The organism is Aquabacterium sp. TM01, from assembly GCF_057808345.1.
The window spans coordinates 1,928,620-1,984,862 of the sequence record NZ_AP046529.1; the positions used below are offsets into that span (position 1 = coordinate 1,928,620).

51 protein-coding genes, 2 tRNA genes and 1 riboswitch (2 of these 54 only partly in view) are annotated in these 56,243 nt (G+C 63.6%); of the genes, 26 read left to right on the forward strand and 27 right to left on the reverse strand.

Annotation, left to right across the window (positions count from 1 at the left end):
* The 3 genes from AC3WW4_RS08830 to AC3WW4_RS08840 form a co-directional block, all read right to left on the reverse strand.
* Positions 1-3,247 carry the 5' portion of an efflux RND transporter permease subunit gene (locus tag AC3WW4_RS08830; RefSeq protein WP_488828034.1) on the reverse strand. Its footprint begins 62 nt before the window's first position, so only the first 3,247 of its 3,309 coding nucleotides appear in the window; it begins with the start codon at positions 3,245-3,247; its stop codon lies beyond the left edge, outside the window.
* The gene (locus tag AC3WW4_RS08835; protein ID WP_488828035.1) at positions 3,244-4,341 is read right to left on the reverse strand and encodes an efflux RND transporter periplasmic adaptor subunit; all 1,098 of its coding nucleotides are present in this window, start codon (positions 4,339-4,341) and stop codon (positions 3,244-3,246) included. Before AC3WW4_RS08835 ends, AC3WW4_RS08830 begins: the two co-directional genes overlap by 4 nt.
* Before the next feature lie 90 nt (positions 4,342-4,431).
* Positions 4,432-4,812 (reverse strand): DUF3592 domain-containing protein, encoded by a 381-nt coding sequence (locus AC3WW4_RS08840; protein ID WP_488828036.1) that lies wholly within the window; start codon positions 4,810-4,812, stop codon positions 4,432-4,434.
* 148 nt (positions 4,813-4,960) lie between these two features.
* On the opposite strand from AC3WW4_RS08840, the gene yfbR reads away from it, so the two are divergent.
* From yfbR to AC3WW4_RS08860, 4 genes are all read left to right on the forward strand, one after another.
* Positions 4,961-5,566, forward strand: coding sequence for a 5'-deoxynucleotidase (gene yfbR, locus AC3WW4_RS08845; protein WP_488828037.1), 606 nt, complete (start codon positions 4,961-4,963; stop codon positions 5,564-5,566).
* Between the two features lie 4 nt (positions 5,567-5,570).
* Positions 5,571-6,518, forward strand: coding sequence for a 3'-5' exonuclease (locus AC3WW4_RS08850; protein WP_488828038.1), 948 nt, complete (start codon positions 5,571-5,573; stop codon positions 6,516-6,518).
* Positions 6,518-8,209: a SulP family inorganic anion transporter gene (locus tag AC3WW4_RS08855; protein WP_488828039.1), complete on the forward strand. Its 1,692-nt coding sequence runs from the start codon at positions 6,518-6,520 to the stop codon at positions 8,207-8,209. Before AC3WW4_RS08850 ends, AC3WW4_RS08855 begins: the two co-directional genes overlap by 1 nt.
* 105 nt (positions 8,210-8,314) lie before the next feature.
* The gene (locus AC3WW4_RS08860; RefSeq protein WP_488828040.1) at positions 8,315-10,099 is read left to right on the forward strand and encodes a Na/Pi cotransporter family protein; all 1,785 of its coding nucleotides are present in this window, start codon (positions 8,315-8,317) and stop codon (positions 10,097-10,099) included.
* Between the two features lie 34 nt (positions 10,100-10,133).
* Here the strand turns inward: AC3WW4_RS08860 and AC3WW4_RS08865 are convergent, their stop codons facing one another.
* Together AC3WW4_RS08865 and AC3WW4_RS08870 are read right to left on the reverse strand one after the other, a co-directional pair.
* On the reverse strand, positions 10,134-13,274 hold the full coding sequence (locus tag AC3WW4_RS08865) for an efflux RND transporter permease subunit (protein WP_488828041.1): 3,141 nt from the start codon (positions 13,272-13,274) through the stop codon (positions 10,134-10,136).
* Between the two features lie 10 nt (positions 13,275-13,284).
* Positions 13,285-14,451 carry an efflux RND transporter periplasmic adaptor subunit gene (locus AC3WW4_RS08870; RefSeq protein WP_488828043.1) on the reverse strand — a complete coding sequence of 389 codons (1,167 nt, stop codon included), beginning with the start codon at positions 14,449-14,451 and terminating at the stop codon, positions 13,285-13,287.
* A 204-nt stretch (positions 14,452-14,655) separates the two neighbouring features.
* Here AC3WW4_RS08870 and AC3WW4_RS08875 point away from each other — a divergent pair, with 204 nt between their 5' ends.
* The 6 genes from AC3WW4_RS08875 (at position 14,656) to AC3WW4_RS08900 (ending at position 20,740) form a co-directional block, all read left to right on the forward strand.
* Positions 14,656-15,114 carry a CreA family protein gene (locus tag AC3WW4_RS08875; RefSeq protein WP_488828044.1) on the forward strand — a complete coding sequence of 153 codons (459 nt, stop codon included), beginning with the start codon at positions 14,656-14,658 and terminating at the stop codon, positions 15,112-15,114.
* 11 nt (positions 15,115-15,125) lie between these two features.
* Complete coding sequence (locus AC3WW4_RS08880; protein ID WP_488828045.1) at positions 15,126-15,596, forward strand: hypothetical protein; 471 nt, start codon at positions 15,126-15,128, stop codon at positions 15,594-15,596.
* Between the two features lie 14 nt (positions 15,597-15,610).
* A complete protein-coding gene (locus AC3WW4_RS08885) occupies positions 15,611-17,296 on the forward strand; it encodes an alkaline phosphatase (protein ID WP_488828046.1) in 1,686 nt (561 codons plus the stop codon).
* A 91-nt stretch (positions 17,297-17,387) separates the two neighbouring features.
* Positions 17,388-18,278: a transglycosylase SLT domain-containing protein gene (locus AC3WW4_RS08890; protein WP_488828047.1), complete on the forward strand. Its 891-nt coding sequence runs from the start codon at positions 17,388-17,390 to the stop codon at positions 18,276-18,278.
* A gap of 142 nt (positions 18,279-18,420) precedes the next feature.
* On the forward strand, positions 18,421-19,653 hold the full coding sequence (locus AC3WW4_RS08895; protein WP_488828048.1) for a styrene monooxygenase/indole monooxygenase family protein: 1,233 nt from the start codon (positions 18,421-18,423) through the stop codon (positions 19,651-19,653).
* A 112-nt stretch (positions 19,654-19,765) separates the two neighbouring features.
* Entirely contained in the window at positions 19,766-20,740 is a 975-nt protein-coding gene (locus AC3WW4_RS08900) for an AraC family transcriptional regulator (RefSeq protein WP_488828049.1), read from the forward strand.
* Between the two features lie 43 nt (positions 20,741-20,783).
* Here the strand turns inward: AC3WW4_RS08900 and AC3WW4_RS08905 are convergent, their stop codons facing one another.
* The 13 genes from AC3WW4_RS08905 to AC3WW4_RS08965 all read right to left on the reverse strand — a co-directional run bounded on the left by AC3WW4_RS08905 (position 20,784) and on the right by AC3WW4_RS08965 (position 32,796).
* Complete coding sequence (locus tag AC3WW4_RS08905; protein WP_488828050.1) at positions 20,784-21,209, reverse strand: cupin domain-containing protein; 426 nt, start codon at positions 21,207-21,209, stop codon at positions 20,784-20,786.
* A gap of 189 nt (positions 21,210-21,398) precedes the next feature.
* Positions 21,399-21,474 (reverse strand) — tRNA-Asn (locus tag AC3WW4_RS08910).
* A gap of 51 nt (positions 21,475-21,525) precedes the next feature.
* Positions 21,526-21,601 (reverse strand) — tRNA-Asn (locus AC3WW4_RS08915).
* 102 nt (positions 21,602-21,703) lie between these two features.
* Complete coding sequence (locus AC3WW4_RS08920; protein WP_488828052.1) at positions 21,704-23,782, reverse strand: TonB-dependent siderophore receptor; 2,079 nt, start codon at positions 23,780-23,782, stop codon at positions 21,704-21,706.
* A 165-nt stretch (positions 23,783-23,947) separates the two neighbouring features.
* Positions 23,948-24,055, reverse strand: a riboswitch (TPP riboswitch).
* A gap of 41 nt (positions 24,056-24,096) precedes the next feature.
* Positions 24,097-25,176 (reverse strand): NAD(P)/FAD-dependent oxidoreductase, encoded by a 1,080-nt coding sequence (locus tag AC3WW4_RS08925; protein WP_488828053.1) that lies wholly within the window; start codon positions 25,174-25,176, stop codon positions 24,097-24,099.
* Between the two features lie 13 nt (positions 25,177-25,189).
* A complete protein-coding gene (gene fdxA / locus AC3WW4_RS08930) occupies positions 25,190-25,513 on the reverse strand; it encodes a ferredoxin FdxA (protein WP_488828054.1) in 324 nt (107 codons plus the stop codon).
* Positions 25,514-25,580: 67 nt separating this feature from the next.
* Positions 25,581-26,399 carry a uroporphyrinogen-III C-methyltransferase gene (gene cobA / locus AC3WW4_RS08935; protein WP_488828055.1) on the reverse strand — a complete coding sequence of 273 codons (819 nt, stop codon included), beginning with the start codon at positions 26,397-26,399 and terminating at the stop codon, positions 25,581-25,583.
* Positions 26,400-26,430: 31 nt separating this feature from the next.
* Entirely contained in the window at positions 26,431-27,756 is a 1,326-nt protein-coding gene (locus AC3WW4_RS08940) for a sulfate adenylyltransferase subunit 1 (protein ID WP_488828056.1), read from the reverse strand.
* A complete protein-coding gene (cysD, locus tag AC3WW4_RS08945) occupies positions 27,756-28,715 on the reverse strand; it encodes a sulfate adenylyltransferase subunit CysD (RefSeq protein WP_306563864.1) in 960 nt (319 codons plus the stop codon). Before cysD ends, AC3WW4_RS08940 begins: the two co-directional genes overlap by 1 nt.
* Positions 28,716-28,750: 35 nt before the next feature.
* Positions 28,751-29,518 (reverse strand): phosphoadenylyl-sulfate reductase, encoded by a 768-nt coding sequence (locus AC3WW4_RS08950; protein WP_488828057.1) that lies wholly within the window; start codon positions 29,516-29,518, stop codon positions 28,751-28,753.
* A 14-nt stretch (positions 29,519-29,532) separates the two neighbouring features.
* Positions 29,533-30,039, reverse strand: a complete 507-nt coding sequence (locus AC3WW4_RS08955) for a DUF934 domain-containing protein (RefSeq protein WP_488828058.1) — start codon at positions 30,037-30,039, stop codon at positions 29,533-29,535.
* A 26-nt stretch (positions 30,040-30,065) separates the two neighbouring features.
* A complete protein-coding gene (locus tag AC3WW4_RS08960; RefSeq protein ID WP_488828059.1) occupies positions 30,066-31,775 on the reverse strand; it encodes a nitrite/sulfite reductase in 1,710 nt (569 codons plus the stop codon).
* Between the two features lie 46 nt (positions 31,776-31,821).
* On the reverse strand, positions 31,822-32,796 hold the full coding sequence (locus tag AC3WW4_RS08965) for a sulfite exporter TauE/SafE family protein (protein ID WP_488828061.1): 975 nt from the start codon (positions 32,794-32,796) through the stop codon (positions 31,822-31,824).
* 118 nt (positions 32,797-32,914) lie between these two features.
* Between AC3WW4_RS08965 and AC3WW4_RS08970 the strand changes: the two genes are divergently transcribed.
* The gene (locus AC3WW4_RS08970; RefSeq protein ID WP_488829716.1) at positions 32,915-33,826 is read left to right on the forward strand and encodes a patatin-like phospholipase family protein; all 912 of its coding nucleotides are present in this window, start codon (positions 32,915-32,917) and stop codon (positions 33,824-33,826) included.
* A 34-nt stretch (positions 33,827-33,860) separates the two neighbouring features.
* Here the strand turns inward: AC3WW4_RS08970 and AC3WW4_RS08975 are convergent, their stop codons facing one another.
* The gene (locus AC3WW4_RS08975) at positions 33,861-34,289 is read right to left on the reverse strand and encodes a DUF192 domain-containing protein (RefSeq protein ID WP_488828062.1); all 429 of its coding nucleotides are present in this window, start codon (positions 34,287-34,289) and stop codon (positions 33,861-33,863) included.
* 205 nt (positions 34,290-34,494) lie between these two features.
* On the opposite strand from AC3WW4_RS08975, the gene AC3WW4_RS08980 reads away from it, so the two are divergent.
* From AC3WW4_RS08980 to AC3WW4_RS09020, 9 genes are all read left to right on the forward strand, one after another.
* Complete coding sequence (locus AC3WW4_RS08980; protein WP_488828063.1) at positions 34,495-36,870, forward strand: heavy metal translocating P-type ATPase; 2,376 nt, start codon at positions 34,495-34,497, stop codon at positions 36,868-36,870.
* A gap of 14 nt (positions 36,871-36,884) precedes the next feature.
* Complete coding sequence (gene ccoS, locus AC3WW4_RS08985; protein ID WP_488828064.1) at positions 36,885-37,058, forward strand: cbb3-type cytochrome oxidase assembly protein CcoS; 174 nt, start codon at positions 36,885-36,887, stop codon at positions 37,056-37,058.
* A gap of 48 nt (positions 37,059-37,106) precedes the next feature.
* Entirely contained in the window at positions 37,107-38,534 is a 1,428-nt protein-coding gene (ccoN, locus tag AC3WW4_RS08990; protein WP_488828065.1) for a cytochrome-c oxidase, cbb3-type subunit I, read from the forward strand.
* A gap of 13 nt (positions 38,535-38,547) precedes the next feature.
* On the forward strand, positions 38,548-39,180 hold the full coding sequence (ccoO, locus tag AC3WW4_RS08995; RefSeq protein WP_488828067.1) for a cytochrome-c oxidase, cbb3-type subunit II: 633 nt from the start codon (positions 38,548-38,550) through the stop codon (positions 39,178-39,180).
* 12 nt (positions 39,181-39,192) lie between these two features.
* Complete coding sequence (locus tag AC3WW4_RS09000) at positions 39,193-39,330, forward strand: cbb3-type cytochrome oxidase subunit 3 (protein WP_320362394.1); 138 nt, start codon at positions 39,193-39,195, stop codon at positions 39,328-39,330.
* Positions 39,331-39,344: 14 nt separating this feature from the next.
* The gene (gene ccoP / locus AC3WW4_RS09005) at positions 39,345-40,280 is read left to right on the forward strand and encodes a cytochrome-c oxidase, cbb3-type subunit III (protein ID WP_488828069.1); all 936 of its coding nucleotides are present in this window, start codon (positions 39,345-39,347) and stop codon (positions 40,278-40,280) included.
* Positions 40,281-40,417: 137 nt separating this feature from the next.
* Entirely contained in the window at positions 40,418-41,911 is a 1,494-nt protein-coding gene (ccoG, locus tag AC3WW4_RS09010; RefSeq protein WP_488828071.1) for a cytochrome c oxidase accessory protein CcoG, read from the forward strand.
* A gap of 23 nt (positions 41,912-41,934) precedes the next feature.
* Positions 41,935-42,195: a nitrogen fixation protein FixH gene (locus AC3WW4_RS09015; RefSeq protein ID WP_488828073.1), complete on the forward strand. Its 261-nt coding sequence runs from the start codon at positions 41,935-41,937 to the stop codon at positions 42,193-42,195.
* A 95-nt stretch (positions 42,196-42,290) separates the two neighbouring features.
* Positions 42,291-42,590: a hypothetical protein gene (locus tag AC3WW4_RS09020; protein WP_488828075.1), complete on the forward strand. Its 300-nt coding sequence runs from the start codon at positions 42,291-42,293 to the stop codon at positions 42,588-42,590.
* Positions 42,591-42,645: 55 nt separating this feature from the next.
* On the opposite strand, the gene fnr is transcribed toward AC3WW4_RS09020, so the two are convergent.
* Entirely contained in the window at positions 42,646-43,473 is an 828-nt protein-coding gene (fnr, locus tag AC3WW4_RS09025) for a fumarate/nitrate reduction transcriptional regulator Fnr (RefSeq protein WP_488828077.1), read from the reverse strand.
* Between the two features lie 97 nt (positions 43,474-43,570).
* Here fnr and hemN point away from each other — a divergent pair, with 97 nt between their 5' ends.
* From hemN to icd, 3 genes are all read left to right on the forward strand, one after another.
* Complete coding sequence (hemN, locus tag AC3WW4_RS09030; RefSeq protein ID WP_488828078.1) at positions 43,571-44,998, forward strand: oxygen-independent coproporphyrinogen III oxidase; 1,428 nt, start codon at positions 43,571-43,573, stop codon at positions 44,996-44,998.
* A 27-nt stretch (positions 44,999-45,025) separates the two neighbouring features.
* Positions 45,026-45,838, forward strand: coding sequence for a sulfite exporter TauE/SafE family protein (locus AC3WW4_RS09035; RefSeq protein ID WP_488828080.1), 813 nt, complete (start codon positions 45,026-45,028; stop codon positions 45,836-45,838).
* Positions 45,839-45,954: 116 nt separating this feature from the next.
* Positions 45,955-47,208: an NADP-dependent isocitrate dehydrogenase gene (gene icd, locus AC3WW4_RS09040; protein WP_488828082.1), complete on the forward strand. Its 1,254-nt coding sequence runs from the start codon at positions 45,955-45,957 to the stop codon at positions 47,206-47,208.
* 103 nt (positions 47,209-47,311) lie between these two features.
* Here the strand turns inward: icd and AC3WW4_RS09045 are convergent, their stop codons facing one another.
* A complete protein-coding gene (locus AC3WW4_RS09045; protein WP_488828084.1) occupies positions 47,312-47,953 on the reverse strand; it encodes a CBS domain-containing protein in 642 nt (213 codons plus the stop codon).
* 124 nt (positions 47,954-48,077) lie between these two features.
* Positions 48,078-48,368 (reverse strand): cold-shock protein, encoded by a 291-nt coding sequence (locus tag AC3WW4_RS09050; protein ID WP_488828086.1) that lies wholly within the window; start codon positions 48,366-48,368, stop codon positions 48,078-48,080.
* Between the two features lie 181 nt (positions 48,369-48,549).
* On the opposite strand from AC3WW4_RS09050, the gene clpS reads away from it, so the two are divergent.
* On the forward strand, positions 48,550-48,903 hold the full coding sequence (gene clpS / locus AC3WW4_RS09055; protein WP_488828087.1) for an ATP-dependent Clp protease adapter ClpS: 354 nt from the start codon (positions 48,550-48,552) through the stop codon (positions 48,901-48,903).
* Complete coding sequence (clpA, locus tag AC3WW4_RS09060) at positions 48,900-51,227, forward strand: ATP-dependent Clp protease ATP-binding subunit ClpA (RefSeq protein ID WP_488828089.1); 2,328 nt, start codon at positions 48,900-48,902, stop codon at positions 51,225-51,227. The genes clpS and clpA overlap by 4 nt, the downstream gene beginning before the upstream one ends.
* Positions 51,228-51,325: 98 nt before the next feature.
* Here clpA and AC3WW4_RS09065 read toward each other — a convergent pair whose 3' ends face one another.
* From AC3WW4_RS09065 to AC3WW4_RS09085, 5 genes are read right to left on the reverse strand one after another with little or no spacing between them, the layout of a single operon-like run.
* The gene (locus tag AC3WW4_RS09065) at positions 51,326-52,105 is read right to left on the reverse strand and encodes a UDP-2,3-diacylglucosamine diphosphatase (protein ID WP_488828091.1); all 780 of its coding nucleotides are present in this window, start codon (positions 52,103-52,105) and stop codon (positions 51,326-51,328) included.
* Positions 52,106-52,109: 4 nt separating this feature from the next.
* The gene (locus AC3WW4_RS09070) at positions 52,110-52,610 is read right to left on the reverse strand and encodes a peptidylprolyl isomerase (protein WP_488828093.1); all 501 of its coding nucleotides are present in this window, start codon (positions 52,608-52,610) and stop codon (positions 52,110-52,112) included.
* 2 nt (positions 52,611-52,612) lie between these two features.
* The gene (locus AC3WW4_RS09075; RefSeq protein ID WP_488828094.1) at positions 52,613-53,167 is read right to left on the reverse strand and encodes a peptidylprolyl isomerase; all 555 of its coding nucleotides are present in this window, start codon (positions 53,165-53,167) and stop codon (positions 52,613-52,615) included.
* On the reverse strand, positions 53,164-54,462 hold the full coding sequence (locus AC3WW4_RS09080) for a L,D-transpeptidase family protein (RefSeq protein WP_488828095.1): 1,299 nt from the start codon (positions 54,460-54,462) through the stop codon (positions 53,164-53,166). Before AC3WW4_RS09080 ends, AC3WW4_RS09075 begins: the two co-directional genes overlap by 4 nt.
* Entirely contained in the window at positions 54,462-55,568 is a 1,107-nt protein-coding gene (locus tag AC3WW4_RS09085; RefSeq protein ID WP_488828096.1) for a nuclear transport factor 2 family protein, read from the reverse strand. The genes AC3WW4_RS09080 and AC3WW4_RS09085 overlap by 1 nt, the downstream gene beginning before the upstream one ends.
* 226 nt (positions 55,569-55,794) lie before the next feature.
* On the opposite strand from AC3WW4_RS09085, the gene cysS reads away from it, so the two are divergent.
* Positions 55,795-56,243, forward strand: partial view of a cysteine--tRNA ligase gene (gene cysS, locus AC3WW4_RS09090; RefSeq protein ID WP_488828097.1) — the start only. Its footprint extends 943 nt past the window's final position; the window shows 449 of its 1,392 coding nt (coding positions 1-449); the start codon lies at positions 55,795-55,797; its stop codon lies beyond the right edge, outside the window.

Below are 56,243 nucleotides of genomic sequence, written 5' to 3' on the forward strand. Positions count from 1 at the left end.
TCAGCAGGGTGGAGACCAGGATGCCGAAGATCAGGGAGACGGCCAGGCCGTTGAAGATCGGGTCGTCCAGGATGAAGAAGGCGCCCACCATGGCGGCGATGCCGGTCAGTGCGATGGGCTGGGCCCGCACGGCCGCCGCCGACACCACGGCTTCCTTGAAGGCCATGCCCTGCGCCACCTGCAGCTCGATGAAGTCCACCAGCAAGATGGAGTTGCGCACGATGATGCCGGCCAGGGCGATCATCCCGATCATCGAGGTGGCGGTGAATTGGGCACCCAGCAGGGCGTGGCCCGGCATCACACCGATGATGGTCAGCGGGATGGGCGCCATGATGATCAGCGGCGTGCGGTAGGACTTGAACTGCGCCACCACCAGCAGGTAGATCAGGATGAGGCCCACGCCATAGGCGGCGCCCATGTCGCGGAAGGTCTCGTAGGTGATCTGCCATTCGCCGTCCCACTTCAGGCTGTAGCCTCGGAAGGGGTCGTCGGGCTGGCGGATCCAGAACTCGCTGATGCCGCCGGTGTCGGGCAGGGCGGCGGCAGCCAGTTTGTTGCGGATGGCGAACAGGCCGTAGAGCGGTGAGTCGAGCTGGCCGGCCATGTCGCCGAACACATAGCTCACGGGCAGCAAGTTCTTGGTGAACAGGGGCTTGTCGATGCGGCCTCGCTCCACGCGCACCAGCTCCGACAGGGGCACCAGTTGGCCGTTGGCAGCGCGCAGGGGCAAGCCCAGCAGCGTGTCCAGCCCCACCTGAGACTCGCGCGGCAGCTGAATGCGCACGGGCACCGGCAGCTTGGACTGGCCGTCGTGCAGGTAAGCGGCGTCGGCGCCCGACAGGGCGGCTTGCACCGCCTGGGCGACCACCGCCACCGGAATGCCCAGGGATTCGGCGCGTTGACGCTGCACGCGCAGGAACACGCGATCGGCGTCTTCCTTCAGGCTGGTGTCTACGCCGACGATGTCCGGGGTGCCGGCAAAGGCCTTTGCCACGCGTTGGGCCAGTTGCTGGCGGCCGGCCTCGTCAGGACCGTAGATCTCAGCCACCAGGGGTGACATCACTGGCGGCCCCGGTGGCACTTCCACCACCTTGATGCGGCCACCATGGCGGGTGGCGATCTTTTCCAGCTCGGGGCGCAGGCGTTGCGCGATCGGGTGGCTCTGTTGGTGACGATGGGCCTTGTCGACCAGATTGACCTGCAGGTCGCCTTGCTCGGCGTCGGCACGCAGGTAGTACTGGCGCACCAGGCCGTTGAAGGTGATGGGCGAGGCCGTGCCGGCATAGCCTTGCACATTGAGCACCTCGGGCTGCTGGGCCAGGAAGGCGCTCATGTCTTGCAAGGCGGCGGCCGTGTCTTCCACGGGCGTGCCGGCGGGCATGTCCAGCACCACCTGGAACTCGCTCTTGTTGTCAAAGGGCAGCATTTTCAGCACCACGCCCATGCCAGACGAGGGGATGGTGACCAAGCCCACCGACACCAGCAGGGCGGCCACGATGCCCAGGCCCATGACCCAGCGCTTGCGGCGGTGCACCAGCAGGGGCATCAACACGCGGTGGAAGACGCGCTGCAAACGGGCGGCCAGGCCGGTGGGGGCGTGGGCCGTGTCATTGCCTGATCCGTCAGCGGCGCCATGCGCGCCCGCATGCGATTTCATCAGCTTGAGCGCCAGCCACGGAGTCACCGTGAAGGCGATGCCCAGCGACAAGGCCATGCCCAGGCTGGAGTTGATGGGGATGGGGCTCATGTAGGGCCCCATCAGGCCGCTCACGAAGGCCATGGGCAGCAGGGCTGCGATCACGGTCAGCGTGGCCAGGATGGTGGGGCCGCCCACCTCGTCCACGGCGTGGGGGATGATCTCGCGCAGCGGTTTGCCGGGGGTGAGTTGCTGGTGACGGTGGATGTTCTCCACCACCACGATGGCGTCGTCCACCAGGATGCCAATCGAGAAGATCAGGGCGAACAGCGAGACGCGGTTGAGCGTGAAGCCCCAGGCCCACGACGCGAACAGCGTGGCGGTGAGGGTGAGGATCACCGCGGCGCCCACGATGACGGCTTCGCGTCGGCCCAGGGCGAAGCCCACCAGCAAGATCACGGAACCGGTGGCAAACGCCAGTTTCTGGATCAGCTTGTTGGCTTTCTCTTCGGCGGTCACGCCATAGTCGCGGGTGACGGTGACCTCCACATCAGCGGGCACCACGGTGTTGCGCAGGTTGTCCAGGCGCTCACGGGCAGCACGGGCCACGTCCACGGCGTTCTGGCCGGGCTTTTTGGTGACGATGAGGGTGACCGACGGGTAGGCGCCACCCGCAGCCGGTGCGGAGGCCGCCTCAGGGGTGTCTGCCGGGGTCTGGCCGGGGGTGTACCAGGTGTGGCGGCTGGCTTGCTGCGCGCCGGCCTCAACCTGCGCGACCTCATGCAGGTACACCGGTTTGCCCTGGTGCACGCCCACCACCAGTTGGCGCACATCGTCGGCTGAGCGCAGGAATTCGCCCGTTTCAATGGTGAGCAACTGGCTGCGGCCATTGGCCTGTGGGGCCAGCACCGTGCCAGAGGGCAGGCTCAGGTTGGCCGCGCCCAGCGATTGTTGCAAGCTGCCCAGGTCCACACCGCGCTCGCGCAGGCGGCTGGGGTCCACGGTCACCATCACGGCTTGGCCGGGGCCACCGATGGTCTGTACCTCACGGGTGCCAGGCACACGCTTCAGTTCGGCTTCCAGCGTGCGGGCCACGCGCTCCAGCTCCAGGGCGGATTGGTGCTCGCGGCTCCACAAGGTCACGCCCAGCACGGGCACGTCGTCAATGCCCTTGGGCTTGACGATGGGGGGCAGGGCGCCCAAGTTGCGGGGCAGCCAGTCCTGGTTGGCGTTGAGCACGTCGTACAGGCGCACCAGGGCTTCGGTGCGGGGCACGCCCACCTTGAACTGCACGGTCAACACCGCCATGCCAGGGCGCGAGACGGAATAGGTGTGCTCAATGTCGGCGATCTGGCTGAGCACCTGTTCGGCAGGGCGCGCGATCATGTTCTGCACGTCGGTGCTGGAGGCGCCCGGGAAGGGCACCATCACGTTCGCCATCGTCACGTTGATTTGCGGCTCTTCCTCCCGCGGCGTCACCAGCACGGCAAACAGCCCCAGCAGCATGGCCACAATGGCCAGCAGCGGGGTCATGGCGTTGTCCTGGAAGGTGCGGGCCAGTCGTCCCGCGATGCCCAGGCCAGGTTTTGGGGTGTCGGGGTGGGTGCTCATGGCTTGGCGGGCGTGGCGTTGGCGAGGCCGGCCTTCAAGGCGTCGGCGGCGACCACGTCACCAGGGCGTACGCCGCTGAGCAAGGTGACCGGGCCGGGTGAATTCGGCGGGGTGCCCGTGCGCACAGCCTGCAGCAAGAAGCGGCCACCGCGCACCACATAGACCGCGGTCAACTCGCCACGGCGCAGCACGGCCGTGGCAGGCACGCTCAAGGGCGACGCCGTGGAGGCGGCTTGGGCGGGGTCGATGCGCAGTTCGGCAAAGCGCACCCGCACGTTCTGGCCGGGCAGGGCCGTCACGTCTGGCAGGTCCAGACGCCACTCCACCGTCTGTGACACCGGGTCGGTACCCGGCAAGGCCACAACCTGCGTCGGGCGCAGCCAGGTGGTGGCGCCACCGGCGGTGGGCACCTCGACCTCCACGCGCTGCGCGGTGCGAACCTGATCGGACTGCGAAGCCGGCACCTGAACCACGGCTCGCATCGAGCGGGGGGCATACAAGGTCAGGATGGGGCGGCCCGGCGCAGCCAGATCGCCCATGTCGATGTGGGTGGCCAGCACCCGTCCGTCAAAGGGGGCCGCGACGGTGGTGAAGCCTTGCGCCAGGCTTGCTTGTGAGCGACCTGCCCGGGCAGCGGCCACGCCAGCTTGGGCCGCCTCCCATTGGGCGCGGGCGCTGTCGAGGGCGGCCGCGCTGATGAAGCCTTGCGCCTTCAGCGACTGACTGCGCTCCCACTGCATGCGGGCGTTGTTGAACTGTGCTTCGGCCTGTGCCACATCGGCCTGGCTGCGCAGCAGGCCCGCCGAGGTGTCGCGGGCGTCGATGCGTGCCAGCACCTGCCCGGCCTTCACGGTGTCTCCCGCTTTGACCAGCAAGGCGGTGACGTTGCCTGGCACCTGGGCGGCCACGGTGCTTTGGCGAACGGCCTGAATCACCCCGTCCCACTGACGCTCTGCCCCTTGCGCTTGTCCCTGCAACTTCAACGTGGGCACCGGCCGTGTGGCGGGGGCATCGGCATGAGCGGGAACCCAGGTGCTCAGGCTCAGCAACAGGGCGGCAGAGAGATAGCAGTGTCGTGCGAAGGGGGCTGCCATCGACGGCTCCTTGTTTGAATGTCTGGCAGAGTATACAAATACCCTGCAGGGTATGCAACAAGGGCCTACGCCTGAGTGACCAAGCCGGCGTCAACCCGGTATCAACACACTCGTGCCTGGCTTGGCTGGGTCGTAGTACACCCTGACCTGTTTGCCCACCGGGAAGGGGGCAATCTCGGCCTCGGCTTCCTCCTGGGTGAAATGGTGGCGACCAAACGCCCGCAGGCGCTTGCCTGTCATCGGGACGCCGTTGACCTCATAGCGGTACTGCACCTCGGTCTGCCAGCGGTGGCTGGGCGTGCCCAGGTCCTCACCGAAATCGTTTTGCGAATAGGTGCGCGACACCACGACCTCTCCCGTCACATAGGGCCACTCGGGGCTGTGCTGGCGGACCTGCCAGGCTCGCCAGGCCAGCACGCCAAACAGCAACACGAAGCCGATGACGATGTATTTGCCAATGTCGTCCGACATGAGGGGTGGGGTGGTGGGGGAACTTCATTGTGCGTCAGGCGTGCACCCCCTACAAGTGGCACATCTGACCCAGATGAACCACGTGGTCGGGTCTTTTTGGGGGAAGATGTGAACCCTCTGTTGACCCTGTTGATGTTCCTGCGTGCCCATGTCTCAGCCCCCAGCCTCTCCCAGCCCTTTTTATGCTCACCTGTCTCGTCTGCGTTTCATCAAGCGCTGGGGCTTGATGCGCAATGCCGTGGAGGAGGATGTGGCGCAGCACAGCTGGGAGGTGGCCGTGCTGGCCCATGCCCTGGCTGTCATCAGTCGCGATGTGCTGGGCAACGAGGTCGACCCGAATGCGGTGGCCACACGGGCCTTGTTCCATGACGCCACCGAGGCCATCACCGGCGACCTGCCCACGCCGGTGAAGTACTCGCCCGCCATGCGCCATGCCACCCAGCACTTGGAGGGCGAGGTGTGTGCCGAGATGCTGCAATTGCTGCCCGCGGCCTTGCAGCCCGCCATCCAGAGCGCGATGGACCACCACGTGTGGCCCGAGCACGAGGCACGTCTGGTCAAGTCGGCCGACCGGCTGGCGGCGTGGCTCAAATGCCGCGCCGAACTGCGCTACGGCAACCAGGAGTTCGAGCAGGCGGCCCAGCAGGTGCGCGCCAAGCTGGACGAGCACATGACCCCCGAGCTGCGTTATTTCCTCGACACCTTCGGCCCGGCGTTCGAGATGACGCTGGACTCTCTCATGCAAGGGGAGTGACGTCATGGCCCGCACGCCCAACCCCACACCCTTGCTGGACGCCAGCTTTGCCGACCCCGAGGCCATGGCCGAGGTGCTCGACGGCCATCCCGACTACCGGGTGCTGCGCCGCCTCAAGCCCCGGCGCGAGTTCGGCCACAAGCGCCAGGGCGAAATCGCCAAGGTGCTGATTCTGGACACCGAAACCACCGGCCTGGACAGCAGCAAGGACCGCCTCATTGAACTGGCCCTGATCCTGGTGGATGTGGACAAGGCCACCGGTTTGCCTTTGCAGGTGCAGGAAGTGTTCGACGAGCTGGAAGACCCCGGCCGCCCGATTCCGGCCGAGGCGACGCGGGTCACCGGCATCACCGATGCCATGGTGGCGGGCAAGCGCCTGGACGAGGCACGTGTGGCCGAGCTGATGGCCGGGGTGGACCTGGTCATCGCGCACAACGCCCGCTTTGATCGCGGCTTCATGGAAAACCGGCTGCCGGCCTTCGCCAAGTTGCCTTGGGCCTGTTCGGTGTCCGAGATCGACTGGCAGGCGCAAGGCCGCGGCTCGGCCAAGCTGGAGTTTCTGGCGCACGAGTTGGGCTTCTTCTACGACGCGCACCGCGCCGAGATGGACTGCCACGCCTTGCTGGCCGTGCTCGCGGCCCCCTTGCCCAACACCGGCGAGACCGGGCTGGCGCGCTTGCTGGCGGCGGCGCAGTCGACCAGCTACCGCGTGCAGGCCACCGGCTCCCCGTTTGCCAGCAAGGATGCGTTGCGGGGCCGAGGCTACCGCTGGGATGCCGAGCGCAAGGTATGGCACACGCAGGTGGGCAACCAGGCCGCTTTGGACGCCGAGTGCGAGTGGCTCAAAAAGGACGTCTACGGCGGACGCTCGGCCCGCATCGACATCGAGCGGCAGACCGCCCTGGAGCGCTTCTCCAGCCGCGCGGGTGAGTGCCTGCAGCGAGATCTGTGATGGTGGCCCATACCCTGGCTTACTGGTGGCAACGCTGGTCGCCGGGCCAGCCGACCTGGCGGGATCTGATCGCCGGCTTGTCGGTGGCCGGTTTGCTGCTGCCCGAGGCGGTGGCTTACGCCGGCATCGGCAACATGCCGCCGCAAGCTGGGGTCATGGCGCTGTTCGTGGGCCTGCTGTGCTACGGGCTGCTGGGCAGCAGCCGCTTTGCCATCGTGTCGGCCACATCCTCATCGGCCGCGGTCTTGTTTGCGGCCACGGGCAGTCTGGCGGGGGGGGACCTGAGCTTGCGCCTGGCGCTGGCCTCGGGGCTGGTGCTGTTCACAGGCCTGCTGTTCCTGGTTGGGGCGGCGGCCCGGGTGGGCGCCGTGTCGGCCTTCATTGCCAAGCCCGTGCTGCGGGGGTTCACCTTCGGTCTGGCTTTGGTCATCATCCTCAAGCAAGCGCCCAAGCTACTGGGTTTGCACTTTCACTCACCTGATCTGCAGCACCTCTTGCCGGAGCTGCTGGCGCGCTACGCCCAGTGGCATTGGCCCAGCCTGGTGGTGGGGGGCGCGTCCTTGGCCGTGATGCTGGTGCTGGGGCGCCTCAGGCAACGGGTGCCCGTCGCGCTGGTCATCATGGTCGTGGGCATCGTGCTGGAGCGCTGGGGGCACTTGTCCGACTTGGGCGTGGCCCGCGTGGGCGACATCCAGGTCAAGCTGGAGATGTACGCCGTGCCCGATCTCAGCCGTACCCAGTGGCTGCGCTTGGGCGAGCTTGCCGTGGCCATGGTGCTCATCTTGTATGCCGAGTCCTATGGCTCGATCCGCACGCTGGCCCTGCGCCACGGCGACCGCGACGAGCCCAACCGCGATCTGGTCGCCCTGGGCGTGGCCAATTTGTTCAGCAGCCTGCTGCATGGGATGCCGGTCGGGGCGGGCTATTCGGCCAGCGTGACCAATGAAGCCAGCGGGGCCAAAACCAAGTGGTCTGGCCTGTTTGCCGCTGGCGTTCTGCTCGTGGTGGTGCTCACGCTCTTGCCCTTCATCGAAGACCTGCCCGAGCCGGTCCTGGGCGCCATCGTCGTGTACGCGCTCAGCCACATGCTCAACCTGCGCATCTTTCAGCCCTATGTCCTGTGGCACCGAGACCGCCTCATCGCGCTGGCCGCCGTGGCCGCCGTGCTGTGGCTGGGGGTGCTCGACGGGCTGTTGCTGGCCATTGGCGTCAGCCTGTTCATGACCCTGCGCGGGCTGGCACAGGCGAAGGTGGTTGAGTTGGGTCGCATGGACGATACCCATGACTTCATCGACCGGGCCATCTACCCCCAAGCCACGCAAGAGAATGGCCTGGTGATCCTGCGTCCCGAGGCGCCGCTGCTCTTTGCCAACGTCGAGAGTCTGCTGGGGCAGGTGCGGCACGTGCTGCGCCACCGTCCGGGCTGGCACACCCTGATCCTGAGCCTGGAGGAATCCCCCGACCTGGACGGCACCAGTGTCGAGGCCCTGCGCGACCTCTGTCATGACCTGGATCGTGCCGGGCAGCATGTGCTGTTGGCGCGACTCAAGCGCCACGCTCATGAGGTTTTGCAGCGTGCCGCCTTGCCTGCCACGCAGCTGACGGTGCTGAGCATCGACGACGCCGTCAAGCTCGCGGCCGATCGGCGTGGGCTGGAGGCGCTGGAGCGCCGCGCGCCGCTGGCCGACTGAGCGTCAGTCAGGTTGGCGCGTGCCCGACGGCGCGTGGCAAGATGGCTCCCCCTGTGATGTTCTGATGGCCCGAAAGCTGAGGTTCCCTCTCCCATGTTGTTGCTCGTGAATCTCCTCGGAGGCATTGGTCTGTTCCTGCTGGGCATGACCATGCTGACCGATGGGCTCAAGCTCGCTGCCGGAGGTGCGCTCGAGCGCATTCTGGCGGCGTGGACCCGCACGCGGCTGTACGGGCTGCTCACCGGCATCTTGGTGACGGCCCTGGTGCAGTCGTCCACCGCCATGACGGTGGCGGCCATTGGCTTCGTCAACGCGGGCCTGCTGAGCTTCACATCGGCGTTGTGGGTCGTGTTTGGCTCCAACCTGGGCTCCTCGGTCACGGGCTGGCTGGTGGCCCTCATTGGCTTCAAGTTCAAGATCGACGCCTTTGCCTTGCCCTTCATCGGGGTGGGCATGGCGCTCAAACTCTCAGGCGAGGGCACACGGCGGGGCGGGCTTGGCGGCACGCTGGCCGGATTCGGCCTGCTGTTCCTGGGCATTGACCTGCTCAAAGAGGGGTTTGGTGGCCTGGGGCCGGACGCCTTGCCCGACATGGGGCGTGACCTCGGGGGCATGCTGCTGGCCGTGCTCGTGGGCTTGCTCCTGACCGTGGTCTTGCAGGCCTCGGCCGCCACCCTCACCGTCGTGCTCACGGCTGTGGCGGGGGGCATGATTCCGGTCGAAACCGGTGCGGCCATCGTGATCGGGGCCAACATCGGCACCACGCTCACCGGCATCATTGCGGCCATCAATGCCACCCCCAATGCCCGCCGCTTGGCTGCGGCGCACGTCTTTTTCAACGTGGTCACGGCCCTGGTGGCGTTCACGCTGCTGTCGCCGCTGCTCAAGCTGATTCAGTACATCGGCATCCAGTTTGCCGACGATGGCAACCCGGTGGCCCAGCTGGTGATCTTTCACTCGGTGTTCAACGCGCTGGGGGTGCTGCTGATGTGGCCGTTGTCCACGCCGCTGGTGCGCTTTCTGCAAGCGCGGTTCCAGACGGTCGAGGAAGATGAGCTGCGTCCACACTACCTGGACCTCAACGTCGCCTCGGTGCCGGCGCTGGCCCTGCAGGCCTTGCGCCGTGAGTTGGCCCGCATGGGGCACCTGGCGTTGCAGCTCGCCACGGAGGCCACCCATCTCAACCCCACCAGCTTGCCCCGCACGGTGCCCGCGCCGCAGGCCGAGACCAGACTGGCGCGCAAGCTGGCGGTGGTCGAGCACCTGCAAAAGGACATTGGCAGCTTTGTCAGCCAGATGAGTCGGCAACCGCTGCACCAGGATGTGGCCGGCAAGCTGCCCGAACTGCTGCGCATCGCCACCTACTTCGACACCCTGTCGCGTGTGATGTACCACGTCGGTGTGCTGGGGGCGCACGATGTGCGCACCGTGGACCTGGGGACGGACGGGGCATCCAGTCACCCCGTTCCGGCGCCGTTCGGGATCAAGGCCCCCCTGGCCGATTTGCCCAGTGCGGTGGCGCCGGTTTTCATCGCCGCGCTGGCATTTTTCAAGTCTGCCGACCCGGAGAGCGATGCCCGCTCTATCGAAGGCAAGTGGCTGGCCAGCGAAGCCCGCGATGCCTTCGAGGACACCTACCAGACCACCAAGGCCCAATTGCTGCACGCCGGTGCGAGCGGGCAATTCCCGGTCACCGAGGTCTATGACTGGCTGGCCCGCCTGAGTGACCTGCGGCGTGCGGTGGAGCAGGGGCACAAGGCCTCGCAGCGCCTGTCTGCGCTCGCTGATCTGGCACCGACCCCCACCAACGCGACCGAAACGCCGCCGTTCCGTGAAACCGTGCCCGCTGAACAGCCAACGGGTCCGGTCAGCCCGGTCACCGAAAACTGAGGGCGAACGCGGGTGCGCGCTCGTCCATCCGGGCTCATTCTGCGCTGGCCGGCCGGGACTTGAACCAGCTGCGCACCAGCAAGAAGAACACCGGCACGAAGAACAGGCCCAGCACGGTCGAAAACACCATGCCGCCCAGCACGGCGGTACCGATGGCCTGGCGGCCTGCAGCCCCCGCGCCGGTGCCAATGGCCAAGGGGATCACCCCGAAGCCGAACGCCAGCGAGGTCATGATGATGGGGCGCAGGCGCAGCCGCACGGCTTCCAGCGTGGCGTCGAACACCGCACGGCCTTCTTCCTGCAGCTTGGTGGCGAACTCCACGATCAGGATCGCGTTTTTCGAGGCCAGGCCCACCGTGGTCAACAGGCCCACCTGGAAGTACACATCGTTGGCAAACTCGCGGGCGCCGGTGAAGATCAGCGCACCCACCACGCCCAGCGGCACCGACAGGATCACCGACAAGGGTACCGTCCAGCTCTCGTACAGCGCGGCCAGGCACAGGAACACGAACAGGATGGAGATGGCGTAGAGCAGAGGGGCTTGCTCGCCCGACAGCCGCTCCTGGAGCGAGGCGCCCGTCCACTCGTGCGCAATGCCCAGCGGCATGTCCTTCATCATCTCGTCGATGGCGGACATCGCGTCGCCCGTGCTCACGCCCGCCGGGGTCGAGCCCGTGAACTCGAAGGCCGGGCTGCCGTTGTAGCGCCGCACCTCGGGCGGCCCACCCGTCCACGTCGTCTCGGAAAACGCCGAGAAGGGCACCATCTCGCCGTTCTTGTTGCGCACGGTCCAGTCGCCGATGTCCTGAGGCAACATGCGGAAGGGCGCATCGGCCTGCATGTACACCCGCTTGACCCGACCGTTGTGCAGGAAGTCGTTGAGATACGTGCCGCCCAGCGCACTGCTCAACACCGCGTTCACGTCCGAGGTGGCCAAACCCAGCGCCGCCGCCTTGCGGTCATCGATCAGCACGCCGAGCTGGGCCGTGTCGTCCAGGTTCGTCGAGCGCACATTGATCATCACATCGCCGCGCTCGCGGGCCTTGGCCAGCAAGGTGTCCTTGGCCTGGGTCAGCGCTTCATGACCCAGACCATTGATGTCCTTGAGCTGAAAGTTGAAGCCTGCCGTGCTCCCCAAGCCTCGCACCACCGGGGGCAGGCTCACGATGATGCGGGCGTCCCGGATCTTGGCCAGATCGCGGGTGGCCTTGCGCGCCAGCACCTCGGCCTGCTGCTGCGGGTTCGGGCGCTCGCTCCAGTCCTTCAAACGGACGAAGCCCCGCGCCGAACTCTGATCCCCACCGCGGCCCAGGATGGCATTGAAGCTGATCACATCGGGCTGTTTGCCCATGTAGTCGTTCACCTCTGCCAGCACGGCCCGCAGGCGGGCATCCGAGGCACCCGGCGGCAGGTTCACCTGAATCTGCATGATGCCCTGGTCTTCGTTGGGCAAAAACGAGGTTGGCAAGCGCAGGAACAGCACTGCCGTGACGCCACACAGCATCAGGTACACCAGCCCGACACGCTTGCTGCGCCGCAGCAAGCCGCCCACGCCACGCTGGTAGCGGTGCGAGGTGCGGTCAAAGTGGTGGTTGAACCACAGGAAGAAGCGGTCGTTCAGGCCCAGCAAGCCCTTGCGGGGCCCCCCGCCATGGGCATCGTGCTGACCCTTGTGGATGGGCTTGAGCAGCGTCGCGCACAAGGCTGGCGTCAACGTCAGCGCCACGAACACCGACAAGGCCATCGCCGCCACGATGGTGATCGAAAACTGCCGGTAGATCACCCCGGTCGAGCCCCCGAAAAACGCCATCGGGATGAACACCGCCGACAAGGTCACGCCGATGCCGATCAGGGCCGGTGTGATCTCGCGCATCGACTTGCGAGCGGCCTCCTTCGGAGGCAGCCCTTCTTCGCTCATCACCCGCTCGACGTTCTCCACCACCACGATGGCATCGTCCACCAGCAGCCCAATGGCCAGCACCATGGCAAACATCGTCAGCATGTTGATGGAGTAGCCCGCCACCGACAGCACACCGAAAGTGCCCAGCAGCACCACCGGCACCGCAATCGCCGGAATCAGCGTGGCACGGAAGTTCTGCAAGAACAGGTACATCACCACGAAGACCAGCAGCATGGCCTCCAGCAACGTCTTGACCACTTCTTCAATCGACGCACGCACGAACGGCGACGAGTCGCGCGTCACGAAAGGCACCAGGTCAGGCGGAAAGTAGGGCGACAGCTCCTTGATTTTGGCGTGCACCGCGTCGGCCACCGCCATGGCGTTGGCACCATCGGCCAGCACAATCCCCATCCCCGCGCCGGGCTTGCCATTGCGGGTCGAGGCCGAGTTCGGGTTGTCGCTGCCCAGCTCCACACGGGCCACATCCTTCAGCAGCACCAACGAGCCATCGGGCGCCGACTTCAGCAACACGTTCTCGAACTGCGCGACCGTCTGCAGCTTGCTGCGTGCCGTGATCGTGGCATTGAGCTGCTGCCCGGGCAAAGCCGGCAGATTACCCAGCTTGCCCGCCGACACCTGCGTGTTCTGCGCCTGAATGGCGCTGGCAATGTCCGATGGCATCAGCGCGTACTTCTCCAGCTTGGCTGGGTCCATCCAGATCCGCATCGCGTAGTTGGTGCCCAGCACCTGAACCTCGCCCACGCCGTCCACCCGCCCGATCACGTCCACCAGGTTGGTGGTGATGAAGTCCCCCACGTCCACCGCCGTCACATCGGGGTCAGACGAGGTGAAGTGGTAAATCATCAGGAAGTCATTGCCGCCCTTTGTCACCGTTACGCCGCGGCTCTGCACCGCAGGCGGCAGGCGCGACATCGCCTGTTGCAGCTTGTTTTGCACTTGCATCTGCGCCAGGTCCACATTGGTGCCGGGCAGGAAGGTGAGGGTGGTGCGAGAACTGCCCGACGCGTCGCTCGACGAGTCCATGTACAGCAGGTTGTCGATGCCCTTGAGCTGCTGCTCAATCACCTGAGACACCGAGCTGTCCACCGTCTCGGCCGACGCACCGGTGTAGGTCGCGCTGATGCTGACCTGTGGCGGGGCGATCTCCGGATACTGCTCGATCGGCAAGGTCTGAAGAGCCAGCCCGCCACCCAACATGATGACGATGGCAATCACCCACGCAAAAATGGGGCGGTTGATGAAGAAATGCGCCATGACCCGGACCTCAGCGTGCGGCAGGCGCCGACGAGGCAGCTGCGCTGGCCTTGCCTGCCACCTGACCCGCTGCCTTGGCGGTCGCATCCACCGTCTTCACCTGGTCACCGGGCTTGATGCGCTGCAAGCCATCCACCACGATGGCGTCGCCTGCTTTCACGCCGCTGTTCACACGCCAGTGCGCGCCCACGGCCTCGGCGGCCTCGATCAGGCGGCGCTCCACCTTGTTGTCGGGCGTCACCACCAGCACACTGGCTTTGCCGCTCAACTCGCGCTTGACCGCCTGTTGCGGTACCAGCAGGGCGTCAGGCACCAGCCCGGTGGCCAGGCGCGCCCGCACATACATGCCCGGCAACAGCACCCGGTCAGGGTTCGGCACCTGGGCGCGCAAGGTGATGGCGCCCGTGGAGGTGTTGACATTCACCCCTTCAAACTTCAAGGTGGCGGCGTGGGGATAGACACTGCCATCTTCCAGCACGATGCGTACCTGCGCCGCGCCCGAGGGATGACGCTCGAAGTGCCCGGCAGCCAGTTCTCGCTGCAAGCGCAGCACCTCGGTGCTCGACTGCGTGATGTCCACGTGCATCGGGTCCAGTTGCGTGATCTGGGTCAGCGCCGCCGTCTGGTTGGCCGTCACCAGCGCGCCCAGGGTGATGTTGGACAGGCCCACCCGTCCGCCAATCGGCGCCACGATGCGGGTGTAATCCAGATTGATCTGTGCCTGGGCCAGCGCAGCCTGAGCCGCTGACCACTCGGCCGCCGTCTGCTGCACAGCGGCCTGGCTTTCCTCGAACACCTGCTGACTGACCGCCTGTTGTTTCACCAGGTCCGCATTGCGCTTGAAATTCAGCTCGGCCAGCCGTGCCGCCGCCTGGGCCTTGGCGGCGGCCGCCTTGGCACTCGCCACCGCCACCTCATACGTCCGTGCATCGATTTGGTACAGCGGCTGGCTGGCCTTCACCGTCTCGCCCTCGCTGAACAGACGCTGACGAATGATGCCGCTCACCTGAGGACGCACATCGGCCGCCTGCACCGCCACCGTGCGCCCGGGCAACTCGGTACTCAGCGCCTGCGCCTCGGCCTTCAACACCAGCACGCCCACGGTGGTGGGCTCTTTTTTGCCTGCCTTGGCCTCGTCTGCTTTGCCGCCGCAGGCCGACAGGGCCAGTGCAGTCACCAAGGCAAGCCACAGCGCGGGGCGGGGGGCAGCGATCGAAGGGGGGAGCGGGCGCGCAGCAGCGCCAAAGGCAGGAAACGGCATCGTGATTCAGGTTCTGGAACGGTTCTGCGGATTCTGACGGAGTCATGTGAACGAACCGTAAAGCAAGCGCATGACCCCATGCCACGACAAGGTGGGGACAGAGCCGACTATCATGCTCTCATGAGAACCCGTGCTGCTGCCGCGCCCCTGCTGCTCCTTGCCCTGCTGACGTCCGCTCAAGCGGAAACCGTGGGCTGTGTGACGACGGCCTGGAAGTTCTGGGGCGCCAACCACAAGGTCTGCGTCGAAGCCTTCGCCGATCCCAAGGTGCCCGGCGTCACCTGCCATGTCAGCCAGGCCCGCACGGGCGGCGTCAAAGGCACGTTTGGCCTGGCCGAAGACCCCAGCCAGTTCTCGCTGGCCTGCCGCCAGACCGGGCCCATCACGCTCCCGGCCAAGCTGCCCGACAACGAAACCGTCTTCAGCGAAGACACCTCCATCCTGTTCAAAGAAACCCGCGTCGTGCGCATGTGGGATGCCAAGCACCGCACGCTCGTCTATGTCGGCATCAGCCGCAAGCTCATCGACGGCGCGCCGGCCAACAGCATCTCCACCGTGCCCGTGATGCCGTGGCGCTGAACCCTGTATTGATGAAACAAGACTCCGCTCCCTTGCTAGCCTGGCACTACACGTTGGGCAGTCATCTGCTTCGCATCCTCGAAAACGGGCACATCCTGCCCCACGACCAGCCCGACACGCCCGCCGTGGAATGCCCGCTGGTGTGGTTCTCGCTGAACCAGCGCTACGAGCCTTCTGCGGCCAAGCGTCTGGAGGTGAACGGCGTTGCGCAGCCGCCCACGCTGGACGTCATGCGCCAACTTGGCAACGGGGTGTATCGCCTGGGCGTGCCGCCCCGCAGCCTGTTGACCGGTGAGACCCTGCGCAAGCACGCCCGCATCAGCAAAGACCGCTGGCAGGCCCTGACCCAGCAGGCGCAGGCCTGCGGGGCGGTTATTTCCGAGTGGTACGGCACCATCGACCCGGTGCCGGCCTCCGACTGCGTCATTGAGGTCTGTCAGCCTGATGGCAACTGGTCTCGCGTGGCCTCGTCGCAGCGCTGAAAAACGGAGCCCCCATGCGCATGCGCTGTCCTCGCATCGTCCTGACCCTTGCGCTGGGCGCCGTCCTGGCAGCCTGCGGGCACGCGCCAGCGTCTGCGCCCCAGGCGAGCGCCGCGCCGCCGCCGGTCCGCAACGTCATCTTCATGATGAGCGATGGCACAGCCAACGAAGCCTGGGCGCTCACCCGCTGGGTCAAAGGCACCCGCCTGGCCTCTGACGACATCCTCACCGGTGCCATCCAGACCTACGGCGCCGACTCCATCATCACCGATTCGGCCCCGGGCGGCACCGCGTTCGCCACCGGCCACAAAGGCACCGACAAAGGCATCGCCGTCGCTCCCTGGCGGGTCACGATTGCTGGCGTGAACGCCAACCTGACTCAGGCATACGCGCCTCTGCCCACCGTGCTGGAAGGCGCACGCCTCACCGGGCGTGCCACCGGCCTGGTCGCCACCGCCAACATCCAGCACGCCTCGCCCGCGGCCTTCAGTGCACACACCCACGATCGCAGCCGTTACGATGACATCGGTGAGCAGCAGGTCTACCAGCACATCGACGTCGTGCTGGCCGGCGGTGAGCAGCACCTCCTGCCCATGGCCGATGGCCGCGGCGTCCGTCAGGACAACGAAGACCTCGTTGGCGTGCTGCGTGCCAAGGGCTACGACTACGTTCGCACCCGTGCGCAGATGCAGGCCTCGTCCAGCGCCAAGCTGTTTGGCATGTTCGCCCGCGATGACATGGTCTACGACCTTGATCGCGCCCAGTTCGCCCCTGACCAACCCTCTCTGGCCGAGATGACCCGCAAGGCCATCGAGGTGCTCTCGCACAGCGAGAAGGGGCAGAGTCAGGGCTTCTTCCTGTTCGTCGAGGGCTCCAAGGTCGACTGGGCGGCGCACGCCAACGACCCGTCTGGCGTGATCAGCGATCTGGCGGCCTACGACGCGGCCGTCAAAGTGGCCCTGGACTTTGCCCGAGCCGATGGCCACACCCTCATCATCAGCACCTCCGACCACGGCAACGGTGGCCTGTCCATCGGCCGCCGGGAGGCCACCAAGTACGCCACCACCGACGACGACAGCCTGGTCACGCCCCTGCGACGCGCCACGCTGACCGGCGAGGGCCTGGCCCGCCTCATGGCCCAGGAAAAGTCCGAAGCCCACATCCGCGAGGTATTGGCCCGCCACTGGGGTGTCCAGGACCTGAGCGCGCAAGAAGTGCAGGCCATCCAGACCGCGCCCCCGCAAACCTGGTTGCAGTACGTGATTGGCCCCATGCTGTCTGTGCGGGCGGGTGTGGGCTGGACCACCAATGGCCACACGGGCGGCGACCCCTTTCTGTACAGCTTCGGGCCAGGGCGGGTGAGCGGCCTGTGGGAGAACACCAATCTGGCGCATCACATGGCCAGCGTCATGGGCTTCGACCTCCAAGCCCTGCAAAACCGCCTGTTCGTGGAAGCCGTGCCAGCCCTGTCCGCCCTCGGTTTGCAGGCCGAGGTGGATCGCACTCAGGTCGCCAACCCGATCTTGCGCGTGCGCAACAACCGGGGCGAAGAAGTTCAGCTGCCCATTCACAAGAACGAACTTCGGGCCCCTGACCGCACCTACCAACTGGAAGGCGTGGTCGTGTTGGCGGACCAGAGCGGCAAGGTCTACGTCCCCCGTCAGGCCATCACGTTGATCCAGGCCAGTCTGCTGCACTGAGGGTTGTCGGGATTCCTTGCCGCGAGTGGGTGCGGGCGAACGCTTTGGGTAAACCCTGCACAAAAGTGTGCTGAGTGTGCATACTGCACGCATGCGTCCGTTTTTCTCAACGAGTGGTCTCTGGGGGTTGGCGGTGTGTGGCGCCACAGCTCTGGCGCCAGCGTGGGCGCTAGACGCCTCGCCGCTGTCTGCAGAGGCCTTGCGGCAGCAAGCCATTGCCTACGAACACGGCGAGGGCGTCGAGCGCAACCCCGAGCAGGCGCGCCAGCTCTACTGCCAGAGCGCCCGTCTGGGCGACGCCCAAGCCCAGTACAACCTGGGCTGGATGCACGCCAACGGTCGAGGCGGTCCGCGCGACGACATCACCGCAGCCTACTTCTTTCAGGCTGCTGCCGAGCAGGGGTTCGCGCAAGCGCAGCGCATGCTGACCGTGGTGGGCGGCCCGACCAAAGAGGTGCCCGAATGCCTGCGCCCTGCGCCGGTCATGGATGACAACGCACCGCCAGCAGTGCCCGGCGTCAATTACGAAGCCATTGCGCCGCGCCACATTCTGAAACTGGTCCAGACGCTGGCGCCGCGCTACCAGGTGGACACCCAACTGGCCCTGGCCATCATGGCGGCCGAATCGAACTTCAACACCCAGGCCCTGTCTCCCAAGAATGCCCAGGGCCTGATGCAGCTGATTCCCGAAACCAGCGAGCGCTTCAACGTCAAGAACCCGTTTGATCCGGCTCAGAACATCCGCGGCGGACTCACTTACCTGCGCTGGTTGCTGGCCTACTTTCAGGGCGACGTGGCCTTGGTGGCGGCGGCTTACAACGCCGGAGAGGGCAAGGTGGAGCGCTACAAAGGCGTGCCGCCCTACCAGGAGACGCGCAAGTACGTGAAGCGCATCCTGCACTCCGTGGGCAACAGCTTCCACCCCTTCGATTACAAAGTCACGCTGCCTTCACAGGTGATGGTTAACGCGCCCCGCCGCTGAGCATCTGTCATCGGCGCGGTCCACATTCCTGCGGAATCTGCATACCGGCCGCCGAAAGCGCATAGTCATCGCGATGTCTCTGCCCAAAACTGGGCTTCTCGTCACCCCCGACGAGTTGAACAACCAGATCACGGAGATACACATGCGCAACATCACCATCATCGGCGCAGGGCATGCCGGCCTGCAACTGGGCATCGGCCTGCTCCGTCAGGGGCACCAGGTCACCATCTACTCCAACCGCACCGCCGACGAGATCGCCAAGGGGAAGATTCTGTCCAGCCAGTCTATGTACAACCTGGCCGTCACACAGGAGCGTGAGCAGGGTTTGCTGTACTGGGACGACAGCTGCCCGCCCATTCAGGGTATGCACGTTCGCGCTGGCAAGGAAGACGCCGGTGTGATGATCGACTTTCGCACTCGCATGCCGGAAGGCCAGTCGGTGGACCAGCGCGTCAAGATTCCCCGTTGGATGAACGAATTCGAGCGCCGCGGCGGCACCTTGCGCATTCAGGATGTGGGCATCCCTCTGGCCGAGCAACTCGCCGAACAAAGCGACCTGCTGCTGGTGGCCACGGGCAAAGGTGAGCTGGGCCAATTGTTCGAGCGTGATGCCGCACGCTCGCAGTTTGCGGTCCCGCAGCGCATCACGGCACTCACCTATGTCCACGGCATGATCCCGCGCGAGGACTTTGGCGCCGTCAACATCAACGTCAACCCCGGGGTCGGCGAACTGGTGCACTTTCCCGGCCTCACGCTCAACGGTCCCTGCGACATCATCAACGTCGAAAGCATCCCGGGCGGCCCGATGGACCGCTGGAGCAGTGTTGCCACACCTGAGGAGCATCTTGCCCTGACCCTCGAGCTGATCCGCACCTACTTCCCTTGGGAAGCCCATCGCTTCGAACATGTCCGCCTGACCGACGACAACGGCATCCTGGCCGGCGGCGTGACCCCCACCGTGCGCAAGCCCGTGGGCACACTGCCATCCGGACGCAGCGTGCTGGGCATTGGCGACACCCACGTGCTGAACGACCCGATGACGGGCCAAGGCTCCAACAACGCCAGCAAAGGCGCCACCATGCTGATGCAAGCCATTGCCGCGCATGGCGATCAGCCCTTTGACCGTGCCTGGATGCAGCGCGTGGCCGACGCCAATTGGGACAGCGCGCAGTGGTCGGCCCGCCTCACCAACACCATGATGGCGCCACCCCCGCACGTCCTGAACATCCTGGGCACCTGCCAGGTCAGCCCCAAACTGGCACAGCAACTGGCCGCCGGCTTCAATGACCCCCGCACCATGGCCAGCTGGTACTTTGACGAGCAGGGCGCTCAGCGCATGATCGATGCGTGCACCGAAGCCTTGGCGGAGGCCTGAGCCACGCTAGGGGATGTCCGGAGTGATGCTGGCACAACATTCGCTAACGTGAAGGGTGTTGTTCACTCATCTCCTGCGGGGCGCCAAGCCCCCCATCCCCCCCATGGTGCCGATGGCGAATCTGTCGAGTCATTTCAAATCACTGCAGTCGCAGGATCTGGATGAAACCCGAAGCCTGGTTGCGGGCGTCTTCAACGACCACGAACTGCGTTGCATGGAACGCCGCTGCCATGTGGACTACAAGCATCGCTACGCGACCATGGGCGCCCTGGGTTTCAGCGTCCTGGGTTACGGCGCCTCGGTGCAGATCCAGACGCAAGAACTGGGCTCCTTCTATCTGCTTCAATTGCCGCTGCTGGGTGAAGACCGCCAGCTCAACCGTGGACAGACCGCTTGTATCAAGGCCGGTGGCGCCACCATCCATGGCCCCCAAGACCGCCTGACGATGCACTGGAGTGCCGACTGCCACAAACTCGTCTTGCGCATTGATCGGCACGCTCTGGAGCGCTACGCCTCACATCTGGGGCGCCACAGCCTAGGTTCGCCCATTCAGTTCAGCCCAGAAATTGACACCACCCAGGGTGGCGGACTCGCTCTCAAGCTGACGGCCGGGCAAATCTTCCGAAACGTGTGCAAGCAGCCAGATCTGTTCAAGCTGCCCATGGTGTCGAGCCAGTTCGAGCAGATGCTGTACATGAACTTGCTGACGATGCAGCCTAACACTCTTGGGGGCGCGCACCTGCAAGCCCCCGTCGACGTCGTACCGCGCATCATCAAGGTGTCCGAGGAATACATGCGGGCCCACCTGTCCGATCCCATCACCATGCTCACACTGGCCGAGCTGACCGGCGCCAGCATGCGGTCCCTGCACGAAGGTTTTCGTCGCTACCGAGGCGAGAGCCCGATGCGCTATCTCAGGCAACTGCGCTTGGAAAAGGTGCGCGAGGAGCTTCTGAATCCCACCCGCAAGGCCAGCATCACCGACATTGCCCATCAATGGGGCTTTTGCGAACTGGGCCGTTTCGCCCAGCTCTACCGCCAGCGCTATGGCGAGTTGCCCAGCGAAACAGTGCGCCTGACCCAGTGATGAAACGTGCCGGGCGGGTCAGGATGTCGCCATCCAGCCCTGATCAAGCCGAGTTCAGAAATCCTTGCATGAAGTCGTCATCGTGGAAGACCGGCGTCTCATAGGCGTTCAGACCGTCGTACATCTCCAGCAAGATGCTGCGTGTGTGCGCCACGGTGGGGCCGTGAGGGTGATCCTTTGGGTTCATGTAGAACGAGCCACTCTTCAAACGGACGTGGGCATGGGTGTACTCGTAGTCCCCTTCAATGCAGTACATGAACTGGTTGGAGGCATGGCTGTGCCGCACCGGAAACCCGCCACCTTGCTCGACCTCCAACAGCGCAATGCGCGCACCCGTTTCGGGATGCTGCCAGAGCACATAGTGTCGAAACCCATGCTCGGGGAACGTGACCCACCGGTCTGGATCCAGCTGGTTTGTTTGAATCAGGCACGCCAATGCCTGCAGTGACACTTCGGTGAGGACGTTCATGCAAGAGGCTCAGTTGACCCGACGATGGCTGCGCCGCAAGTCGCGGGCGCGCCCATTTGTCGAAGCCGAATCTTGACGCTGGATGCATGTCGGCACCACTGAATTCATCGGGCCGAGAAAGCGATGGCAGGTTATACCTGCATTGCGCAAATAAAAAGGCCCGAGAGCTTGTGCTCACGGGCCTTGATTTGGCTCCCCGACCTGGGCTCGAACCAGGGACCTACGGATTAACAGTCCGGCGCTCTACCAACTGAGCTATCGGGGATCATGCTATGTCGGGCTTTGCAAATTGGCGCGCAAAGCCGTCTTGAATTTTTGGCTCCCCGACCTGGGCTCGAACCAGGGACCTACGGATTAACAGTCCGGCGCTCTACCAACTGAGCTATCGGGGAACAGGTTGACATCTGCGTGGCGTCAATCAACCGAGAACGAAACTATAGCATGTTCTGTTTGCTTGTCTCAAGCTGTTGTCGTTTCCCATCAACGAATGGCTATCAAAAATCGATCTGAGCCGAGGCGGTGAGGGTGCGCTCCTGCAGAGGGAGCAGGTAAATGTGATCGAAGCTGTTGGGCGCTTCACGCCATGCCCGCTTGTCAAACAGATTCTGCACAGCCAATCGCCAGGTGATGGCCTGACCTTGCCAGTTCTGGGTGGTGCGCAGGCTCAAATCCATGCGTGTCCAAGCCGGTGTGCGCGTGGTGTTCGCCACATCCACCCAACGGCGCCCTTCATGAACGACGTCAGCTTGCATCGTCAAGGGCAGGGGGGCCGTGAACGTGTAGGCACCCGACAGCTTGATCAATCGCTCGGGCACGTTGGTGGGGGCAAGGTTGGCTGCGTACACACTGTTCTTGCGCTTGGCATCCAGCAACATGGCGCTGCCCGCCCAGGTCCAAGCGCCCTGGCGACCTTGCCATGATGCTTCCAGCCCCATATGTTGGGAGCTGCCATCCATCACGTAGACGTCTCCCGGTGTGGTGGCACCTTCGGGCTTGCTGATGCGGAAAGCGGCCACGCTCCAGTTGTGGATGCCACTGACGCCCTGAGTCTGCCCCTTCACGCCGACCTCCGTTTGCCTGCTTTTGAACAGGGGGAGCGGTGCGCCCGCGTTAGCTGTCTTGCGGGGGGCGTACATCAACTCGATGCCTTCGCCCCAGCTCACGTACACCTGCGTCTGGGGGGCAATGGCATAGCCCAGTGCAGCCCACGGTGTGTTGGCGGCTTTGTGGAGCACTGGCGTCACAAAGCTGTAATCCGCACGAATCGCCTGTCGCCGGATCTGACTGTGGCGCACACCCACCCAGGCGCGCCAGTTGCCCCACTGCATGGCGTCGCGCAGTGTGATTTCAGAACTGCGTTCGTGTCGGTCAGTATTGGGGTACTGGAGCGATGGATCTTCAGGCAGGTCGGGGAAGCTACCGCTGATGTTGCCAGTGCCTACTGGCGGGTAGTTGAACGAGGCCATGTGCAGGTCACTGAAGTGAACGCTGCGCAGAAAGGCAGCCTCCACGTCGTGCTTCACCGCGCCCGTTTCCAACTTGCCCTCCAGCTGCGCGAGCAAGGCACGGGTGGTGCGGCTCTCGTCATTGGAGCGGAAGTCGTACACGTCGAAGCTGCCGTCTTGGCAGTAGCGGTCGTAGACCCCCTCGGCGTCGCAACCGGAAGGAAAGGCAGCGCGGTCGTTCGATTTCAGATATTGCGCCCCATAGCTGACGGTGCTGCGCCAACCTTGTCCCCAGTCGCTCTTCAAGCGAACAGAACCCGTGGTGCCGCGGAACTGGCTGGGTTGAGTCCAAGGCTGGTTGTTGAGATTGATGCCCGGATTGATCGAGCTTGCAGAAGGCAGTCGTGAGCCCAGCATGCTGAAGCCAGGGATACTGGGTTGACTGGCAAAGCTGTGCTCAATTTCGGCCTCCAGCACCTGTCCAGGATTCAACACACGGTCGACGGCAATGGCTACGAGGCGGCGATGTCCTTCGCTGGCGTCTACGGGGCTATTGAGGCGCTCAACGGCGGCATTCACGCGCACTCCCCACTGGCGATGCTCGCCAAAGCGATCACCGAGGTCCACCGCTCCCAGGGTGTCCCCTGTGCTGTCGATGGCGAGGGTGGCGGAGCGGACACGTCCCTCAGGACGTTTGACCAGGAAATTGACCATGCCACCCGGCGAGCTGACGCCCGCCTGGATGCCACTGGTCCCTTTGAAAACCTCGAGTGCAGCCTTGTTATCCAGGCCGATGCGTGTTTCTGCGCTGATGGGCAGACCTTCGCGACGGTAGTTGTAAGCGTTGTCCAAGGTGAAGCCGCGAACGGTGAGCGTGTCGATATAGCCGACCGTGTTGTACCCATCGCTCACACTCGCATCCAGCTTGGTCAAATCCGCCAGACGCGTCACCTGTGCGTCCTTCAGCATCTCCTCGCTGAAGGTTTGCGCTTGCACGGGTTGTTGCCACGCCGGTCCATCGCCCAGCCCTGCAATGCTGGCCTTCGCTTGGCGTTTGGCCGCCGCCGTCACGCCGACGGAGGGCAGGGTGGATGCGTCGTCAGGGGTGTTTTGAGCCTGTGCACTCAAGCTGAGGCACAGGCTACAAGCGGCCACAGCCAATGGCGACAGGGCCAGATGACGATGGGACGTGGGGGATGAAAAACGACGCATTCTGTGCAGCTCCGCGGCAAAGACAGATGAGGCGTCTCGGTGGGGCTGCAGCGAGCGCAGACGCACCTGTGCAGGCGGATCTGGGTTCGGCTTGTGCTTCCCTACGCGAGGATGACCTCGTTCAGGTTCAAAGGGACTCTCTCAGCGTGTGCCGATCGTCTGATCAGTCACGCACCCCTAGCGAAGGTCGCATTCTATGCCCTGTTGGGCGACGGTGCGAGTGATCGGGCTCAAAGCCCAGGTTGGACGCCCAGGCGCTGGTGGAGCAGAGGGCTCGTGGTGGTGTACAGAAGGTGTTGCGGCGCCTCAGGGTTCAAGGCGGCCGCAGCCGCATGAGCGGCCAAAGTGGCTTCGTGGAACCCGCACAGCAGCAGGCGTTTCTTGCCGGGGTAGGTGTTGATGTCCCCCACGGCGTAAACCCCAGGCGTGCTGCTCTCAAAGGTGGCCGCAGACACGCTCACCTGTTTGCGCTCCAGGCTCATGCCCCATTGGCTGAGCGGGCCCAGCTTGGGGCTCATGCCCTGGCGCACCAGCAGGTGATCCAGGGGGACCTCGCGGGCCACGCTGTCAGGCCCTAGCACGTTCAGCATCGTCAGCCGTCCGCCTTGCACGACCGCATCGGTGGGCATGCCCACCACCAGGCGCACCTGCTGGCTTGCCAGCAGGGCGCGCACTTGCCCATCCAGCGCCGGCTCGGCCTGGAACTGGTCGCGGCGGTGCAGCAAGGTCAGTGCCTTGGGACGACGTTCGACCGGCAGCGCTGCCAAAGTCAGCACGGCACCCAGCGCTTCGTCCCCGCCGCCTGAGATCACCACGTGCTGTCCCGCGAGCGCGGTAACGGTGACGTCGTCCAGGTGGTAATGAACATTCGCAACGCCATCCAGTGCAGGCAGGTTGAGCGTGCGCGGGACAAAGGCTCCGGCCCCGGCGGCCACGAACACCGCACGGGTACGCAGGCGCAAGCCCTGGTCGGTTTCCAATGCGAAACGGCCGTCCGCCTCAGTCTGCAACTGGCTGACCAGATGCCCTAGGTGGATGTGCTCGCACCGGCCTGAAATCGGGTCCAGCGGTAAAAAGGGCCGTGCCTGCGTCAGCAACTGCTGCGCCAGTTCCCGGCCGGTACACAGCGGCACGCCGGGAACGTCATAAATGGGTTTGTCGGGGTACAGCGCTACGCACTGTCCGCCGACTTCTGGCAGCACGTCGATGAGGTGAGCCTTCAGGCCCAACAAACCCAACTGGAAGACCTGAAACAGGCCCACCGGTCCGGCCCCGATGACCACAGCATCGGTGTCCACCATCGACCGCATGCTCACACTCCGCTCAGCGGATCAACTGATCCAGCTTGCCCGTCTTGTCTTTCCACTCGTCGGCGTCGGGCAGGGGGTCTTTGCGCTTGGTGATGCTGGGCCAGTTCTTGGCCAGGTCCGCGTTGATCTGGATGTACTGCTGCTGGTTGCCCGGCACATCTTCCTCGGGGAGGATGGCGTTGACGGGGCACTCGGGGATGCACACGGCGCAGTCAATGCACTCGTCGGGATCGATGACCAGGAAGTTGGGGCCTTCGCGGAAGCAGTCCACCGGGCACACGTCCACACAGTCCGTGTATTTGCATTTGATGCAGGCTTCGGTGACGACGTGGGTCATGACAGGTCTCTTGTATCGGTTAAAGGTGAATTGCGGATTTTACCGGGGCAAACGTGCCCCACCTTGATCAGCCTTCGCCGCAAAGGGCGATATGGGTCAAGGGTTGTTCAGGAATGTCGGTGGCGCCGGCGCCAACGATCACCAAAGTGGGGCGTCCGGCATGGATGGCACTGGCCTCGTCCAGCGCACCCACGCTGTGAACGGTGTGCCGCATGTCAGGCCAGCCTGCACGCGACACCACGCTCACCAGGGTGTCCTGGGGCCAACCGGCATCCAGCAAACCTTTTGACAAGGGCGCCAGTTGCCGTCCGGCCATGTAGAACACCTCGGTGTCGGCTCGCTGGCCGGGGCCCATCCCGCAACGCAGGTCGCCGGTGCGGGTCATGGCCGTGGTGAAGCTGACACTGCGGCCTGTGCCGCGTCGGGTCAATGGGCGCTGGGTAGCCGCCGCCGCAGCCAAGGCCGAGGTCACGCCAGGCACCACTTCGGTGCTGATCTGGGCATCACGCAAGGCGCACAGCTCCTCTTCCAAGCGGCCAAACAGGCTCGGGTCTCCGCCTTTAAGACGCGCAACGAGGGCTTCGGCACCAAATTGGGCACCCACGGCACGGGCATGTTCCACCAGCAGGTGGTTGATGCGGGTCTGGCCGTTGAAGTCGCTGCCGGGCTTGCCGGAAAAGCCGCGTTTGCCCACGTCCACCCATTCGGCGTCAGGGGCCAGATCACGCAGGGTCGGGTCGGCCAGTGCGTCGTACAGCACCACCTTGGCCTGGGCAAGCAGGCGCGCGCCACGCAGGGTGATCAGATCGGACTCCCCAGGGCCGGCGCCGATGAACACGACGCGGGCACAGGGAGACGAGGGTGGGGTCAAGCGGGTATCAGTCATGGAACTTCATCCAGCAAGACCCGGGCCGCGATCAGGCAGCCTTGACCAGCAGCGCGCCGCTGGTGCGGTTGGTCGTGGGGTCCACCACGATCAGGGCGCCGCTGACGCGGTTGTCCAGGTACGCTTCCACCGGCAGGGGCTGCTGGGTCTGGATCTGGACGCGGCCAATTTCATTGACACCCAGTTCGTGTGCGTCCTGACGCTCCAGCGTGTGGATGTCCAGACGTGCCTCGATGGCCGAGATGCGAGCCTGCACCCAGCGGTTGCCATGGCGCACCCAGTACTTGCGTCCGACCACAGCCGGCTCGGTGTCCAGCCAGGCCAGCGTGGCCGTGAAGGTGTCGGTGGGCTTCATCGTGCCCGGCGAAGCAATCCAGTCACCGCGGGAGATGTCGACCTGACGGTCCAGCACGATGCCGGCCGACTGACCTGCTTCGCACGAGTCCACGACTTCGGCCGAGTGGCGCACTTCGACCACGATGGCCGACTGGCCGCTCGGGAAGATCTGCACTTCGTCGCCGGCCTTGACGCTGCCGTGGGCAATGCGCCCCCAGAAGGTGCGGTACTGGTGACCGGTGCCGCTGGCGGTGGCTTCGCCTTCACCCACGCTGTCACGGGTCACGTACTGCACGGGGTGCAGCAGCGCGCCTTCGTGGCGCTCGTCGGTCGAGGGCAGGCCTTCGAGGACGTGCAGCAGCGTCGGACCTTGGTACCAGGGCCAGTTGGCGCTCGGCGTGGTCACGTTGTCACCGCGCAGGGCGGACACGGGAATCACGCCCTTGACGGCGATGCCTGCCTGTTGCGCAAACGCTTCCAGCGACGCCTTGACGTTGTTGAACGCGGTCTCGGTGTCTGCCTCGATGGCATCCAGCTTGTTGATGGCGAAGACGATGGAGGGCACGCGCAGCAGGTGAGCCAGCAGGCTGTGACGGCGCGTCTGGGCCAGCAGCGGCACGGGCGAGGCCTTCCAGTCGATCTTGGTGATGTCCACCAGCACGACGGCGGCATCCGAGCCGGCCGCTGCCGTCACCATGTTGCGGGTGTACTGCTCGTGGCCCGGGGCGTCGGCGATGATGAACTTGCGCGTCTTGGTCGCGAAGTAGCGGTAGGCCACGTCGATCGTGATGCCTTGCTCGCGTTCGGCTTCCAGGCCGTCCGTCAGCAGCGACAGGTCGATGGGGGCACCCGCCGCGCGCTTTTCCAGCGCATCCAGCTGGTCGGCCAGGATCGCACGGCTGTCAAACAGCAGGCGACCGATCAGGGTGCTCTTGCCATCGTCCACGCTGCCGGCGGTCAGGAAGCGCAGGGCCTTGTGTGCCAGCTCTTCGCCAGCTTCGTTGTGAATCACGGTGCTCATCAGAAATAACCTTCCTTCTTGCGGCGCTCCATCGAGGCCTCGGACGTGCGGTCGTCCATGCGGGTGGCGCCACGCTCGCTCACGGTCACGTGCAGGGTCTCGGCAACGATGTCTTCCGGGCTGGCGGCATCGCTCTCAACCGGGCAGGTGCAGGTCATGTCGCCCACGGTGCGGAAGCGCACTTCCACGGTTTCCACGGTTTCACCGGCCAAGGGCGGCGTCACGTCGGTCAGCGGCACCAGCAGGCCCTTGCGGCGCATCACCTGGCGGGGATGCTTGAAATAGATGCCCGGCAGCGGGATGTTCTCGCGGGCGATGTACAGCCACACGTCCAGCTCGGTCCAGTTCGAGATGGGGAAGGCACGGAAGTGCTCGCCCGGCTTGATGCGGGTGTTGAACAGGCTCCACAGCTCGGGGCGCTGCTCCTTGGGTTGCCATTGGCCGAAGCTGTCGCGGTGCGAGAAGATGCGCTCCTTGGCGCGGGCCTTTTCTTCGTCGCGGCGGGCGCCGCCGATCAAGCAGTCAAAGCGGCCTTCTTCGATGGCTTCCAGCAGGGTCACCGTCTGGTGGCCGTTGCGCGACTCCAGCGGGTGCGCCAGGCGCACAGTGCCGCGCTTGATCGAGTCTTCCATGTGCGCCACGATCAGGCGCTCGCCGATTTCGGCCACGCGCTTTTCGCGGAACTCGATCACTTCGGGGAAGTTGTGGCCAGTGTCCACGTGCAGCAGGGGGAAGGGCAGTTTGCCCTCCAGCTTCCCTTGCGCATTCTTCATCTTGAAGGCCTTTTCGGCCAGGTGCAGCACCACGCACGAGTCCTTGCCGCTGGAAAACAGCAGGGCAGGGCGCTCGAAACTGGCGGCCACTTCACGCAGGATGAAGATGGCTTCTTCTTCCAGGGCGTCCAGGTGGCGGTGGTCCACATCCGCCAGCAGTTGGTTCACGTTCACAGGGGCGTTCATTGCTTTAAGTACCTTCTGAATTCATGTCTGGTCGGTCACTTCTGGTGGACGTGCAGGCCGCATTCCTTGGCCTTCTCGTCTTCCCACCACCAGCGGCCGGCGCGGAAGTCCTCGCCCACGGCAATGGCGCGCGTACACGGCGCACAACCGATGCTGGGCATGAACTGGTCATGCAGCGGGTTGTAAGGCACGTGGTTGACGGACACGTAGTGCCACACATCGCCCCAGGTCCACTCGATCAACGGGTTGAACTTGGTGCGGCCCTTGTCGTCCAGCTCGCGTGCGGCCATGTCGCCACGGTTGTTGGACTGCTCGCGGCGCAGACCCGTTATCCAGGCGCTGCGCTCGGCCAGCATGCGACCCAGGGGCTCCAGCTTGCGGAAGCCGCAACAGGCCTTGCGCAGGTCGATGCTTTCGTACATGGCCTTTTCGCCGTGCTGCTGCACGAAGGTGATCGCCGCTTCGGCCACCGGCTTGTAGACCTCGACGTGCAGGCCCGCGTCAGCGTAGTGCGTCTCGATGGTGCCGATCAGCGCCACCGTCTCCGGGTGCAGCATGCCGGTCTCCAGCGTGCCGATGGCAATCGGCAACTGATAGCGGGCAATCAGATCGGTGATGACCATGTCTTCCACGCCCAGGCTGGTGGCCTGCACGACCTTGCCCGGGTGCTCGATGGCCGCCGCCTTCAGCAACTCGATGGTGGCGTGGACCTTGGCCGCATAGTCGGCGCTAGGGTGGTTGTAGAGCGTGATGGCCGAACCTGCTGGAGCCGGTCCACCGATCAAGGAAGAGGTCTCGCTCATGTTGCGCTCCTGTCTCAGTTGGAGCGGGCGAACACGGGCTTGGTCACCTGCACATCGCCCTGGTAATGGCCGCGTGCGGTGAAAAAGCCCAGCGCACGCTCGGCGGCCGCCCGGTCCTGATCCCCTCGCAACACCACAGCGTCAAAGCCGGTGCGCTTGAGCAGCGACATCATGTCCACCAGCACTTCGCCGGTGGCGCGAATCTCGCCCTGGAAACGATAGCGCGAACGCAGGATGTGGGCTTGCGTGTAAGCGCGGCCGTCCACCCATTTCGGGAAGTTCAGCACCACCAGCGACAGCTTGGCGGCATCGGCTTCCAGCGTCTCGATGTCGGTGTCGTTGGGCACGATCACGCCCACGGGCTTGTGATCGGGCGTGCCCGGCGCAGGCCATTGCTCGCGCACGGCGTGCCACTGGCCCAGCGTCAGCAGGCTGTAGCTCTTGATGGGCGGGTGCGACACCGGGCCATCTTCACCGCCCACGGTGCGCCATTGGTCATGGTGAATATCGACGAATTTCATGGGGTATGTCCTTCTGCGAGGCTGGATCAGGCTGCCTTGGCCGTGGCGCGGCGCACGGCGTTGGCAGCAGTCTTGAACGGGTCGATGCCGATGCGCTTGACGGTGTCGATGAACTTTTCGTTGGCCGAACGCTGGGCGCGGTAAGTTTCAATCACCGCCTCGATCACGTCCGTGACTTCATCGGCCGAGAACGACGGGCCGATCACCTTGCCCGTCACGCTGGTGGGCGCATGGTTCGAGCCGTCTGAACCACCCAGGGTGATCTGGTACCACTCCGAACCGTCCTTGTCCACGCCCAGGATGCCGATGTGGCCACTGTGGTGGTGGCCACAAGAGTTGATGCAACCCGAAATGTGCAGGTCGATCTCGCCGATGTCGTACAACTCGTCCAGGTCCTGGTAGCGCTCGATCAGATCATTGGCGATGGGGATGGAACGGGCGTTGGCCAGGGCGCAGAAATCACCGCCTGGGCAGGCAATCATGTCGCTCAGCAAGCCGATGTTGGGCGAAGCCAGCGTGGCGGCCTTGGCGGCTTGCCACAGGGCGTACAGGTCTTCTTCACGCACGAAGGGCAGCAGGGCGTTCTGGTCGTGGGTCACGCGCAGTTCACCGCAGCTGAAGCGGTCGGCCATGTCGGCAATCGCGTCCATCTGCGTGTCGGTCACGTCGCCAGGAGCCTGGCCTGGGCGCTTTACCGACAGCGTCACGTTCTTGTAGCCCTGCACCTTGTGGCCGCGCACATTGCGCTCCAGCCACTTGGCAAACTGCTTTTGCTCGGCGTCCGAGGCGTCGGCCGGCAAGCCATTGCCGCTCGGGGCGTGGGCCTGCACCGCAGCCGGGAAGGCGAAGCTGGCGTTCACGCGGTCGAACTCAGCCTGGGGAATGAAGTGGGCGGCACCGTCCACGTCGCGTGTCAGGATGTTGTGGAACTCCTCATTGACCTGGTCGAAGAACTTCTGGCCTTCAGCCTTCACCAGAATCTTGATGCGGGCCTTGTACATGTTGTCGCGGCGACCGAAGCGGTTGTACACCCGCACGATGGCTTCGATGTAGACCAGAATTTGCTGCCAGGGCACGAAAGCATTGATCTCGCTGGCCGTGATCGGCGTGCGGCCCATGCCACCGCCCACCAGTACGCGGAAGCCGACTTCGCCGGCGTCGTTCTTGATCAGGTGCAGGCCGATGTCGTGCCAGAACGTGGCGGCGCGGTCTTCCTTGGCGCCATTCACCGCAATCTTGAACTTGCGGGGCAGGAAGGCGAACTCGGGGTGCAGGGTCGACCACTGGCGCAGCACTTCGCAATAGGGGCGTGCATCGATCACGTCGTCCTCGGCCACACCCACCATGGCGTCGGCCGTGATGTTGCGGATGCAGTTGCCCGAGGTCTGAATGCCGTGCATGTTGACCTCGGCCAGCAGGTCCATCACGTCGGCGCTTTGCGTCAGCGGAATCCAGTTGAACTGCACGTTCTGGCGCGTCGTGAAGTGAGCGTAGCCACGGTCGTGCTCACGCGCAATGCGCGCCAACTGGCGGATCTGGGCCGACGACAGCTCGCCATACGGCACCGCCACACGCAGCATGGGCGCATGGCGCTGCACGTACCAGCCGTTTTGCAGGCGCAGCGGCCGGAATTCCTCGTCACCCAGCTTGCCGGCCAGGTTGCGCTCGAGCTGGTCGCGGAATTGCGCAGCGCGCTGTCGCACAAATTGCTTGTCGAATTCGGTGTACTGGTACATGGTCTGTCAAAGAAAAAAAGGGCCCATCTCGCTGCGGTACAAAACCTCAGTGAAGCGCCCGGTACAAATTGTAGGTACTGATCAGGGCGATAACGCAACCCACAATCGCCAAGAGGGTCTTGGTGTGCAGACGCTTGGTGAGGTAGGCCGCAAAGGGGGCTGCAAACAGCCCGCCCACCACGAGGCCGGCCACTGTGGGCCAGGGCGTCTCGTCGATCAGCATGGCAAACACCGAGGCGCTGATGAAGGTCAGGAAAAACTCTGCCAGGTTGACCGAGCCGATGGTGGTGCGCGGGTCCTGACCTGTGCCCACCAGGGTGGTGGTGACCACCGGCCCCCAGCCACCGCCGCCCACCGCGTCCACATAGCCGCCCAACAGGCCCAGCTTGGCCACATGCTTGGGTGCTTCCTTGCGAACCTTGATGGTGCGGAAAATCTTGCTGACGATGTACAGGCCCATCAGGAACAGGTAAACCGAAATGAACGGCTTGATGACGTTGGCATCGACCGTCGACACCGTCCAGGCGCCCAGCGAGGCACCCAGCATTCCCGGAATCAACAAACGCAGAAACAGGCTGCGGTTGACGTTGCCCAGTTTGACGTGCGCAATGCCCGACACGCCGGTGGTGAACACCTCGGCAATGTGCACGCTGGCACTGGCCACTGCCGGGGTGGAACCGGTGGCCAGCAAGAAACTGGTGGAGGTGATGCCGTAGGCCATGCCCAGTGCGCCGTCCACGGTCTGGGCCAGCAGGCCCACGGCCACGGCCTTCCAGAAGGCGTCTCCAGTCACCGTCTCGGTGATCAGCTCCCAACCTGTGGCATGGTGAGCCCCATTGAACAGCCGGGTGGCCAGATACGCTACCACCGCCACCAGCAAGAACGCCACCGCCCACACGGCCACGCGCAGCACCGGGTGCCGTGAGGGGTGGGTGATGTCGTCTTCAACCGGCGGCAGGCCCAACGCCTGATGCTCGGCGTTGATGGGGTTGTCGCTCAGGTCAAGGTTGCGGATCTTCATGAAACAGGGGCAAACGGATAGGGCCACAATTGGCAGAGTCGGATCCTATCGAGCGTACATATATATGAGAAGAATTTTTTTGGATGGTACTTATTGCCAAAAAGCATATAAGAAGGTGTTGCCCAAGGCCTTGTCACTGGGTTTGCTGGTTCTGGTGACCGGATGTGGGCACATCCTGCCCGGCCAGTCTCCAGCCACGCCCCCTGCGGTCACGCCATCCGTCCCCGTGGTGGTTCAGCCCAAGCCGGCTCCCAAGCCCCCCCGTATCGGCCTGGCACTCGGGGGCGGTGCCGCCCGTGGGTTTGCCCACATCGGTGTCTTGCAGGTGTTGGAAGAAAACGGCATCAAGCCAGATGTCATCGTCGGCACCTCGGCCGGCAGCGTGGTCGCGGCGCTCTATGCCTCAGGCAAGACGCCGACCGAGCTGGGGCACATGGCCATGACGCTGGATGAGTCCACGATCACCGACTGGGTGTTCCCCGGGCGCTCGCTGCTCAAGGGCGAAGCGCTGGCCAAATTCGTGCGCAGCAGCACGGGCGGGCGATCGATCGAGGCCATGCGCCCGCCGCTGGGCATCGTCGCCACCGATTTGCAAACCGGGCAGCCCATCTTGTTCCGTCGCGGTGACCCGGGGGCCGCAGTGCGTGCCTCCAGCGCCGTGCCGGCGGTTTTCTCTCCGGTCAAGATCGGGGGGCGCGAGTACATCGACGGCGGTGCCGTCTCGCCGGTGCCCGTGCGCTATACCCGCCAGATGGGGGCAGATGTGATCATTGCGGTCGACATCTCCGCCATTCCAGAGGGGCAGTCCACCAAAGGCGCGGTCGACATCTTGCTGCAGACCTTCAACATCATGGGGCACGCCATCAGCCAGTGGGAGATGGCCGAGGCCGATGTGGTCATGCGGCCCAAGCTCCAGGGGGTGGGCAGTGCCGACTTTGGTGCACGCCGCCTGTCCATCATGGCCGGTCGCGAAGCTGCGCTGACGATGCTTCCCAAATTGCGCGAGCGCATTCAGGCCAAAACCCAGTGACGGCCCTGGCCGCCGTTACCGCCGTGACACCGCTTCAGCGCGGGGTGCCGAACGGTTCCCCGCGCAGCTGACTACCTGGCTTGATGCCGCGTTTGCTGAACCAGCCGGTGTTCATTTCCAGCACAAAACGCACCGGGCGTGTCGAGCAGTTGCTGTCCAGGCTCTGCGGCGTCATCTCGGCCAGATTGACGACCGTGCCGTCGTCGGCCACGAAGGCGATCTGCAAGGGAATCAGAGTGTTCTTCATCCAGAAGCACTGTTGTCCCGGACGGTCAAACACGAACAGCATGCCTTCATTGGTGCCCATGCTGGTGCGGTGCATCAAGCCGATTTGATGTTGTTCGGGTGTCAGGGCCATCTCGGCCTTGATGATGTGCATGCCCGCACCCAAGGGCAGGGTCGGTAGCCGTTGGGCTTGCGACAGCGCCTGTGCCTGGGTGGGCGCGTTCCACAAAACGCCCATCAGGCAAAAGCAAGCGAGCGCAAAGCCAGTTCGGCACAAGCGAGTTGGCGCGCCACGCAACACACTCCGGGGCATCGACAAGTCCATCATCAGGGCTAACCCTCTGTTTCGGTTTAAAGTCCGGGCTTGGCAAACCAAGGCTCAGGCTTGATTTGACGGGGCCTCCACAGGGGCCGTCGCCCACCGCCACTGTAGCAGCGAGCTCATGAACAACGTCGCGATTGAACCCAGCGGATCCGCCGCTGCCCTGCTCACGCCTGCCCAGCAAGCGGGCCTCGACGACCCCGATTTGCTCCAGCAGTGCGTGGTTGAAATCCCCATGGGCAGCAGCCTGCGGCGCATTGGCCTGGGGCTGTCCGGTATGTACTGCGCTGCGTGCGCCATCACCATCGAAGATGCCTTGAAAAAGGTGCCGGGTGTGTCCGAAGTGCAAGTGCAGGCCACATCCCAGCGCGCCCGGATTCTGGTCCATCCTGAAAAAGTCAAACTGTCCGAGCTGGTCACGGCTGTGCAAGAGGCGGGCTACCGAGCCTGGCCAGATGCCGCCGCCCGAGCGGGGCACGAACGCCTGCGCGAACGGCGTGTGTTGTTGTGGCGCTTGTCCGTGGCCGCTTTTTGCATGATGCAGGTCATGATGATCACCTGGCCGCAGTACGTGGCCGGGCAAGACGTCATCCCTGCCGACCTGTGGAACCTCATGAACTGGGCCTGTTGGGTTCTGAGCCTGCCGGTCATGTTGTTTTCTTGCGGTCCCTTCCTTCAGGGGGCGTGGCGAGCGGCCCGGCACGGCAGGGTCTCCATGGACACCCCCGTGTCACTGGGCATCCTGGGCACCTTCATCGTCAGCACAGGCGTGACCTTTGGCAATCAGGATCTGTTTGGCCACGAGGCCTATTTCGATTCGCTGACCATGTTCGTCACCTTCCTGCTGGCCGGACGCTGGCTGGAGTCCCGTGCGCGTGAGCGCGTCACCCAGTCCTTGGAGGCCATGTGCGTGCGCCTGCCCGAGGCGGTCGAACGGGCCGTGAACGCCGAGGAAGACATCGCCACCGTCGCCAGCGAGTCGACGCCGCTGTCGTCCCTTCGCCACGGTGATCGCGTGCGCGTCGCCGTGGGCCAGGCCTTCCCGGCCGATGGGCAGATTCTGCTCGGCGAAACCGAGGTGGACGAGTCCCTGCTGACCGGTGAGTCCCGTGCTGTGCCGCGCCGCGTCGGGCAGATGGTGGTGGCTGGCAGTCTCAATATGGGGGCGCCCGTCTGGATGGCCATTGAGCGGCTGGGCCCGGACACCCGCTACCAGCAAATCGTCTCCCTCGTCCACCAGGCCATGACCGAGAAACCCGGATGGATGCGTTTTGCCGACCGCATGGCGGCGCCTTTTCTGTGGGCGGTCATTGCCCTGGCAGGGCTGGGCGCTCTGGTCTGGCAGTGGATCGACCCGTCCAAGTCCATCTGGGTGGCGGTGTCGGTGCTGGTGGTGACCTGCCCTTGTGCGCTGTCCCTGGCGGCACCCTCTGCCTTGCTTGCCGCCGCTGGTGCCATGGCGCGCAAAGGCCTGTTGGTGCGCCGTCTCGACGCGCTGGAGGCGCTGGCCGAGATCGACAAAGTCTATTTCGATAAAACCGGCACCCTCACCGAAGGCGAGCTGTCCGTTGTGTCCCTGGCGACTCCCGAGGGGCGTGTGCCGGCAGGTCAAGGTCTGCCGGCTGCACAGATTGAGCGCTGGGGCCTCGCGGCAGCGCTGGCGTCTTATTCGCAACACCCCTTGTCCCGCTCTCTCGTCAAGGCCGCGCAAGAGGCAGGTGGCTGGCCTGCCACCTCCTGGATTGACGTGCGGGAGCAAGCCGGCAAGGGTGTTCAGGCCACCGATGCGCAAGGGCGCGTCTGGCGTCTGGGTCTGCTGAGCTGGGTCTTGGCGACGCAGGCGGACGATGCGGCCTGGTGGCAGTCAGAGGCTGACGCACGGGTTTGGATGGCCGCTGTGACGGCCAGCGGTGCCCTGGTGCCTGAGAGCGTGACCGGCTTCGTGTTCGATGAGGTCTTCCGTCAGGAGGCCCGCCCGACCGTGCAGCGTTTGCGCGAATTGGGCTGTCAGTCTGCGCTCCTGTCTGGAGACCAGTCTGCACGTGTGCATGCCGCAGCCCGGCACCTGGGGCAGGGCGAAGACATGGTGGTCGCGCAGGCTCAGGCCACCCCGGAAGACAAACTCAACGTCATCGCCCGCATTCAAGCCGAGGGTCACCGGGTGGCGGTGGTGGGCGACGGCATCAACGACGCGCCCGTGCTGGCCAAGGCCGATGTGTCGGTGGCGCTGGACCAAGGGGCTGCCTTGGCACAGTCACAAGCCGACCTCATCATCCTGGGTGGGCGTCTGCTGGGCCTGCCCGAAGCTGTGGTGATCAGCCGACAGGCGATGCGCATCGTCCGACAGAACCTCGCTTGGGCAGCGCTCTACAACGCCTCCTGCATTCCCCTGGCGCTGGCGGGCTTGATGCCGCCATGGCTGGCTGGCCTGGGTATGGCGCTGAGCTCCTTGGGCGTGGTGCTGAATGCGCTTAGACTCGGCGGCGCCCGTGCTTGAAGCGGTACCCCATCATGGAAATCCTCTACGTCCTCATTCCCGTCTCCGTCTTGCTGGTCCTGGCCATTCTGGCCGTGTTGGGCTGGTCTGTTCACAGCGGACAATTCGAGGACATCGAACAAGAGGGGCTGCGCATTTTGCAGGATGAGCAAAAAGACCAACCCAAGGTTGAGCCTCATCAAAAATAACCCTAGGTTTGCCCCCACAATTCACGCTGTAACAAAGGAGAAGAAGAGATGGCAACCACCCACTCTGCCACGTACAACGATACAGTTGTTCGGCAGTTCGCCATTGCGGCCGTTGTTTGGGGTGTCGTCGGCATGGCCGTCGGCGTCCTGATCGCGTCCCAATTGGCATGGCCGGAACTCAATTTCGGCATCCCCTGGCTGTCCTACGGCCGGCTTCGTCCACTGCATACCAATGCGGTGATTTTTGCGTTTGGCGGCTGCGCCCTGTTTGCCACGTCTTACCACGTGGTGCAACGTACTTGCCAAACTCGCCTGTTCGCAGGTCCTCTGGCTGCTTTCACCTTCTGGGGTTGGCAACTGGTCATCCTGCTGGCCGCGATCTCGCTGCCTCTGGGCTTCACCACCGGCAAGGAATACGCCGAGCTGGAATGGCCCATTGACATCCTGATCACGCTGGTGTGGGTCGCGTACGCTGTCGTGTTCTTCGGAACCGTCGGTACCCGCAAGATCCGTCACATCTATGTGGCCAACTGGTTCTACGGTGCCTTCATCATCGCCGTGGCCCTGCTGCACATCGTCAACAGCGCAGAAATCCCTGTCTCCCTGACCAAGTCCTACTCGGCCTACGCCGGTGTGCAGGACGCCATGGTTCAGTGGTGGTACGGCCACAATGCCGTGGGCTTCTTCCTGACAGCTGGCTTCCTGGGCATGATGTACTACTACATCCCCAAGCAAGCCGGCATGCCCGTGTACTCGTATCGCCTGTCGATCGTGCACTTCTGGGCGCTGATCTTCACCTACATGTGGGCGGGTCCTCACCACCTGCACTACACGGCGCTGCCTGACTGGACCCAGTCCGTCGGCATGGTGTTCTCGCTGATCCTGTTGGCACCCTCGTGGGGCGGCATGATCAACGGCATCATGACCCTGTCGGGTGCCTGGTACAAGCTGCGCGATGACGCCATCCTGAAGTTCCTGATCGTGGCCCTGTCGTTCTACGGGATGTCCACCTTCGAAGGTCCGATGATGTCCATCAAGACCGTGAACTCCCTGTCGCACTACACCGACTGGACCGTGGGTCACGTTCACTCCGGCGCTCTGGGCTGGGTGGGTCTGATCTCGATGGGCTCGCTGTACTACCTGATCCCGCGCATGTTCGGTCGCCAGACGATGTATTCCGTCTCGGCCATCTCCGTGCACTTCTGGGCTGCGACCATCGGCATCGTGCTGTACATCGCCGCCATGTGGATTGCCGGCGTGATGCAGGGTCTGATGTGGCGTGCGGTCAACCCGGACGGCACCTTGGTCTACAGCTTCGTTGAAAGTGTCAAGGCAACCTATCCCTTCTACGTGATCCGCGTCGCGGGCGGCCTGCTCTACCTGGGCGGCATGATCCTGATGCTGTGGAACACCGTGATGACGGCCATGGCCGGTCGCGCAGTCAATGCGCCGATCGCTCAGCCCGCTCACGCCTGAGGAGGACAAGAACATGGCTGATCAAAACCACAAGCCCAAGCTCTTCTCCCACGAGAAGATTGAAACCAGCAACTTCCTGATGATCGTGCTGACCCTGCTGGTCGTGTCGGTCGGTGCGCTCGTCGAGATCGTGCCGCTGTACTTCCAGCGCAGCACCACGCAACCGGTTGACGGCCTCAAGCCCTACACCGCGCTGCAGTTGGCTGGCCGTGACGTTTACATCCGCGAGGGCTGCTACAACTGCCACTCGCAGATGATCCGTCCCTTCCGTGCCGAAACCCTGCGCTATGGTCACTACTCCATGGCCGGTGAGTTCGTGTACGACCACCCCTTCCAGTGGGGTTCCAAGCGGACCGGTCCTGACCTGCACCGCGTGGGCGGCAAGTACTCGGACGAATGGCATGCCGTTCACCTGAACAACCCGCGTGACGTGGTGCCCGAGTCCAACATGCCGGCTTACCCCTGGTTGGCTCAAACCAAAGTGGAAGACGGCCTGAAGGTGGCGCCCCGTATGGAAGCCCTGCGCAAGGTGGGCGTGCCTTACACGGACGCCGAGATCAAGGCAGCTGACGAAGAGGTCAAAGGCAAGACCGAACTCGAAGCCGTGATCTCTTACCTGCAGGTCCTCGGTACCGCAGTCAAATAAGGAGCGACGCACATGGACATCATTGTTGCCAGAAGCATTTTCACCGTGGTGTGTCTGTGCGTTTTCGTGGGCATTGCTGTGTGGGCGTTCTCGCGCCGCAACAAGGCTCAGTTTGAAGAGGCAGGTCGCCTGCCTCTCGCAGAAGATTGATTGGAGGCTCAGACATGAGCGACTTCATTTCGAGTGGATGGTCCTGGTACGTCATCGGGATCGTTGTGTTCGGCTTGGTCTATTGCGCATTCGTGCTCATTGGTGCCGCCAAACACAAGATCGTGTATGACGCACAAGGCAATGTTGACAAGACCACCGGTCACATCTGGGACGAAGACCTGCGTGAATTGAACAACCCGCTGCCTCGCTGGTGGCTGTTCCTGTTCATCTTCACGCTGGTGTTTGCCGTCGGTTACCTGGCGCTGTATCCAGGCCTGGGCCACAACAAGGGCACGCTGAACTGGACCTCCAAGGGCCAGTTGGAAGCGGAGATTGCCAAGGCCAAGGTTGAAGAGGAAAAGATCTACGCGGGATTCCGTCCAGCGGCGGTCGAAGACCTGGCTCGTGATCCGAAAGCGCAAGCAATCGGTGAGCGCCTGTTCCTCAACAACTGTGCGGCTTGCCACGGCTCTGACGCCAAGGGCTCCAAGGGCTTCCCCAACCTGACCGACAACGACTGGCTGCACGGTGGTTCGCCTGAGAAGATCAGTGAAACCCTGCACCAGGGGCGTCGCGGCATGATGCCTCCGATGGCTGCTGCCGTCGGTGGTCCTGAGGAAGTTCGTCAGGTTGCCAACTACGTGTTGAGCCTGTCGGGCAGTGGTCACAACTCGATCCTGGCCGAACTGGGCAAGGACAAGTTCAAGGCCGCTTGCGCTGCCTGCCACGGGGCCGACGGCAAGGGCACGCAGGCACTCGGCGCGCCCAACCTGACCGATAAGATCTGGCTGCATGGCTGGGGCGAAGAGGCCATCGTGCGCATGATCAACAACGGCAAGACCAACGTCATGCCTGCTCAGGCTGCTCGTCTGACCGAAGACCAGATCAAGGTGTTGACCGCCTACGTCTGGGGTCTGTCTCGCCCGACACAGACGGCTCAGGCCAAGTAAGCAACGTGCGCTCTGAATGGGTATCGGCCTTCAAGCTTGATGCTCATCAAGAGTCGCAGTAAATTCAAGCGGAGGTGGTTGATGCATGATACCTTGGTGGGTATCCGGCTCAGCCCCTCCGCTTTTTCATTTGCGCCATGACCGAACCACAAAAGAACACCGAAGCGTCCCCACGCGTGATTCCCATCAAGGCCGAAGCGGCCTCGTCCGATGCAGCCAAAGCGGCGCGCCGTGAGGAGATTGTTTCTCTTTACAAGAAGACGGAGAAAGTCTACGCCCGCGAGGTGACCGGCTGGTTCACGAACTGGCGCTGGGTCATGGTTTGGGTGACCCAACTGGTGTTTTACGTCACGCCCTGGCTGTACTGGAACGACCGTCAGGCCGTCCTGTTTGACCTGGGCACGCGTCGCTTCTATCTGTTCAACTTGGTTCTGTATCCGCAGGATCTGGTCTATCTGACCGCCTTGCTCGTCATCTCGGCGTACGGACTCTTTCTCTTCACCACCGTGGCCGGTCGTTTGTGGTGCGGTTACGCCTGCCCACAATCGGTCTACACCGAAATGTTCATGTGGGTGGAGAACAAGATCGAAGGCAGTCGTGCCAAGCGCATGAAGATGGACAAGTCGCCCATGACGGCGGAGAAGTTGGCGCGCAAGTCTGCCAAACACGCGGCATGGATTGTTCTGGCGCTGTGGACCGGCTACACCTTCGTGGGCTATTTCTCCCCGATTCGCGAGCTGTGGCAATCGGTGATCTCGTTCGGCCTGGGGCCGTGGGAAACCTTCTGGATTCTGTTTTACGGGTTTGCCACCTATGGCAACGCTGGTTTCATGCGCGAGCAGGTCTGCAAGTACATGTGTCCGTATGCGCGCTTCCAGAGCGCCATGTTCGACCGCGACACGCTCATCATCAGCTACGACGAGAAGCGCGGTGAACCCCGTGGTGCCCGTTCGCGCAAGGCCAACGCCCAGTCCATGGGGCAGGGCGACTGCATTGATTGCACCTTGTGTGTCCAGGTTTGCCCTACGGGCATCGACATCCGTAAGGGCTTGCAATACGAGTGCATCGGGTGTGCTGCATGCATCGACGCCTGCGACAGCGTGATGGACAAAATGGGCACGCCCCGCGGCCTGATCCGTTATTCCACCCAAAATGCGATGGAAAAGGGGTGGGGGAACAGCGAGATGTGGGGGCGTGTCAAACGGCCACGGGTGCTGCTGTACACCAGCATCCTGATTCTGGTGTTGGCCGCTTTCGTGACCAGCCTTTTCAGTCGCCCCCCCTTCCGTGTGGACATCGTTCGTGACCGTGGCGCGCTGGCCCGTGTGGTGGATGATGGCTACATTGAGAACGTTTACCGCGTGCAGTTGATGAACGCCAGCGAGCGCGTGCAGCGCTACCGCGTGGGCGTGGAGCAACTGAGCCAGGCCAAGGTACAGGGCGGCGACAACGTCGTTCTGGGCCCCGCTGAGGCCCGTTGGGTCCCGGTCTCCGTGCGCATCCCGCCTGAAGTGGGTGCGCGCCTGGGCACGGGTGCAACAGGCGTCACCATTCTGGTGGAGCAGTTACGCCAGGGTGATGCCCCGCAAGTCGATGTCCGCGAGAAGACCACTTTCCTGGTCCCTCGCTGATGCCTGCAATCTTTGGAAATGACATGACACAGCCTCTCACGACACAAACCCCCTCGACACCCGTGGACAATCCGCCTTGGTATCGCCTGCCCATCGTCTGGATGGTCATTGGCGGGCCTGCGGCGGTCGTGGTTGCCTCGCTGTTCACGGTCGGCGTGGCGGTGAAAAACATCGATCCGGTGTTGGACACCTCCGCGACCCCGACACAGAAGGAGGCCCCGGCTTCCAAGGCTCGCAATCATGCCAACGAGGACGCCACACCGACCGCGCCTGCCGAGCGCTGAACCCCTCTGGCTGTCAGCCTAGGGTTTCTTCTGCTGATGGATGGGGCAGGCGAGCGCAACATGTGTCTTGTCTCCCATTCATCAAGGAGAAGGGCATGACACGTAACGCGCTCCGTGCAGGTCAGGTTCTCTGGCCGTCCTTTGTGGTGGCCGGTGTTCTGGAAATGCTGGTCTTCAGTGTGCTGGATCCGTCCACGCTGAGTTTCGGTGCCTGGCGCCCAGAATCTGTCACGGTCTACAGCTTGGCTTTTTTCGTCTTCTGGGCGCTGATTGCAGTGGCTGCCGCCGCCGCGCAGTGGATGGCAGCGTCTAACCAGGGCGGCGAGCCGCCCCACGTTGAATCGCTGCCTTCCCGCCGGCGCCGTTCACGCCACGGCACCGCTCAGCACGTTTGAAGCGTGCAGCAAAAAGCCCGCTCGCAGCGGGCTTTTCATTGGGGCCACTCTGGCCTCAACCTTTGACGCTGTTTACCAAGGCGCGCAAACCGGCTTCATTGGTAATGCGGATGTCGCGCTGCTTGACCTCCAGCAGGCCTTCGTCCTGGAACTTGGAGAACGTACGGCTGACCGTCTCGAGCTTCAAGCCCAGGTAGCTGCCGATCTCTTCACGCGTCATGCGCAGCACCAGGGCCGAGGCCGAAAAGCCGCGCGCATGAAGACGCTGAGTCAGGTTGAGCAGGAACGCCGCCAGGCGCTCTTCTGCGCGCATGCTCCCCAGCAACAGCATCACCCCATGGTCGCGCACAATTTCGCGACTCATGATCTTGTGAAACTGGTGCTGCAGGTCGGAGAACTCGCGCGACAACTCTTCCAGTTGCCCGTAAGGAATCACGCACACCTGCGAGTCTTCAAGGGCGATGGCGTCGCAGGCGTGCCGGTCGGTGCTGATGCCGTCCAGCCCCAGCAGTTCACCGGCCATCTGGAAGCCGGTCACCTGATCGCGGCCGTCTTCCGATGACACACGCGTCTTGAAAAAACCAGTGCGCACGGCGTACACCGAGCGGAAGGCATCGCCAGTGTGAAAGAGGGCATCTCCGCGCTTGACCGTGCGGCGTGTGGCCACCAGCGAATCGAGGTGGCTCAGTTGAGGTTGGGTCAGGCCAACGGGCAGACACAACTCGCGCAGATTGCAGCTGGAGCACGCCACCTTGAAGGCGTCCAACTTGACCCCGCCGCAGGAGGTGGTGGCCTCCGATTGCTCGCCCTGATGGCCTTGAGGCTGGTTCGAGGAAGCGCTGGTGCCGCTGACGTCGGTGATCGGAAAAATACTGTTCAACATGAGTAACCTCAAAGCCTGCCCGATTGTTGCCGCAATGACGGCTGAGAAATTGAGTTAGATCAACCCTGATGCCCGCGAGTTTGGCACAGTGGCTCACATGAGTGAACCTGTCCTGATTTCCGTACTGCCCTACACGCCCGTTGTGTCACGCGACATGCTGTCGCGCTTGGACGTCAACGGGCCGCGGTACACCTCCTACCCGACGGCCGATCGGTTTGTGGAGGCTTACGGGCCTGCTAACTATCGCCAGGCACTGCAGCAACGCGCAGAAGGCGGCGGCGTCATTGGCGGTGCGGCGACGCCTTTGTCAGTGTACGTGCACATTCCCTTTTGCGAGTCGGTTTGCTATTACTGCGCCTGCAACAAGGTCATCACCAAGCATCACGAGCGGGCGACGGAGTACCTGGAAGCCCTGCGAACCGAAATCGATTTGGTCAGCGCTCAGCTGGGAGCCCCGCAGCCCTTGTCGCAATTGCATTTTGGCGGCGGCACGCCCACGTTCCTGAATGACGACGAACTGGGGGGGCTTATGGCCACCCTGCGCACGGCTTTTCGCTTTGTGGAAGGTGGCGAGTACGCCATCGAAATCGACCCCCGCACCATTGACGCGGGCCGCCTCAAGCGTCTGGCGGCGATGGGTTTCAACCGCCTGAGCTTTGGGGTGCAGGATTTCGATCCCGACGTGCAGCAGGCCGTCCACCGCGTTCAGCCGTTCGAGCAAGTGGCCGAACTCATGCAAGCCGCACGGGCGGAAGGCTTCATGTCCATCAACATGGACCTGATCTATGGCCTGCCCAAGCAGACCCCAGAGAGCTTTCAGCGCACCATGCAACAGGTCAGCTCCCTGAAGCCCGACCGCATTGCCTTGTACGCCTACGCCCACCTGCCTCAGCGGTTCAAGCCCCAACGGCGCATCCATGCTCCCGATCTGCCCAAGGCCGAAGACAAGATCGGCATGCTCTCGACCGCCATTGAGGCCTTTGGTCAGGCAGGTTATGACTACATCGGCATGGACCACTTCGCCTTGCACCATGACAGTCTGGCCGTGGCGAAGCGCCAAGGTCGCCTACATCGCAACTTCCAGGGCTACAGCACCCATCCAGACAGCGATCTGATCGCGCTGGGCGTGTCGGCCATTGGCAAGGTCGGGGCCCACTATTGCCAGAATGCCAAGACGCTCGACGAGTATTACGACGCTCTGCGTCGCGGTGAATTACCCATCGTTCGCGGCCTGACCCTTTCGCGCGACGACCTGGTGCGCCGTGCCGTGATCATGGCCGTGATGTGCCAGGGGCGTGTCGACTATGAATCCATCGAGCTCGCCTACCTGATCAATTTCAGGCAATACTTCGAGGCTGAACTGCGCCTGCTGGAGCCACTCGTCGAGTCGGGGTTGGTGCAAATGGAGTCTGACGGTGTGCGCGTTACGCCCCTGGGGTGGTACTTTGTGCGGGCAGTGGCCATGGTGTTCGACCGCTATATCCAGGCCGACAAGACCTTGGAGCGCTTCTCGCGCATCATCTGAGTCTGTACGCGCGCACCGGGAGCCGACATGCTGACCGGATTGATGTTGACCGCCTTTCTCATGGGCCTGGGAGGCATCGCGCACTGTGCCGCCATGTGCGGTGCGCCGTGCGCGGCGGCCTTGCCACGAGGCGTGCCCGGGCTGGCGCTCGTGGGGCGCTGCCTGGCCTACATGCTCCTAGGGCTGGTTGCCTCTACGGGCGCGGGCCTGATCTCCCGCTGGGGCCAGCAGATCAGCATGTTGCAGCCGATCTGGGTGATGCTGCAGCTCGCAGCCGTGTTGCTCGGGCTGTGGTTGCTGTGGACGGGGCACATGCCTCGCCAGGTCAATGCCTGGGGGCAGCAGGCCTACCACCGTGCGCGTCAAAAAGTGATGGGCGATGGCGCCCCAGGTTGGTTGCGAGCCTCTCGCCCCGTATTGCCTTTGATTGCAGGTTTGGCCTGGGGCGTCATGCCTTGCGGCTTGCTGTATGCCGCCCTGATGGTGGCGGCGCTGGCCTCCGAGCCCTGGGGTGGGGCCGCAGTGATGCTGGCCTTTGCCGTGCCCAGTGCCTTCGGCGTCTGGGCTGCCCCCGCGCTGCTGAAATGGCTGGGCCGTCGCACACAGCGTCCGCCCGAGACGGCCGGTGCCACGGTGGCGGTGGTGCCCATCCTGTGGTTCAAGTCCCAAGACGAGGCCGACCCGCATTTAGTGCCCAAGGGGCAGGGCGCCACCCCGGCCCCGGCCACCTTGATTGACCCTCGCTGGGCCGTTCGCCTTGCTGGCCTGAGCCTGGCCCTGATCGCTGCCTGGGCGGTGTCTCACCAACTGGTGGCGCAATGGCAGGCATGGTGTGCATGACCCTGGTGTTATCGCCTGATGTGATGCACGGGGGCGCGCAGTAGAATCAAAATCGACCGTTGCCGACATCCATGGCACCGGAATCACGGATAACGCCAAACGCGGAGACCTACATCATGTATCAGCACATCAAGGTGCCCGAAGGCGGGCAGAAGATCACGGTGAACCCGGACTTCTCCCTGAATGTTCCCAACAACCCCATCATTCCCTACATCGAGGGGGATGGCACCGGTTTCGACATCACGCCTGTGATGATCAAGGTGGTGGATGCGGCCGTGGCGAAGGCTTACAACGGCGCCCGCAAGATCCACTGGATGGAGATCTACGCGGGCGAGAAGTCCTGCCGCGTGTACGGTCCCGATGTGTGGCTGCCTGAAGAGACCCTGCAGGTCCTCAAGGACTACGTCGTGTCCATCAAAGGCCCGCTCACCACGCCCGTGGGTGGCGGCATCCGTTCGCTGAACGTTGCCCTGCGCCAGGAACTCGACCTGTATGTTTGCTTGCGCCCGGTGCGTTACTTCAAGGGCGTGCCTTCGCCGGTGAAAGAGCCCCAGAAGACCGACATGGTGATCTTCCGTGAAAACTCGGAAGACATCTACGCTGGCATTGAGTTTGAAGCTGAAAGCGACAAGGCCAAGAAGCTGATCAAGTTCCTGCAGGACGAGTTCGGCGTCAAGAAGATCCGCTTCCCTGACACCTCGGGCATCGGCATCAAACCCGTCTCGCGTGAGGGCACCGAGCGCCTGGTGCGCAAGGCGCTGCAGTACGCCATCGACAACGACAAGCCCAGCGTGACCATTGTCCACAAGGGCAACATCATGAAGTACACCGAGGGTGGCTTCCGTGATTGGGGCTACGCCCTGGCGCAAAAGGAGTTCGGTGCCGAACTGATCGATGGCGGCCCGTGGTGCAAGTTCAAGAACCCCCGTACCGGCAAGGACATCCTGGTCAAGGACGCCATCGCCGACGCCTTCTTGCAGCAGATCCTGCTGCGTCCGGCCGAGTACAGCGTGATCGCCACACTGAACCTCAACGGCGACTACGTGTCGGACGCGCTGGCCGCGCAGGTCGGTGGCATCGGCATTGCGCCGGGCGCCAACCTCTCCGACTCGGTGGCCATGTTCGAGGCCACCCACGGCACGGCACCGAAGTACGCGGGCAAGGACTACGTGAACCCGGGCTCAGAAATTCTGTCGGCCGAGATGATGCTGCGTCACATGGGTTGGCTGGAAGCGGCTGACCTGATCATCTCCTCCATGGAGAAGTCCATCCTCAGCAAGCGGGTCACCTATGACTTCGCGCGCCTGCTGGACGGCGCCACCCAGGTGTCGTGCTCCGGCTTCGGTGAGGTCATGATCGAGCACATGTGATCGACGCGGCTGCGTGTACACGCAGCCGATCTGTCCGACACGAGCCCCTGATGCGCGCGCGCGTGTCAGGGGCTTTTTGCATGAGGGTGGGCGACAGGCGCCCTCAACTCCAGAGATCCAAGGGTGGATCGGTGGCCAGGGCGCGCAGCAGGTCCGAGCGCGAGACGAAGCCAATCACTTGGCCCGCGTTCTCGGTCACAGGCAGACCCGGCAGGCCGGTTTCCAGCAGCAGCGAAGCCACTCGTCGCAGATCGGTGTCGACATGGGCGCTGGGAACCGGGGACCACATGACCTGGCTGACGGGTTGACTCATCATGGTTTGCCACGTGGCGGCGTCGTCCACGGTCGGTGCCAGCCACTGTGGTGGTAGCAAGTCGGCGCGGGTGACCAGTCCCACCAGGGCGCTTTGCGCGTCGACGACGGGGGCCTGCCCGATGCCGTGGTCTTTCAAGACTTGCCAGGCCTGGCGAACGCTGGCGTCAGCACGGATCACATGAGAAGGGCGTCGCATGACATCCCCGACCACAGCCAAGGGTTGGCGGGCCGGTGGTGCATAGGCTTGCAGTGCGTGGTGTGCGCCGGGAGGCGTGCCCGCGCTGCCGTAGCCCGGGCTGTCTTCGTCGAGGCCGGTGGCCACGGCGGTGGACGCGCGCACTTTGGCTGCCGGCGTGAGGGACTGCGTTTTGCGAAGTTGCTCCAAGGTGCCAGAGAACACCTGACCAATGGGGCTGTAGACATAGAACATCTGCGTGCCTCAGGACCTTGTCATGCTGGAATGTTGAAAAGGGTAGCGCAATTCGACGCCACAAATGAAAAAGCCCGCCAAAGGCGGGCTCTGCAGCAGCGGTGGATGACAGACACCGATGCGGTCAATGGGGCAGGCTGTGTACCGTGCTGGGGTGATCCCGGAAATGGAGGTCGTCCAGTCCTCCGGGCGTCGTGTCGGGTCCCGCGCCATCGATTTGCTGGATGTTGTGGGCGAGCATGCCCTTGGGCCCCGCCACCAGTTCGTATTGCACGCGCGAACCCTGCTTCAGCGTGCGAAAACCGTCCATCTGAACAGCGGAGAAGTGCGCGAAGACATCGCCGCCGCCCTGATCCGGTTCGATGAAACCAAACCCTTTGGCGTCGTTGAACCATTTGACAATCCCTGTGGCCATGATCAAGCCCTCCTGTTAATTTGTTCACATTCTTGGGCGATGGCGCGGCACTGTCAAGACACCAAATGTGACGAGAGCATGCTCGCATTCCCTCGGTATATCGGACACGGCCCACCTTGAATCCACAAGGGTGAACCCAACATGACCAAGCAGGGATCTGGTGCTCCCGTAGAATCAATCCATGACCATTTCTTTACACCAGCGTGCCGCCACGCAACCTCCCGCACCGGGCGGAGAGGGGGAGGGCGCGGTCGTTGTCGAGAAGCAGGCGCAACGGGTCGAGCCCCCGAAGCTCTACCAGGTGGTGATGCTCAATGACGATTTCACACCGATGGAGTTCGTTGTTTACGTATTGCAGATCCATTTTCGCCACGACATCGAATCGGCTACTCAAATCATGCTAAAAATCCATCACGAGGGTCGTGGTGTGTGCGGTGTCTACACCAAGGACATCGCGGCCACAAAGGTCGAACTCGTTCTTGCCGCCGCCCGTGAATCCGGGCATCCCTTGCAGTGCATTATGGAGACCGCATGATTGCGCAAGAGTTGGAAGTCAGTCTGCACATGGCCTTCGTCGAGGCCCGTCAGCAACGCCATGAGTTCATCACGGTCGAGCATTTGCTCCTGGCCTTGATCGACAACCCTTCAGCTTCCGAGGTGTTGAAAGCTTGTGCCGCGAACACAGATGAACTGCGCAAAAGTCTGGATCAGTTCGTCCGCGACAACACGCCTACCGTGGGCGGCACCGATGAGGTGGATACGCAACCCACGCTGGGTTTCCAGCGGGTGATTCAGCGCGCCATCATGCACGTGCAGTCTTCTGGCAATGGCAAGAAGGAAGTCATGGGCGCCAACGTGCTCGTGGCCATCTTCGGTGAGAAGGACTCGCATGCCGTGTACTACCTGCACCAGCAGGGCGTGACCCGTCTCGACGTGGTCAACTTCATCGCGCACGGCATCCGCAAGACCGATCCGCCTGAGTCGTCTCGTTCAAATCCTGAGCCCGGTTCGGGCGCGGGTGAGGCTGAGCGCGAAGAAGCCGAAAGCAAGGCCTCTCCGCTGGAGCAGTACACCCAGAACCTGAACCAGCAAGCTCGCGACGGCAAGATCGACCCGCTCATCGGGCGTGACGCCGAGGTGGAGCGGGTCATCCAGGTGCTGTGCCGTCGCCGCAAGAACAATCCGCTGCTGGTGGGCGAGGCCGGTGTGGGCAAGACCGCGATTGCGGAAGGCCTGGCTTGGCGCATCACCCAGAAGGACGTGCCCGATGTGCTGGCCGACGCAGAGGTTTTTGCGCTCGACATGGGCGCCTTGCTGGCCGGTACCAAGTACCGCGGTGATTTCGAACAGCGCCTGAAGGCGGTGATCAAGCAGCTGAAGGAGCAGCCAGGGGCTGTTCTCTTCATTGATGAGATCCACACCCTGATCGGTGCCGGTGCGGCTTCGGGCGGCACGCTCGATGCCAGCAATCTGCTCAAGCCCGCCTTGAGCTCCGGCCAGCTGAAGTGCATTGGCGCCACCACCTTCACCGAGTACCGCGGCATCTTCGAGAAGGATGCGGCCTTGTCGCGTCGTTTCCAGAAAGTGGAAGTGGCTGAACCCTCGGTTGAGCAGACCATCGAGATCCTCAAGGGCTTGAAGTCGCGCTTCGAAGAGCACCACAGCGTCAAGTACTCCCTGAACGCCTTGCAGGCGGCAGCCGAATTGTCGGCCAAGTTCATCAACGACCGTCATTTGCCAGACAAGGCCATTGACGTGATCGACGAGGCCGGCGCAGCCCAGCGCATCCTGCCCAAGAGCAAGCAGAAAAAGACCATCACGCGTGCCGAGGTGGAAGACATTGTGGCCAAGATTGCCCGCGTGCCTTCGACCAGTGTGTCGAGTGACGATCGCTCCAAGCTGAAGACGCTGGACCGTGACCTCAAGAGCGTGGTGTTCGGTCAGGATGTGGCCATTGACGCGCTGGCTTCGGCCATCAAGATGGCCCGCTCCGGCTTGGGCAAGCCAGACAAGCCGATCGGCTCCTTCCTGTTCAGCGGGCCCACCGGGGTCGGCAAGACCGAGGTGGCCAAGCAGTTGGCCTACATCCTGGGCATCGAGTTGATCCGCTTCGACATGTCGGAGTACATGGAGCGTCACGCGGTCAGTCGCTTGATTGGCGCGCCTCCGGGTTATGTTGGCTTCGACCAAGGCGGTCTGCTGACCGAGGCGGTGTCCAAGAAGCCCCATGCGGTGCTTTTGCTCGATGAAATCGAGAAGGCACACCCGGATGTGTTCAACATCCTGCTGCAGGTGATGGACCACGGCACGCTGACCGACAACAACGGACGCAAGGCAGATTTCCGCAACGTCCTGATCATCATGACGACCAACGCGGGTGCAGAAACCCTGCAGAAGTCGACCATCGGGTTCACCACGCAGCGCGAGTCGGGTGACGAAATGGCCGACATCAAGCGGGCCTTCACGCCGGAGTTCCGCAACCGTCTGGACGCCATCGTGGGCTTCAAGCCGCTGGATGAGGACATCATTCTGCGGGTGGTCGACAAGTTCCTGTTGCAACTCGAGAGCCAGTTGGTCGAAAAGAAGGTCGAGGTCACCTTCACCGATGCCTTGCGCCGTCACCTGGCCAAGCGCGGCTTCGACCCGCTCATGGGGGCCCGCCCGATGCAGCGCCTCATTCAGGACACGATCCGCCGTGCACTGGCCGATGAGTTGCTCTTCGGCAAGCTGGTGGATGGGGGCCGTCTCACCGTGGACGTGGTCGAGAAGGCCGATGCCGAGCCTGAAATCAAGCTGGACATTCAGTCGTCAGGCAAGAAGAGCGACAAGGCCAAGCCAGAGCCCGCCACAGCGGCCTGATCCGCGCGAGCGGCGTGCGTGATGACCGAAACCGGTTGCGCGTCACCCATGACAAAGGGCCAGCAATGCTGGCCCTTTGTGCGTGTGCGTCGTCCGTTTCAGGCCAGCGCGATGCGCTCGAATCCGCTGGCCTGCCAGCGTAGCACTTCTGCGCGGGGGTGACTGTGGTCCAGATCCCAGTCGCTCAGGACGTGACGCATCCCGCCTGATCCGCCAAATGGCTCGCTCTGAGGTCGATGGGTGTGGCCGTGGATGAGGATGGTGGCGTTGGCCGCTTGCATCCACTCGCCCGCCGTGCTTTCGTCCACATCGGCCCATGCTGACTGCGTCTGTGTTTGCTGGTGGGCCTGACTGGCTGCGCGCATCTGGCGAGCCTGGTCGAGGCGTGCATTCAGCGGCGCTGACAGGAAGGCGGACTGCCATGCGGTTTGTCGCACCTGAGCACGAAAGCGCAGATAGGCTGTGTCGGCCAGGCACAGTTCGTCGCCATGCATCAGCAGAGCCCGCTGTCCCCAGGCGCTGAGCACAGTTGGGTCATGCAAGGGGTGCGCGCCACAGTCGGCCAGCATCTCGGCGCCCAGCAGGAAGTCGCGGTTGCCCAACATGATGCCCAGGTAACACCGACGACCGACCTCACGCAGCATGCGGACGCACAGCTGCTCGTAGGTTTGCTGACGCATGTCGTCACCTACCCAGGCTTCGAACAGGTCGCCCAGGATCATGACGGCATCGGCCGGCGTGTCGCGCAGGTAGGCCGCCAAGGCCGCCGTGGTCTGCGGCAGATCCTCGTGCAGGTGCAGGTCGGATATGAAATCAATGCACCGCCACGAGGGCGGTGCATTGAGGATGTCCGGCGTGGGGAAGGGGGGCTTCCCCATGAAATCAGACTTCGATGGCCTTGGTGATCACCACGTCGTCGAGCGGGACGTCGTCATGGAAGCCCTTGCGGCCGGTCTTGACCTTTTCGATCGCATCGACCACTTCGCTGCCAGCGACCACTTTGCCGAACACGGCATAGCCCCAGCCCTGAGCCGATTCCGACTTGAAGTTCAGGAAATCGTTGTCGGTGCCGTTGATGAAGAACTGTGCGCTCGCCGAGTGCGGCGCGCTGGTACGGGCCATGGCAATGGTGTACTTGTCATTCTTCAGGCCATTGTTGGCCTCGTTCTGGATCTCACCCTTGGTTGGCTTTTGCTTCATGCCGGGCTCGAAACCGCCACCCTGGACCATGAAGCCCTTGATGACGCGGTGGAAGATCGTGCCATCGTAGTGGCCGGCCTTCACGTACTCGAGAAAGTTGGCCACGGTGATCGGGGCCTTGGCGTCGTCCAGTTCCAGGCGGATGGTGCCGGCGGTGGTTTGCAGTTCAACGGTCTTGGTCATGCTTATTTCTCGATGGAGACTTGTTTGATGATGATGGGGGTGGTGGGCACGTCGCCGTGCGGGCCCATGCGCGTGGTGTTGACCTTGCGAATCTTGTCGACCACATCCATGCCTTGGGTCACCTTGCCGAAGACGGCATAGCCATCACGCGAGGCGGGCCCCGTGGCGTTCAGGAACGCATTGTCCTTCACATTGATGAAGAATTGTGCGGTGGCCGAGTCAGGCACACCGGTGCGTGCCATGGCAACGGTGCCGCGCACATTGCTCAGGCCATTGCCGCTCTCCAGCGGGATCGGTGGGTTCGTGGGCTTTTCGCGCATGTCGGCGGTCATGCCGCCGCCTTGAATCATGAACCCGTCTATCACCCGATGAAAGATCGTGCCGCTGTAGTGGCCGGACTTCACGTAGGCCAGGAAGTTCGCCACGGTCTTGGGGGCTTTGGCGGCATCCAGTTGAATGACGATGTCACCCTGGTTGGTGCTGAGCTTGACGGTCTGGGCCTGCGCTGCCAAGGCGCTGAGGCCGATGACGCTGGCCAGGATCACATTGCGAATCATCCGATCACTCCTTCATAGAAGATTTTCCAGAGGCCACCCTCTTTGCCCCAGTATTGACGTTTCACGGACCCGGTTCGTTGACCTTCAGCGATTTCACCAAAGGTCACAACCAAGATGTCGCCCTTGTCCTGCCAACCCAGGATGGCCAGGTCCTTGAGTTCGATGGCCTTGCCACGCAATTCGCCGACATCGCGTTCGACGGACTGGCGCCAGCGCGTGAAATCCTTGTTGCCACTGGAGAACTGGGGCGAGTAAAAGGACATGACGCGGCCAATGTCCCCACTGGCGCGGGCCACGCGCCAGCCTTCGATCATGTTCTGCAGACTGCGCCGCTGGGGCTCGACCTTGGTCGGTGTGACCCACTGCAGAGAGCGGGCGATCACGACGGGGGTGGTGCGAGGTTGAACCTGGTCGAGGATGCTCTGCAACTCGGGGTTGGCCAGTGCCACACAGCCGTCGGTGCTTTCTGGGCTGCGGGCATAGCTGTCGCTCGGTACCCCGTGCAGCCAGATGCCGTTGCCGGTGCGGCCGAGCCGACGGTCATACTCGTTGGGGTAGTTCAAGGGCAAGGCGCCGGCACCGTAGAAGTCGGTCAACTGGCTGGGGTTGAGTCGGCTGGTGATGTAGTACACGCCCAGCGGGGTGCGTTGATCGCCTTCGAAGCTCTTTTCGGGACCCAGTTTGCCGATAGAGGCGTAGTGGTCAGCGATCAGCCGCAGGCCGTCGGGGCCGTTCTGAAAAAGATACAGACGTGAACGGCTGGCATCGACGGCGATGGCATGTCGGGTTGTGCTCGGCAAAGAGATGAACTGTGCCGGTAGCGAGCCTTCAGGGGGGCGCTCACGCAAGGCGGTCAGGCGCCGGTTGGCTTCGACGCGCAGCTGGGTGAGGCGCTCCTGGGCCTTGCCTGCCAGGGTGGCTGGTGCGTTGCCCATGGTAGGCAAGGCGTGGGTGCGCGCCAGCAGCAGATCACCGTACACCAACTGCGCCAAGTGGAAGTTGGGTACATCGCGCACCAGCGACTCCGCCTTGGTCAACGCCGCATCGGCCTGAGCGCTGCCGACCAGTCGGTAGATTTCCAGCAGGCGCGCTTCGGCACTGGCCGATTGACGGGGCAGGGCACGCGGGGCGGAGGGCGGGCTGGGTTTGACCTGAGGCGTTGCCTTCGAGGTTGGCGCAGGTGCTTTTCTGGCTCGTGAGGGTTCGTTCTCACGAGCGCTTGCGCTGCCGTGCAGGCCCAGGGCCAAACTCAGCAGCAAGGCCGAAACAGATGTTCGGCGGGACACGTACTTCATCACGAACCGGCGCTTTCCTTCACAATCAGCCACTTGCCGCCCGAGCGAACCATCTCCAGGCGCTTGGTGCTGTTGATGTTCAGGCTGTCCGCACGATAAGCTTGGCGGTAGCGCACAGACGCCTTGTCACCCTTGATGTCGACATCGATGTTGGAGACATCCACGCTGATGCTGCGCTTGCTGACAATGCGGTCACGGCGCTCGGCTTCCCAGGCCTTGCGCGAGCCCTTGCCGCCATCGAAGTCGCGGGTGTAGGCGGCGTAATAGCCATTCATGTCCTTGCGGCTCCAGGCGGCGGCCCAGCGTTCAATCGCCGAAGCGACGTCACGCTCAGCCGCTTTGCTGTCAGCCTTGGGCTCGGCTTTGGGCTCAGCTTTGTGTTCCACCTTGGGCTCGGCCTTGGCCACCACCACGGGAGCGGGCGCTGGCTTGGGTGGCGCGGCCACCGGTGCCGGGGGCGGTGCGACCACAGGCGCGGGAGGCGTCACCGTGGCCGGGCGCGCGACCACCGGGGCGGGCGGGGTGGCGCTGCCACCTGCTGCAGCCACGATGCTGTTGCGCTCCTTGGGGAACAGGTCGCGCACCATAGCGAGCTTGGGTGCCACTGCCGAGCGAGTGTCGATCTGGAGGGCCTTCGAATAGGCTTGGCTCGCCAACTTGGCGTAGACGTCGCCCAGGTTCTCGTAGGCCGTTGCGTAGCTGGGGTTGGTGCGGATGGCCATTTCCAGGGCGTTGCGGGCCTTGTCATACTGACCTTGCTGCGCGTAGAGCACGGCGAGGTTGTTGAAAGGCTCGGGCAGCTCCGGGTAATCTTCGGTCAGCTTGGTAAAGACCGTCACCGCTTCGGCTGAGCGACCAGCCTGCGACAGGCTGATGCCCCGCAGGAAACGCATCATCGGGTCGCGAGGCTTGCCGTTGAGGTATTGATCCGCCTTCTGGAGGGCTTCGGTGTTCTTGCCTGCGGCGAGCAACTTCTGGACATCGGCGATGTCATCTGCGCGGGCACTCAAGGTGACCATCGACAAGGCGGCGACAGTCAGGCATTGAGCCGCGAGGGACGTCAGACGCAACCCGAATCGGGACGCAGCAGATTGCATGAGGGACATGGGCAAATCAGTGTGTGATCGTGAAGCGCGCTGTGCGCGGGGTGCCGGCGGCAGACGGATCGTGTCATATCCATCAGATCGCTCGCATCGGAAGCGCAAGAATAACAGCCCGCGCGAGCGGCCCCCGGAGGGTTCCCCCCTGAACACAGGTCCTCCCGCTATACTCACCGGATTGTATCCGAGCGGTTCTGGCGCCAAGTCGCCGCACCCCGATCCCATCTTTCCCATGAGTTTGCGTCTTTTTAACAGCCTGTCGCGTCAGATCGAGTCTTTTGTGCCCCTGACGCCCGGGCAGGTTCGCATGTACGTCTGCGGCATGACCATTTACGACTTCTGCCATGTCGGACACGCCCGCATGATGATGTCGTTCGATGTGGTGCAGCGCTGGCTGAAGGTGTCGGGCTATCAGGTGACCTATGTGCGCAATATCACCGACATCGATGACAAGATCATCCGTCGGGCGGTGGAGCGGGGCATCACGATCCGTGCGCTGACCGATGAGATGACCGGTGCGATGCACGAAGACATTGCGGCCCTGGGCATTGAGCCGCCGACGCACGAGCCGCGTGCCACCGAGTACGTTGGCCAGATGCTGGACCTGATCGGCAAACTGGAAGGCAAGGGCCTGGCCTACCGGGCGGCCAACGGCGATGTGAACTATGCCGTGCGCAAGTT

What these genes read in the sequence shown, in the direction of transcription:
- AC3WW4_RS09080 (WP_488828095.1), bottom strand. Translation starts at nt 54,462, where the DNA reads ATGAAGTACGTGTCCCGCCGAACATCTGTTTCGGCCTTGCTGCTGAGT.
- AC3WW4_RS09015 (WP_488828073.1), top strand. Translation starts at nt 41,935, where the DNA reads ATGACACAGCCTCTCACGACACAAACCCCCTCGACACCCGTGGACAAT.
- ccoO (WP_488828067.1), top strand. Translation starts at nt 38,548, where the DNA reads ATGGCTGATCAAAACCACAAGCCCAAGCTCTTCTCCCACGAGAAGATT.
- cysD (WP_306563864.1), bottom strand. Translation starts at nt 28,715, where the DNA reads ATGAACGCCCCTGTGAACGTGAACCAACTGCTGGCGGATGTGGACCAC.
- fdxA (WP_488828054.1), bottom strand. Translation starts at nt 25,513, where the DNA reads ATGACCCACGTCGTCACCGAAGCCTGCATCAAATGCAAATACACGGAC.
- clpA (WP_488828089.1), top strand. Translation starts at nt 48,900, where the DNA reads ATGATTGCGCAAGAGTTGGAAGTCAGTCTGCACATGGCCTTCGTCGAG.
- ccoP (WP_488828069.1), top strand. Translation starts at nt 39,345, where the DNA reads ATGAGCGACTTCATTTCGAGTGGATGGTCCTGGTACGTCATCGGGATC.
- AC3WW4_RS09000 (WP_320362394.1), top strand. Translation starts at nt 39,193, where the DNA reads ATGGACATCATTGTTGCCAGAAGCATTTTCACCGTGGTGTGTCTGTGC.
- cobA (WP_488828055.1), bottom strand. Translation starts at nt 26,399, where the DNA reads ATGACTGATACCCGCTTGACCCCACCCTCGTCTCCCTGTGCCCGCGTC.
- AC3WW4_RS08840 (WP_488828036.1), bottom strand. Translation starts at nt 4,812, where the DNA reads ATGTCGGACGACATTGGCAAATACATCGTCATCGGCTTCGTGTTGCTG.
- AC3WW4_RS08965 (WP_488828061.1), bottom strand. Translation starts at nt 32,796, where the DNA reads ATGAAGATCCGCAACCTTGACCTGAGCGACAACCCCATCAACGCCGAG.
- AC3WW4_RS08955 (WP_488828058.1), bottom strand. Translation starts at nt 30,039, where the DNA reads ATGAAATTCGTCGATATTCACCATGACCAATGGCGCACCGTGGGCGGT.
- AC3WW4_RS08890 (WP_488828047.1), top strand. Translation starts at nt 17,388, where the DNA reads ATGCGTCCGTTTTTCTCAACGAGTGGTCTCTGGGGGTTGGCGGTGTGT.
- ccoG (WP_488828071.1), top strand. Translation starts at nt 40,418, where the DNA reads ATGACCGAACCACAAAAGAACACCGAAGCGTCCCCACGCGTGATTCCC.
- AC3WW4_RS08835 (WP_488828035.1), bottom strand. Translation starts at nt 4,341, where the DNA reads ATGGCAGCCCCCTTCGCACGACACTGCTATCTCTCTGCCGCCCTGTTG.
- AC3WW4_RS08880 (WP_488828045.1), top strand. Translation starts at nt 15,126, where the DNA reads ATGAAACAAGACTCCGCTCCCTTGCTAGCCTGGCACTACACGTTGGGC.
- AC3WW4_RS09045 (WP_488828084.1), bottom strand. Translation starts at nt 47,953, where the DNA reads ATGTTCTATGTCTACAGCCCCATTGGTCAGGTGTTCTCTGGCACCTTG.
- ccoS (WP_488828064.1), top strand. Translation starts at nt 36,885, where the DNA reads ATGGAAATCCTCTACGTCCTCATTCCCGTCTCCGTCTTGCTGGTCCTG.
- AC3WW4_RS09035 (WP_488828080.1), top strand. Translation starts at nt 45,026, where the DNA reads ATGCTGACCGGATTGATGTTGACCGCCTTTCTCATGGGCCTGGGAGGC.
- icd (WP_488828082.1), top strand. Translation starts at nt 45,955, where the DNA reads ATGTATCAGCACATCAAGGTGCCCGAAGGCGGGCAGAAGATCACGGTG.
- AC3WW4_RS08885 (WP_488828046.1), top strand. Translation starts at nt 15,611, where the DNA reads ATGCGCATGCGCTGTCCTCGCATCGTCCTGACCCTTGCGCTGGGCGCC.
- AC3WW4_RS08895 (WP_488828048.1), top strand. Translation starts at nt 18,421, where the DNA reads ATGCGCAACATCACCATCATCGGCGCAGGGCATGCCGGCCTGCAACTG.
- AC3WW4_RS08865 (WP_488828041.1), bottom strand. Translation starts at nt 13,274, where the DNA reads ATGGCGCATTTCTTCATCAACCGCCCCATTTTTGCGTGGGTGATTGCC.
- AC3WW4_RS09065 (WP_488828091.1), bottom strand. Translation starts at nt 52,105, where the DNA reads ATGGGGAAGCCCCCCTTCCCCACGCCGGACATCCTCAATGCACCGCCC.
- AC3WW4_RS08855 (WP_488828039.1), top strand. Translation starts at nt 6,518, where the DNA reads ATGGTGGCCCATACCCTGGCTTACTGGTGGCAACGCTGGTCGCCGGGC.
- AC3WW4_RS08960 (WP_488828059.1), bottom strand. Translation starts at nt 31,775, where the DNA reads ATGTACCAGTACACCGAATTCGACAAGCAATTTGTGCGACAGCGCGCT.
- AC3WW4_RS08980 (WP_488828063.1), top strand. Translation starts at nt 34,495, where the DNA reads ATGAACAACGTCGCGATTGAACCCAGCGGATCCGCCGCTGCCCTGCTC.
- AC3WW4_RS08925 (WP_488828053.1), bottom strand. Translation starts at nt 25,176, where the DNA reads ATGCGGTCGATGGTGGACACCGATGCTGTGGTCATCGGGGCCGGACCG.
- AC3WW4_RS08975 (WP_488828062.1), bottom strand. Translation starts at nt 34,289, where the DNA reads ATGGGCGTTTTGTGGAACGCGCCCACCCAGGCACAGGCGCTGTCGCAA.
- AC3WW4_RS08900 (WP_488828049.1), top strand. Translation starts at nt 19,766, where the DNA reads ATGGCGAATCTGTCGAGTCATTTCAAATCACTGCAGTCGCAGGATCTG.
- clpS (WP_488828087.1), top strand. Translation starts at nt 48,550, where the DNA reads ATGACCATTTCTTTACACCAGCGTGCCGCCACGCAACCTCCCGCACCG.
- hemN (WP_488828078.1), top strand. Translation starts at nt 43,571, where the DNA reads ATGAGTGAACCTGTCCTGATTTCCGTACTGCCCTACACGCCCGTTGTG.
- AC3WW4_RS08875 (WP_488828044.1), top strand. Translation starts at nt 14,656, where the DNA reads ATGAGAACCCGTGCTGCTGCCGCGCCCCTGCTGCTCCTTGCCCTGCTG.
- ccoN (WP_488828065.1), top strand. Translation starts at nt 37,107, where the DNA reads ATGGCAACCACCCACTCTGCCACGTACAACGATACAGTTGTTCGGCAG.
- AC3WW4_RS09050 (WP_488828086.1), bottom strand. Translation starts at nt 48,368, where the DNA reads ATGGCCACAGGGATTGTCAAATGGTTCAACGACGCCAAAGGGTTTGGT.
- AC3WW4_RS08905 (WP_488828050.1), bottom strand. Translation starts at nt 21,209, where the DNA reads ATGAACGTCCTCACCGAAGTGTCACTGCAGGCATTGGCGTGCCTGATT.
- AC3WW4_RS08940 (WP_488828056.1), bottom strand. Translation starts at nt 27,756, where the DNA reads ATGAGCACCGTGATTCACAACGAAGCTGGCGAAGAGCTGGCACACAAG.
- AC3WW4_RS09070 (WP_488828093.1), bottom strand. Translation starts at nt 52,610, where the DNA reads ATGACCAAGACCGTTGAACTGCAAACCACCGCCGGCACCATCCGCCTG.
- fnr (WP_488828077.1), bottom strand. Translation starts at nt 43,473, where the DNA reads ATGTTGAACAGTATTTTTCCGATCACCGACGTCAGCGGCACCAGCGCT.
- yfbR (WP_488828037.1), top strand. Translation starts at nt 4,961, where the DNA reads ATGTCTCAGCCCCCAGCCTCTCCCAGCCCTTTTTATGCTCACCTGTCT.
- AC3WW4_RS09075 (WP_488828094.1), bottom strand. Translation starts at nt 53,167, where the DNA reads ATGATTCGCAATGTGATCCTGGCCAGCGTCATCGGCCTCAGCGCCTTG.
- AC3WW4_RS08850 (WP_488828038.1), top strand. Translation starts at nt 5,571, where the DNA reads ATGGCCCGCACGCCCAACCCCACACCCTTGCTGGACGCCAGCTTTGCC.
- AC3WW4_RS08950 (WP_488828057.1), bottom strand. Translation starts at nt 29,518, where the DNA reads ATGAGCGAGACCTCTTCCTTGATCGGTGGACCGGCTCCAGCAGGTTCG.
- AC3WW4_RS09085 (WP_488828096.1), bottom strand. Translation starts at nt 55,568, where the DNA reads ATGTCCCTCATGCAATCTGCTGCGTCCCGATTCGGGTTGCGTCTGACG.
- AC3WW4_RS09020 (WP_488828075.1), top strand. Translation starts at nt 42,291, where the DNA reads ATGACACGTAACGCGCTCCGTGCAGGTCAGGTTCTCTGGCCGTCCTTT.